Annotated in this window: 56 protein-coding genes and 1 tRNA gene (2 of these 57 cut by a window edge); 25 read left to right on the top strand and 32 right to left on the bottom strand. The window is 64.9% G+C overall.

Features of this window, described 5'->3' with window-relative positions; translation table 11 throughout:
* Window positions 1-504, bottom strand: the 5' portion of a protein-coding gene (locus EV687_RS18100) for a Fur family transcriptional regulator (RefSeq protein ID WP_122225764.1). It extends 3 nt beyond the left edge of the window; only the first 504 of its 507 coding nucleotides appear in the window; it begins with the start codon at window positions 502-504; its stop codon lies beyond the left edge, outside the window.
* 327 nt (window positions 505-831) lie between these two features.
* Here EV687_RS18100 and EV687_RS18095 point away from each other — a divergent pair, with 327 nt between their 5' ends.
* The 6 genes from EV687_RS18095 (at window position 832) to EV687_RS18070 (ending at window position 6300) form a co-directional block, all read left to right on the top strand.
* Window positions 832-1389, top strand: a complete 558-nt coding sequence (locus tag EV687_RS18095) for a DUF192 domain-containing protein (protein ID WP_122225763.1) — start codon at window positions 832-834, stop codon at window positions 1387-1389.
* A 172-nt stretch (window positions 1390-1561) separates the two neighbouring features.
* Window positions 1562-2320: a cell division protein ZapD gene (gene zapD / locus EV687_RS18090; RefSeq protein ID WP_122227001.1), complete on the top strand. Its 759-nt coding sequence runs from the start codon at window positions 1562-1564 to the stop codon at window positions 2318-2320.
* A gap of 95 nt (window positions 2321-2415) precedes the next feature.
* Window positions 2416-2628 carry a DNA gyrase inhibitor YacG gene (locus EV687_RS18085; RefSeq protein WP_122225762.1) on the top strand — a complete coding sequence of 71 codons (213 nt, stop codon included), beginning with the start codon at window positions 2416-2418 and terminating at the stop codon, window positions 2626-2628.
* Between the two features lie 193 nt (window positions 2629-2821).
* Window positions 2822-4381 (top strand): lysine--tRNA ligase, encoded by a 1560-nt coding sequence (lysS, locus tag EV687_RS18080; protein ID WP_122225761.1) that lies wholly within the window; start codon window positions 2822-2824, stop codon window positions 4379-4381.
* 94 nt (window positions 4382-4475) lie between these two features.
* Window positions 4476-5111 carry a mechanosensitive ion channel family protein gene (locus EV687_RS18075; protein ID WP_207226502.1) on the top strand — a complete coding sequence of 212 codons (636 nt, stop codon included), beginning with the start codon at window positions 4476-4478 and terminating at the stop codon, window positions 5109-5111.
* A gap of 235 nt (window positions 5112-5346) precedes the next feature.
* Window positions 5347-6300, top strand: a complete 954-nt coding sequence (locus EV687_RS18070) for a porin (protein ID WP_122225760.1) — start codon at window positions 5347-5349, stop codon at window positions 6298-6300.
* A 217-nt stretch (window positions 6301-6517) separates the two neighbouring features.
* On the opposite strand, the gene EV687_RS18065 is transcribed toward EV687_RS18070, so the two are convergent.
* From EV687_RS18065 to dnaQ, 4 genes are all read right to left on the bottom strand, one after another.
* Window positions 6518-7573, bottom strand: coding sequence for an LD-carboxypeptidase (locus tag EV687_RS18065; protein WP_122225759.1), 1056 nt, complete (start codon window positions 7571-7573; stop codon window positions 6518-6520).
* 97 nt (window positions 7574-7670) lie between these two features.
* Entirely contained in the window at window positions 7671-10019 is a 2349-nt protein-coding gene (clpA, locus tag EV687_RS18060; protein WP_122225758.1) for an ATP-dependent Clp protease ATP-binding subunit ClpA, read from the bottom strand.
* A gap of 228 nt (window positions 10020-10247) precedes the next feature.
* Entirely contained in the window at window positions 10248-10628 is a 381-nt protein-coding gene (clpS, locus tag EV687_RS18055; protein WP_122225757.1) for an ATP-dependent Clp protease adapter ClpS, read from the bottom strand.
* A gap of 108 nt (window positions 10629-10736) precedes the next feature.
* Complete coding sequence (dnaQ, locus tag EV687_RS18050) at window positions 10737-11459, bottom strand: DNA polymerase III subunit epsilon (RefSeq protein ID WP_122225756.1); 723 nt, start codon at window positions 11457-11459, stop codon at window positions 10737-10739.
* Between the two features lie 172 nt (window positions 11460-11631).
* Between dnaQ and coaBC the strand changes: the two genes are divergently transcribed.
* The 3 genes from coaBC (at window position 11632) to EV687_RS18035 (ending at window position 15022) form a co-directional block, all read left to right on the top strand.
* A complete protein-coding gene (gene coaBC, locus EV687_RS18045) occupies window positions 11632-12966 on the top strand; it encodes a bifunctional phosphopantothenoylcysteine decarboxylase/phosphopantothenate--cysteine ligase CoaBC (protein ID WP_122225755.1) in 1335 nt (444 codons plus the stop codon).
* Between the two features lie 70 nt (window positions 12967-13036).
* Window positions 13037-14308, top strand: a complete 1272-nt coding sequence (locus EV687_RS18040) for an MFS transporter (RefSeq protein WP_242612714.1) — start codon at window positions 13037-13039, stop codon at window positions 14306-14308.
* Between the two features lie 69 nt (window positions 14309-14377).
* Window positions 14378-15022, top strand: a complete 645-nt coding sequence (locus EV687_RS18035; RefSeq protein WP_122225753.1) for a hypothetical protein — start codon at window positions 14378-14380, stop codon at window positions 15020-15022.
* Here EV687_RS18035 and EV687_RS18030 read toward each other — a convergent pair.
* The 17 genes from EV687_RS18030 to EV687_RS17950 all read right to left on the bottom strand — a co-directional run bounded on the left by EV687_RS18030 (window position 15003) and on the right by EV687_RS17950 (window position 30710).
* Window positions 15003-15491: a DUF1178 family protein gene (locus EV687_RS18030; protein WP_122225752.1), complete on the bottom strand. Its 489-nt coding sequence runs from the start codon at window positions 15489-15491 to the stop codon at window positions 15003-15005. The two genes, EV687_RS18035 and EV687_RS18030, sit on opposite strands and share 20 nt — an antisense overlap.
* Window positions 15492-15554: 63 nt before the next feature.
* Entirely contained in the window at window positions 15555-15860 is a 306-nt protein-coding gene (locus tag EV687_RS18025) for a DUF2818 family protein (RefSeq protein ID WP_122225751.1), read from the bottom strand.
* A 59-nt stretch (window positions 15861-15919) separates the two neighbouring features.
* Complete coding sequence (gene nuoN, locus EV687_RS18020) at window positions 15920-17416, bottom strand: NADH-quinone oxidoreductase subunit NuoN (protein ID WP_122225750.1); 1497 nt, start codon at window positions 17414-17416, stop codon at window positions 15920-15922.
* A 21-nt stretch (window positions 17417-17437) separates the two neighbouring features.
* The gene (locus EV687_RS18015) at window positions 17438-18913 is read right to left on the bottom strand and encodes an NADH-quinone oxidoreductase subunit M (RefSeq protein WP_122225749.1); all 1476 of its coding nucleotides are present in this window, start codon (window positions 18911-18913) and stop codon (window positions 17438-17440) included.
* Between the two features lie 22 nt (window positions 18914-18935).
* Window positions 18936-20957, bottom strand: a complete 2022-nt coding sequence (gene nuoL / locus EV687_RS18010; protein ID WP_122225748.1) for an NADH-quinone oxidoreductase subunit L — start codon at window positions 20955-20957, stop codon at window positions 18936-18938.
* Between the two features lie 20 nt (window positions 20958-20977).
* Window positions 20978-21286 carry an NADH-quinone oxidoreductase subunit NuoK gene (gene nuoK / locus EV687_RS18005; protein ID WP_122225747.1) on the bottom strand — a complete coding sequence of 103 codons (309 nt, stop codon included), beginning with the start codon at window positions 21284-21286 and terminating at the stop codon, window positions 20978-20980.
* Window positions 21283-21936, bottom strand: coding sequence for an NADH-quinone oxidoreductase subunit J (locus tag EV687_RS18000; RefSeq protein WP_122225746.1), 654 nt, complete (start codon window positions 21934-21936; stop codon window positions 21283-21285). Before EV687_RS18000 ends, nuoK begins: the two co-directional genes overlap by 4 nt.
* Window positions 21937-22022: 86 nt before the next feature.
* Window positions 22023-22568 carry an NADH-quinone oxidoreductase subunit NuoI gene (gene nuoI / locus EV687_RS17995; protein WP_122225745.1) on the bottom strand — a complete coding sequence of 182 codons (546 nt, stop codon included), beginning with the start codon at window positions 22566-22568 and terminating at the stop codon, window positions 22023-22025.
* 11 nt (window positions 22569-22579) lie between these two features.
* Window positions 22580-23656, bottom strand: coding sequence for an NADH-quinone oxidoreductase subunit NuoH (gene nuoH, locus EV687_RS17990; RefSeq protein ID WP_122225744.1), 1077 nt, complete (start codon window positions 23654-23656; stop codon window positions 22580-22582).
* The gene (nuoG, locus tag EV687_RS17985) at window positions 23653-25842 is read right to left on the bottom strand and encodes an NADH-quinone oxidoreductase subunit NuoG (protein WP_122225743.1); all 2190 of its coding nucleotides are present in this window, start codon (window positions 25840-25842) and stop codon (window positions 23653-23655) included. Before nuoG ends, nuoH begins: the two co-directional genes overlap by 4 nt.
* Window positions 25843-25855: 13 nt before the next feature.
* Window positions 25856-27259, bottom strand: coding sequence for an NADH-quinone oxidoreductase subunit NuoF (gene nuoF / locus EV687_RS17980; protein WP_122225742.1), 1404 nt, complete (start codon window positions 27257-27259; stop codon window positions 25856-25858).
* Window positions 27256-27744 carry an NADH-quinone oxidoreductase subunit NuoE family protein gene (locus tag EV687_RS17975; protein WP_122225741.1) on the bottom strand — a complete coding sequence of 163 codons (489 nt, stop codon included), beginning with the start codon at window positions 27742-27744 and terminating at the stop codon, window positions 27256-27258. Before EV687_RS17975 ends, nuoF begins: the two co-directional genes overlap by 4 nt.
* Window positions 27741-28994, bottom strand: coding sequence for an NADH-quinone oxidoreductase subunit D (locus EV687_RS17970; RefSeq protein WP_122225740.1), 1254 nt, complete (start codon window positions 28992-28994; stop codon window positions 27741-27743). Before EV687_RS17970 ends, EV687_RS17975 begins: the two co-directional genes overlap by 4 nt.
* 32 nt (window positions 28995-29026) lie before the next feature.
* Window positions 29027-29635 (bottom strand): NADH-quinone oxidoreductase subunit C, encoded by a 609-nt coding sequence (locus tag EV687_RS17965; protein WP_122225739.1) that lies wholly within the window; start codon window positions 29633-29635, stop codon window positions 29027-29029.
* A 37-nt stretch (window positions 29636-29672) separates the two neighbouring features.
* Complete coding sequence (locus EV687_RS17960) at window positions 29673-30152, bottom strand: NuoB/complex I 20 kDa subunit family protein (protein ID WP_122226997.1); 480 nt, start codon at window positions 30150-30152, stop codon at window positions 29673-29675.
* A 51-nt stretch (window positions 30153-30203) separates the two neighbouring features.
* Window positions 30204-30563, bottom strand: coding sequence for an NADH-quinone oxidoreductase subunit A (locus EV687_RS17955; protein WP_122225738.1), 360 nt, complete (start codon window positions 30561-30563; stop codon window positions 30204-30206).
* A 61-nt stretch (window positions 30564-30624) separates the two neighbouring features.
* Window positions 30625-30710 (bottom strand) — tRNA-Leu (locus EV687_RS17950).
* 318 nt (window positions 30711-31028) lie between these two features.
* Between EV687_RS17950 and EV687_RS17945 the strand changes: the two genes are divergently transcribed.
* The 5 genes from EV687_RS17945 (at window position 31029) to EV687_RS17925 (ending at window position 35153) form a co-directional block, all read left to right on the top strand.
* Complete coding sequence (locus EV687_RS17945) at window positions 31029-31331, top strand: metal/formaldehyde-sensitive transcriptional repressor (RefSeq protein ID WP_122226995.1); 303 nt, start codon at window positions 31029-31031, stop codon at window positions 31329-31331.
* A gap of 85 nt (window positions 31332-31416) precedes the next feature.
* The gene (locus EV687_RS17940) at window positions 31417-32529 is read left to right on the top strand and encodes an S-(hydroxymethyl)glutathione dehydrogenase/class III alcohol dehydrogenase (RefSeq protein ID WP_122225737.1); all 1113 of its coding nucleotides are present in this window, start codon (window positions 31417-31419) and stop codon (window positions 32527-32529) included.
* Between the two features lie 243 nt (window positions 32530-32772).
* Complete coding sequence (locus EV687_RS17935; protein ID WP_122225736.1) at window positions 32773-32973, top strand: hypothetical protein; 201 nt, start codon at window positions 32773-32775, stop codon at window positions 32971-32973.
* Between the two features lie 9 nt (window positions 32974-32982).
* Window positions 32983-33822, top strand: a complete 840-nt coding sequence (fghA, locus tag EV687_RS17930) for an S-formylglutathione hydrolase (protein WP_122225735.1) — start codon at window positions 32983-32985, stop codon at window positions 33820-33822.
* A 314-nt stretch (window positions 33823-34136) separates the two neighbouring features.
* Window positions 34137-35153 (top strand): porin, encoded by a 1017-nt coding sequence (locus tag EV687_RS17925; protein ID WP_122225734.1) that lies wholly within the window; start codon window positions 34137-34139, stop codon window positions 35151-35153.
* A 127-nt stretch (window positions 35154-35280) separates the two neighbouring features.
* On the opposite strand, the gene EV687_RS17920 is transcribed toward EV687_RS17925, so the two are convergent.
* The 10 genes from EV687_RS17920 to EV687_RS17875 form a co-directional block, all read right to left on the bottom strand.
* Window positions 35281-35781 (bottom strand): DUF4116 domain-containing protein, encoded by a 501-nt coding sequence (locus EV687_RS17920; RefSeq protein WP_162846491.1) that lies wholly within the window; start codon window positions 35779-35781, stop codon window positions 35281-35283.
* A 41-nt stretch (window positions 35782-35822) separates the two neighbouring features.
* The gene (locus EV687_RS17915; protein WP_122225732.1) at window positions 35823-37148 is read right to left on the bottom strand and encodes a TRAP transporter large permease subunit; all 1326 of its coding nucleotides are present in this window, start codon (window positions 37146-37148) and stop codon (window positions 35823-35825) included.
* The gene (locus tag EV687_RS17910; protein WP_122225731.1) at window positions 37148-37642 is read right to left on the bottom strand and encodes a TRAP transporter small permease; all 495 of its coding nucleotides are present in this window, start codon (window positions 37640-37642) and stop codon (window positions 37148-37150) included. The genes EV687_RS17915 and EV687_RS17910 overlap by 1 nt, the downstream gene beginning before the upstream one ends.
* Window positions 37643-37689: 47 nt before the next feature.
* On the bottom strand, window positions 37690-38661 hold the full coding sequence (gene dctP, locus EV687_RS17905) for a TRAP transporter substrate-binding protein DctP (protein WP_122225730.1): 972 nt from the start codon (window positions 38659-38661) through the stop codon (window positions 37690-37692).
* 46 nt (window positions 38662-38707) lie between these two features.
* Window positions 38708-39496, bottom strand: a complete 789-nt coding sequence (locus EV687_RS17900) for a class II aldolase/adducin family protein (protein ID WP_242612713.1) — start codon at window positions 39494-39496, stop codon at window positions 38708-38710.
* Window positions 39493-40587: a ketopantoate reductase family protein gene (locus tag EV687_RS17895; protein ID WP_122225729.1), complete on the bottom strand. Its 1095-nt coding sequence runs from the start codon at window positions 40585-40587 to the stop codon at window positions 39493-39495. The genes EV687_RS17900 and EV687_RS17895 overlap by 4 nt, the downstream gene beginning before the upstream one ends.
* A complete protein-coding gene (locus EV687_RS17890; protein WP_122225728.1) occupies window positions 40584-41381 on the bottom strand; it encodes an ABC transporter ATP-binding protein in 798 nt (265 codons plus the stop codon). The genes EV687_RS17895 and EV687_RS17890 overlap by 4 nt, the downstream gene beginning before the upstream one ends.
* Window positions 41378-43180, bottom strand: a complete 1803-nt coding sequence (locus tag EV687_RS17885; RefSeq protein WP_122225727.1) for a branched-chain amino acid ABC transporter ATP-binding protein/permease — start codon at window positions 43178-43180, stop codon at window positions 41378-41380. Before EV687_RS17885 ends, EV687_RS17890 begins: the two co-directional genes overlap by 4 nt.
* Before the next feature lie 3 nt (window positions 43181-43183).
* Window positions 43184-44227 (bottom strand): branched-chain amino acid ABC transporter permease, encoded by a 1044-nt coding sequence (locus EV687_RS17880; RefSeq protein WP_122225726.1) that lies wholly within the window; start codon window positions 44225-44227, stop codon window positions 43184-43186.
* A 124-nt stretch (window positions 44228-44351) separates the two neighbouring features.
* Window positions 44352-45494 (bottom strand): ABC transporter substrate-binding protein, encoded by a 1143-nt coding sequence (locus EV687_RS17875; RefSeq protein WP_122225725.1) that lies wholly within the window; start codon window positions 45492-45494, stop codon window positions 44352-44354.
* 434 nt (window positions 45495-45928) lie between these two features.
* Between EV687_RS17875 and EV687_RS17870 the strand changes: the two genes are divergently transcribed.
* The 11 genes from EV687_RS17870 to EV687_RS17820 form a co-directional block, all read left to right on the top strand.
* The gene (locus tag EV687_RS17870; protein ID WP_122225724.1) at window positions 45929-47095 is read left to right on the top strand and encodes an amidase; all 1167 of its coding nucleotides are present in this window, start codon (window positions 45929-45931) and stop codon (window positions 47093-47095) included.
* Entirely contained in the window at window positions 47092-48309 is a 1218-nt protein-coding gene (locus tag EV687_RS17865) for an acyl-CoA dehydrogenase family protein (RefSeq protein ID WP_122225723.1), read from the top strand. Before EV687_RS17870 ends, EV687_RS17865 begins: the two co-directional genes overlap by 4 nt.
* An 85-nt stretch (window positions 48310-48394) precedes the next feature.
* The gene (locus EV687_RS17860; RefSeq protein WP_122225722.1) at window positions 48395-48754 is read left to right on the top strand and encodes an IacB protein; all 360 of its coding nucleotides are present in this window, start codon (window positions 48395-48397) and stop codon (window positions 48752-48754) included.
* A gap of 111 nt (window positions 48755-48865) precedes the next feature.
* A complete protein-coding gene (locus EV687_RS17855) occupies window positions 48866-50164 on the top strand; it encodes an aromatic ring-hydroxylating oxygenase subunit alpha (RefSeq protein WP_130466553.1) in 1299 nt (432 codons plus the stop codon).
* A gap of 22 nt (window positions 50165-50186) precedes the next feature.
* On the top strand, window positions 50187-50663 hold the full coding sequence (locus EV687_RS17850) for an aromatic-ring-hydroxylating dioxygenase subunit beta (protein ID WP_122225720.1): 477 nt from the start codon (window positions 50187-50189) through the stop codon (window positions 50661-50663).
* Between the two features lie 20 nt (window positions 50664-50683).
* Window positions 50684-51466, top strand: coding sequence for an SDR family NAD(P)-dependent oxidoreductase (locus EV687_RS17845; RefSeq protein WP_122225719.1), 783 nt, complete (start codon window positions 50684-50686; stop codon window positions 51464-51466).
* A gap of 20 nt (window positions 51467-51486) precedes the next feature.
* Entirely contained in the window at window positions 51487-52446 is a 960-nt protein-coding gene (locus tag EV687_RS17840; protein WP_122225718.1) for a PDR/VanB family oxidoreductase, read from the top strand.
* A gap of 34 nt (window positions 52447-52480) precedes the next feature.
* Complete coding sequence (locus EV687_RS17835) at window positions 52481-53002, top strand: flavin reductase (protein ID WP_122225717.1); 522 nt, start codon at window positions 52481-52483, stop codon at window positions 53000-53002.
* A gap of 22 nt (window positions 53003-53024) precedes the next feature.
* Window positions 53025-54317: an amidase gene (locus tag EV687_RS17830; protein WP_122225716.1), complete on the top strand. Its 1293-nt coding sequence runs from the start codon at window positions 53025-53027 to the stop codon at window positions 54315-54317.
* Window positions 54318-54368: 51 nt separating this feature from the next.
* Window positions 54369-54932, top strand: coding sequence for a nuclear transport factor 2 family protein (locus tag EV687_RS17825; protein ID WP_122225715.1), 564 nt, complete (start codon window positions 54369-54371; stop codon window positions 54930-54932).
* Between the two features lie 191 nt (window positions 54933-55123).
* A protein-coding gene (locus EV687_RS17820) for a TauD/TfdA family dioxygenase (protein WP_122225714.1) crosses the window boundary here: on the top strand, window positions 55124-55603 show its start. Its footprint extends 513 nt past the window's final position; 480 of the gene's 993 nt are visible here — the first part of the coding sequence; the start codon lies at window positions 55124-55126; its stop codon lies beyond the right edge, outside the window.

Below are 55603 nucleotides of genomic sequence, written 5' to 3'. Positions count from 1 at the left end.
AGCCCTGGCGCGTTTGGGCTTTGACCGGCTGCAGTCGGCGCACAGGCCATACAGCGTCAGGTCATGGGCGTGCAGCACAAAACCTTTGGGCAGCAGGGCATTGAAGGTGTCATCGCAGCCCTCGACATCAAAGACCCGCTCGCAGACTTCGCAGCGAAAATGGTGATGGTGGTGCTGGGCCTTGTCCGCCAGTTCGTAGTAGAGCCGGTCACCCGGCAAGGGCACGGGCGAGAGCTCTCCCGCCTCAACCATGGCCTTGAGATTGCGGTACACCGTGGCAATGCCCAGGCGCGGCACGTGCTGCTGAGCAAACTGCAGGATTTCTGGCGGCGACATGGGCCGCGCCTCCGCCGTCAGCGCCGCCCGGATGGCTGCCCGCTGGCGCGTGGAGCGCTCTCCCGTCAGCCGCGGCTCGGCATCGCCCGCGGCAGTCTGGGCATGGGAAGAAGAGGCATCATGCACATGGCCGCACGGGCCGGCGTGATCGTGGTGGCGGTGACTCATGAAGTCATTGTGCCATCGGCCACGCCATTCAGGAAGAAGTGCCCCTGCAGCGCCGGCAACGGCCAACGTCCGCATCACATCCCCCATACCCTCGCCAAGCGATCGTCAAGCAGTCGTCAAGCAATCGCCAGGCAGTCGCTGTCATGGACGGCCATTGACCCAGCGCATTGCCAAAGCATGGCGGCAGCGCACGGTCGCAACTGGTACCATTTGCCACTTCAGGCCCCCTGCTGACCGCTGCATGCGGGCCTTCATCCACGCCCCATCGCCCCCATGCGTACTCCGTCCGCCTCACCTCGCCTCCTGACTCCCTCGTTGCGACCCGACATGCCAGCCGCCCGCCACGCGGCATCGGCACATCACGCGGCCGGCCAATATCATGCAGTGCTGGCATGGAGCGCGGCGCTGACTTTCGTGCTGGGTGCCGCCTGCCTCCCCAACCATGTCTGGGCACAGCGGAGTGAGCCGCCGGCCTCGGCGCCTGCCGGCACGCCGCAGATGGATCTGCCGCGGCTGGACATGTCGGTACACATGCACCGCATCCATGCACAAGTGGCGGCCACGCCCAGGCAGCGCGAGGTCGGGCTGATGTTCCGCCAACAAATGCCGGAGTACGAAGGCATGTTGTTCGTATTCGAGCAGCCGGCTACCCAGTGTTTCTGGATGAAGAACACGTTTTTGCCACTGACGGCGGCATTCATTGCCGATGATGGCCGCATCACCAACCTGGTCGACATGACGCCCTTCTCCAGCGACTCGCACTGCTCCTCCGAGCCGGTGCGCTATGTGCTGGAAATGAACCGGGGCTGGTTCGAGAAGCGCAAAATCACCGCAGGCACCCACCTGCGGAGCACCATATTCTCGGCCCCCACCCGCCCGGACTGATCCGGCATGGCCGCGCATGCCAGGGGCTGTGGATGCGCCAGTTCGCGCGCCCCAGCGCACCGAATCGATCCGGCTCACACCTTTTGCTTTATATTGCCAAGGGAATCAATGATTTCAGTGAAAAATATCAAGCACATTACAACCATTGGCGTTCCTTCTGGACAGACACAGCGTGATACTTTACGAATACCCATTCAATGAACGGATCCGGACCTACCTGCGTCTCGAGTACCTGCTGCTGCGCCTGCAGGAGTTGCTGGGCCGCTCGGAGGTCAACGACCATCAGTACGCGCTGCAGACCATCTTCGAGACGGCCGAGGTGGCATCGCGCACCGACCTGAAGACCGACATGCTCAAGGATCTCGAACGTCAACGCCTGGCGCTGCAGATCTACAAGGATTACCCCGACATCGACCACGGTGTGCTCGACCGCATCTTCAGCCGCATCGACTATTGCGCCAAAGGCCTCACGGCCATGACCGGCAAGCCTGGCCAAAGCATCTTCGAGAACGAATGGCTCAGCTCCATCCGCAGTCGCATGGGCATTCCAGGTGGCACCTGCAACTTCGACCTGCCGCACTTCCACCACTGGAAGCACCTGCCCTCGGCCTCCCGGCTGCGCGATCTCGAGACCTGGGCCAACAGCCTCACCCCCATCGCCGACACGGTATTCCTGCTGCTCAAGCTCATCCGCGATACCGGCACCGCACACCGCGTGGCGGTGGCGCGTGGCCAGTTCCAGCAGAACCTGCCATCGACGCGCAGTTTCCAGTTGCTGCGGTTGTGGGTGGAGCCGCGCGACAACGTCACCCCCGAAATCAGCGCCAATCGCCTGCTGGTTTCCGTGCGCTTCATGGAGCCGCATCTCGATGGCAAGCCCGTACAGGCCCAGAAGGACTTGTCGCTGGAAGTGGCGATCTGCGGCCTCTGAGCATCATCGGCAGGACCATCCCCGCCAACGCGCCAGCCAGACTGCCCCTCATGCCGGCATCGTGATGCTTGCTCCAACCAAATTCAACTCCAGCCATGCATCCAGACGACACTCCCGCGCCCGCACCGCGCGTGCGCTGCCCCAGTTGCGGGACAGAAACCGTCTTCGCGCCGGCCAACCCATGGCGCCCTTTCTGCAGCGAACGGTGCCGGCAGATCGACCTGGGCGCCTGGGCATCCGAACAGTTTCGCATCGAGGCCGCACCCAATGCGGATCCGGATGGTCATGAGCCGCCGGAGTCCGCGTAAGAACATCTTCACCGTTTTTTCGCGAACCGCACCGGGACGGGCTCGCGATCGCATGGGCCACCTGTTGCCGGGACAATCCGGCGCGATCAGCAGCGATGAAGCTGCTGCTGCGACCATATGCTCAGCCTCCCAGGGTGGCGATACCGCCTAGAATATAGCGCTTTGCATTCGCGATTCACCATTGGCCCCTGGCATGTCCGACCCCAAAACATCTTCTTCCAACGCCGCCGAGACCGCCCCTCAACAGGACGAAAACCAGCTGATCGCCGAGCGTCGCGAGAAACTGCGTGTCTTGCGCGTGGCTGCGGCCGAGACCCGCGCCCCCGTTTTCCCGAACGACTTCCATCCCAGCCACCGGGCGCAGCCCCTGCACGAGGCCTTTGACGGCAGCGACGCCGAAGCGCTGGAGGCCCAGGGCAAACGGGTGTCGGTAGCCGGCCGCATGATGCTCAAGCGTGTGATGGGCAAGGCCAGCTTTGCCACCATCCAGGATGCCACCGGCCGCATCCAGCTTTATGTGATGCGCGACGCCGTCGGCGAGGATGTCTACGCCAGCTTCAAGCGCTGGGACCTGGGCGACATCGTCGCCGCCGAAGGCACGGTGTTCAAAACCAAGACCGGCGAACTCTCGATCAAGGTCGAGCTACTGCGCTTGCTTACCAAAAGCCTGCGGCCACTGCCCGACAAGTTCCATGGCGTGGCCGACCAGGAACTCAAGTACCGTCAGCGCTACGTCGACCTGATCACCGACGAGAGCACGCGCGAGCGTTTCGTGGCACGCAGCAAGGCACTCTCTGGCATGCGCGCCTTCATGGTAGAGAACGGCTTCATCGAAGTCGAGACGCCCATGCTGCACCCGATCCCAGGCGGTGCCAATGCCAAGCCTTTCGTGACCCATCACAATGCGCTGGACCAGGAGATGTATCTGCGCATCGCCCCAGAGCTCTACCTCAAGCGCCTGATCGTCGGCGGCTTCGAGCGGGTGTTCGAGATCAACCGGAGTTTTCGCAACGAGGGCATCTCGGTGCGCCACAACCCCGAGTTCACGATGATGGAGTTCTATGCGGCCTACTGGAACTACCGCGACCTGATGGACTTCACCGAACGCCTGATCCGCGATGCCGCGCAAAAGGCAGTGGGCTCGCTGCAACTGAGCTACCAGGGCAAGCCGGTCGATCTGGCGCCTCCCTTCGAGCGCCTCACCATTCGCGAAGCCATCATCCGCTACACCGAGGCCGGCGACCAGGTCGATGACCGCGGCTGGCTCATGGCCGCGCTGCGCAAGCTCGGCCTGAGCGAGGAAAAGAGCCGCCTCTCTGGCCGCACACTCGCCAGCCTGCAGGTGCTCTATTTCGAGGAAGCCGTCGAGGAAAAGCTCTGGCAGCCCACCTTCATCATGGAGCATCCCACCGAGATCTCGCCACTGGCGCGCGCCAACGATGCACGCCCCGAGGTGACCGAACGCTTCGAGCTCTACATCACCGGCCGCGAATTCGGCAATGGATTCTCCGAACTCAACGATGCCGAAGACCAGGCCGCCCGCTTCAACGCACAGGTCGCCGCCAAGGACAGCGGAGATGACGAAGCCATGTACTACGACCACGACTTCGTGCGTGCGCTCGAATACGGCATGCCTCCCACTGGCGGCTGCGGCGTCGGCATCGACCGGCTCATGATGCTGCTGACCGACAGTCCCAGCATCCGCGACGTCATCCTGTTCCCGGCCCTGCGCCGCGAGCAGGACAAAGCCTGATCATTGGCATTGGCGCGATGCACCCGCGGGGAACCCATGGGCCCCATGCCTGACAGGCAACAGCCGTGCACAACTGCAAGCGAGCATCGGAACCATGTGGCATGGGACGCTGGATGACCTCTTCACCCGTCAGGAGACTCCCGTGATCGACCAGTACCTGCCCACCTGGATGCACGCCTGGCTGGCACCGCTGACGCTGTGCCTGCAGATTCTGCTGATCATCGTCACAGCCTGGGTGCTGCGGCGGTTGATCTGGCGCATCGTCGAGCGACTCGGCAGCAAGTACCTGTTCCCGCCCGGCATGCTGGTGCCGCTGCGCACCATGGCCGGCTGGTTCATCATTGTCGCGGCCTTGCTCATGGTGATGCAGCGGCTTGGCGTTTCGGCCACCGTGATCTGGACGGCCTTCACCGGCTTTGCCGCCGTGGCCGCCGTGGCATTCTTTGCGGCCTGGAGCGTGCTCTCCAATCTGTTCTGTTCCTTTCTCATCTTCACGGCCGCGCCGTTCCGGGTCGGAGATCGGCTGGAGATCCTCGACGCGGCCGACAAACCGGGCGTCAAGGGGCGCGTGCTGGAGATCCATCTGCTCTACACCAGCCTTGAGGACCTTACCAGCGAGGAGACCAAAGGCGCGCGCCTGCAAATCCCCAACAGCGCCTTCTTCCAGAAAAGCATCCGCCGCTGGCACCCGGACGAAGCCGACCTCAAGTCCTTCGTCTGGAAAGATTGAGAAGCCTGTGCGTTTCAGGCCAATGTTGTTTTTATGACAAATTGAGGAATTTTTGATGCGCCGCCGCAGCCCTTGCCTGGGTTTCCCGCGCCAGTCGTCATAAACTCTCCAGCCAGTTGCATCCCGTTTCCGAGGCATCGGTACCATGCCATCGGAAAGAAGGCGGAGACACCTTGACGTTCAGGAAACGCTGGCTGCAACCACACCATTCGACAACTTCCCAGGAAGAAGCACCATGAACAAGAAACTTGCTTTCGCTTTGATTCCCCTGCTGGCCGCCGGTGCCGCACAAGCCCAGAGCAGCGTGACGCTGTACGGCCGCATCAACACCACCCTGGAGCGCCAAAAGGTCGAGAGCTTCGATTCCTCCACGGGTCTGGTCAGCAATGCCTCCTTCATCGGCTTCAAGGGTTCCGAGGACCTGGGCAACGGCCTGAAGGCCGGCTTCGTGCTGGAGCAGGAAGTTGACGCCACCGATGGTTCGAACTCCAATGGTTTCGGCCGCCAATCCGAACTGTACCTGTCTGGCAACTTCGGTACGCTGCGCCTGGGCAACTACAACTCGGCCGCCTACACCGCCACCGCCGACTACATCAGCCTGCACAACCACGATACCGGCACCTCAGCCGACGCGCTGTATGCCTATATCGTGCCCAACACCGCCAAAATCGGCTACGTGACGCCTGATCTGGCCGGCTTCACCCTGGAACTGGGTTTCAACCCCAAGGACAACCAAGGTACCAGCAAGAACGCTTATGACCTGGCAGCCAGCTACAAGCTCGGCAATTTCGACCTGGGTGGCGGCTACGCCAAGTGGGACGATGCCGAAGCCTACACGCTGCGCGCCCTGTACAACAATGGCGCACTGGCTCTGGGCGGCTACGTGCAATATGACGACAACGGCTTCGGCGCCGGCCTGGGTGACCGCTGGGGTGCCCGTCTGGTGGCCGCCTACTACTTCGGCGCTTCCGAACTGCACGCCAATGTGGGATGGGCTGACGACTACGACAACCTGAACGACAGCGCCGCCACGCAATTCACGCTGGGCTACAACTACAACCTGAGCAAGCGCACCAAGCTGTACGGCTTCTACACCCGCGTCGACAACGACAGCAACGCCGGCTACGGCACTGGCGTGACTGGCAAGGACTTCAGCTCCTTCGCCCTCGGCGTGCGCCACCTGTTCTGATCAGAATAGATCCATTTTCATTGCGTTTGACGGCTGGCCTTCGGGCCAGCCGTTTTTTCTTGCCTCATCGTACGAGCACCCGTCACTGGGGCACATTTCTTGATGCGCATCAATGCTTTGGGCGGGGCAGCTTCGCTACACTTGGCCCGTATCTTCCCTTGGCCCTGCAACGCAGGGCCTTTTTTCGCCTGTTTGATATGGGCTGATATGGACCGACTCAGGTCCCATGCCCATGAGCACCGGGCAGATGGCCCCACAACAGCAAAGCGTCCCGCCCCTGCTGCTGCAGACAGACCTTGGCGCCCACCGGCAGGCTGACCTTGGTGGATACATGGCCGAATGGCAGATTGCTCAGGAGCGGAATGCCATGGCGTGACAGGCGCTCGCGCAAGCCGTCGATCACCGTCTGCAACCTGAAGCCCCGGTCATGCGGCGTCACGCGAGCCTCGGTGAACTGCCCCATCAGTACCGCCTGCTGCCGCTGCAGAATGCCCGCCATCTCCAGCTGCAGCAGCATGCGCTCGATGCGGTAAGGGCTCTCGCCCACATCCTCGAGGAACAGGATGCCATCGTCGACTTGCGGCAGATGGGGCGTGCCGACCAATGCCGTCAGCACCGCCAGGTTACCTCCCCAGAGTGTGGCATCGGCCACCTCCAGGCCGTCATGCCCGAGACTGTCCTTGCCGACCCGCCAGCCCGTGCCCTCGCCCACCCCGTAGAGCGCATCCTCGAAACAGGCGACGGTGATCTCATCCGGCTCGGGCTGAGCACCGAAGTCCACCCCCAGGCTGGCGCCGGCCCAGGTCACGCGACCGGTGCTGGCAAGCACCGCCAGTTGCAAGGCCGTGAAATCGCTGAAGCCCACGAACTGTGTGCCCTGGTCGATGGCCCGGGCAATCAATGCGTAGTCAAGCTGATCGAGCAGCCGCGTGATGCCGTAGCCACCACGGCTGATCAAGGCCACGTCGGCGCCGCTGCGTGCCGCGCGGTGGATCGCTGCGATGCGCGTGGCGTCATCGCCGGCAAACCGGGTATGGCGCAGCAAGGCGGCTTCATCAACATCGACGTGGTGACCCCATTGCCGCAAGCGTTTGATGCCCCGGCGGAAGGCCGCCCGATCCTGCACCGCGCCCGAAGGGGAATAAACATAGATGCGTCTGGTCGCATCCGGCCCATGCGCATGATGTGCGTGATCCTCATGGTGCGCATGATCGTGGTGGGCATGGGTACAGCCGGCATGGCTGCAGCGGGAATGATCGGAACTGGCGGGCATGGTGTGTGCGAAGCGGTCTGGGCAGGATGCCGTGGCAAAGAAAAAGCGCCAGGCAATGCTGGCGCTTGCGATTGTGCAGGAATTCCCGGCCGGTGGCTTACTCCGCAGTCTCCTCGGCTTCCTGCGGCTTGGTCTTGCCTTCCTTCTTGGGCAACGGCGAGATGTCGAGCTGGACCTCGTCCTTTTTGCCGCCCTTGCCGTCATCGACCTGCTGCAGCCCGATCACGACACGGCCACCATCAGCCAGTCGCCCGAACAGCAGCTCGTCGGCCAGCGATTTGCGGATCGTGTCCTGAATCAGGCGCTGCATCGGGCGCGCGCCCATCAGCGGATCGAAGCCCTTCCTGGCCAGATACCTGCGCAGTTCGTCGGTGAAGCTGACTTCGACCTTCTTCTCGGCCAGCTGGCTCTCGAGCTGCAGCAGGAACTTGTCGACCACGCGCAGAATGATCTGCTCGTCAAGCGGGCGGAAGCTGACGATGGCATCGAGCCGGTTGCGGAACTCGGGCGTGAACATGCGCTTGAGATCGGCCATCTCGTCGCCCGCCTGGCGCGGGTTGGTGAACCCGATGCTGGCCTTGTTCATGGTCTCGGCGCCCGCGTTCGTCGTCATGACGATGATGATGTTGCGGAAGTCCGCCTTGCGGCCATTGTTGTCCGTCAGCGTGCCATGGTCCATCACCTGCAGCAGGATGTTGTAGATGGCCGGGTGGGCCTTCTCGATCTCATCGAGCAGCAGCACCGCGTGCGGCTTCTTGGTGACAGCCTCGGTCAGCAAGCCCCCCTGGTCGAAGCCCACGTAGCCCGGCGGCGCGCCGATCAAACGGCTGACCGCATGCGCTTCCATGTATTCGGACATGTCGAAGCGGATGAGTTCGATGCCCAGAATGTAGGCGAGCTGGCGCGCCGCCTCGGTCTTGCCAACGCCTGTGGGACCCGAGAACAGGAAGGAGCCGATCGGCTTGTCGGGCTTGCCCAGTCCCGAGCGCGCCATCTTGATGGCCGACGACAGAACCTCTAGCGCCGGATCCTGGCCGAACACCACACTCTTCAGATCGCGTTCAAGCGTCTTGAGTTTGCTGCGATCATCCTGCGAGACGGCTGCCGGTGGAATGCGCGCGATCTTGGCGACGATGTCCTCGATCTCGGCCTTGCCGATGGTCTTCTTGCGCTTGGACGCCAACGCCACGCGCTGCGCCGCGCCGGCCTCGTCGATCACGTCAATGGCCTTGTCAGGCAGCTGCCGGTCATTGATGTAGCGCGCCGACAGCTCGGCCGCGGCCTGCAGTGCCGCCGAGGCGTACTTGACGTTGTGGTGCTCCTCGAAGCGGCTCTTGAGGCCCTTGAGAATATCCACGGTCTCGGCCACGCTGGGCTCGACCACGTCGATCTTCTGGAAGCGCCGCGACAGCGCCGCATCCTTCTCGAAGATGCCGCGGTACTCGGTGAACGTGGTCGCGCCGATGCAGCGCAGCTGGCCGCTCGAGAGCGCCGGCTTGAGCAGGTTCGAGGCATCGAGCGTGCCGCCCGAGGCCGCGCCAGCGCCGATCAGCGTGTGGATCTCGTCGATGAAGAGGATCGCCTCGGGCTTGTCCTTGAGGTTCTTGAGCACGCCCTTGAGGCGCTGCTCGAAGTCACCTCGGTACTTGGTACCTGCCAGCAGTGCGCCCATGTCGAGCGAATAGACCACGGCGTGTTCGAGCACCTCGGGCACATCGCCTTGCGTGATGCGCCATGCCAGGCCTTCGGCAATGGCCGTCTTGCCCACCCCGGCCTCACCCACCAGCAGGGGGTTGTTCTTGCGGCGGCGGCACAGCACCTGCACGGTACGCTCGACCTCGAACTGACGACCGATCAGCGGATCAATGCGTCCTTCGGCCGCAGCCTGGTTGAGATTGTGGGCATAGAGGTCGAGCGGCGTGGCCTTCTCGCTGCGCTCACCGCCTTGCGCCTGACCCTCGTCCTGCTCGGCGCTGGCCTCGGCTGCGGCCGGCTTGTCGGCCGTCTCGCCCTTGCGAATGCCGTGGGCGATGAAGTTCACCACGTCCAGACGGGTGATGTTCTGCTGGTGCAGGAAATACACCGCGTGCGAATCCTTCTCGCCGAAGATGGCAACTAGCACGTTGGCGCCGACCACTTCCTTCTTGCCGTTGCCGGTGGACTGCACGTGCATGATGGCGCGCTGGATGACGCGCTGGAACCCCAGCGTCGGCTGGGTGTCGACCTCATCCTCGCCGGCGACCTGGGGGATGTTGTCCTTGATGAATCCGGTCAGGGCTGCGCGCAGCTCATCCATATTGGCGTTGCAGGCGCGCAGAACTTCGGCCGCGCTGGGATTGTCCAGCAGTGCGAGCAGCAGGTGCTCGACGGTAATGAATTCATGGCGTTGCTGACGAGCCTCCACGAAGGCCATGTGCAAGCTGACTTCCAGTTCTTGAGCAATCATTGAATCGAACTCCTTGTGTGCTTGCCAAAAAGATGATCCTCAATTGAGGGCGACCGGACCGAAATCAAGCGCTGTCTGAGGGCCAATGACCCTGACCCACTTTGGCGTCTGTCACCAGCACCCCGCCACAAGGCACGGAGGCCGGCAAGCCCTGCGCGAACCCCGGCTGGGCATTCCCCATGAACCGAAGCTTGTTGCATAGCATCATGACCCAATCATCTGGCAGCGTCAATCGGCCAAGGGCTCGCAGATGCACTGCAGCGGATGCCCGGCCTGTGCGGCGGCATCCATCACCAGCGCGACCTTGGTGTTGGCGATGTCGCGGGTGTAGACGCCGCAGACTCCGCGCCCGTCAAGGTGGATCTTGAGCATGATCTGGGTGGCCAGTTCGCGGTTCTTGCCAAAAAACTCCTGCAGCACCGCAATCACGAACTCCATCGGAGTGAAATCGTCATTGAGCATCACCACCTGGTACATCGGCGGCGGCGAGAGCTTTTGCATCCTGCGCTCGGCCACCACGGTGGCGTCCTCCTGCGGCGGCGCCACATATGGCGGAGCGGCAGGGGTCTTGCCGGGAGGACTGGAGGCGTTGAACAAGGGCGCGGACATGCCAAGCATTCTAGCAACCTCCGCCGTCTCTCTCTGCCATGGCATTCGCGGCAATGGTCTCGACATGGGGCCAGGGCGCATCCTCGATGAGATCAGCCAGAAACCGCCTCACCCCGCCGCAGCCTGTGCCGGGTCCGGCCGCCAGATGACCTTGCCGCCCGTCTCCTTGCCAATGCCATCGAGCATGGACTCATGGGCCGCCAGTTCCTCGGCGCTGGCGCGGATGACCGGCAATGCAATGCGGCTGAGATCCTCCCGGCGCGTATCCACGTTGGTGGTGCTCGGAGTTTCGTCGGCATCCATCAGCAAGGCATCCTGGCCGCGCGTGAGGTTGATGTAGACCTGTGCCAGCAGTTCCGAGTCCAGCAGCGCGCCGTGCAGCGTGCGCGAGGATTTGTCGATGCCAAAGCGGTCGCACAAGGCATCGAGCGAATTGCGCTTGCCCGGGAAGGACTGCTTGGCCAGGGCCAGGCTGTCGATGATTTCCAGCACATGCTCGCGCAGTGCCGGCCGTCCAGCGAGGCGCAGCTCGTTGTCGAGGAAGGCGACATCGAAGGCAGCGTTGTGGATGATCAGCTCCGCGTCCCGCAGGTACTCGATGAACTCCGGCACCTTCTCCGCAAAGCTGGGCTTGTCCTTGAGGAATTCGGTGGTAATACCGTGCACCCGCAATGCATCGGGGTGGCTGTCCCGATCGACCTTCAGGTAGTAATGCAGGTTATTGCCGGTGAGCTGGCGGTTGAGCAGTTCGACACAGCCGATTTCGATGACGCGATCGCCCTCGGCGACCGACAGGCCGGTGGTTTCGGTATCCAGGATGATTTGACGCATGGAAAGCAGGGAGAAAACGGGAAGGGACCTCGACAGCCGCTAGTGTAGCGCCCAGGCCGCGCCGCCCCGGATCGCCTTCGGGCGGCCCGGCCCCGTGAAGCCCTGTCAGCTCCAAGGTTTTCCGATAGACTGGGCGCCCCTGCCCATCAGCGTATCGCTTTGCGGAGACACGATGCAAACCAACCAGTGCCCGGCCGCCCCGCCCTATCCCGTGACCCATGTGCCAGCCGCCGCGCCGCAAGGGGGCGTTGCCGGCAATGCGGCGGCGCTGGCGGGCACCGCCCGTGCGGCGGAACTGGCAGGCAAGCGCATCGTGCTGGGACTGACGGGCGGCATTGCCTGCTACAAGGCGGCCGAGCTGTGCCGCCTGCTGGTCAAAGCCGGTGCCAGCGTCCGTGTCGTCATGACCGAAGCCGCCAGCCAGTTCATCACGCCGGTGACCATGCAGGCGCTCTCGGGCCAGCCCGTGCATCTGTCGCAATGGGATGCGCGCGAGCCCAACAACATGCCACACATCAACCTCGGCCGCGAGGCGGACGCCATCGTATTGGCGCCCTGCAGCGCCGACTTCATCGCCAGGCTGGTGCAGGGGCGTTGCGACGAACTGCTCAGCCTGCTGTGCCTGGCCCGCCCCATCGAGCGCACCCCGCTGCTGCTGGCGCCCGCCATGAACCGGGAAATGTGGCAGCATCCGGCCACCGCCCGCAACCTGCGTCAGGTGGCCGAGGATGGCGCCATCGTGCTTGGCGTCGGCAATGGCGAACAGGCCTGCGGCGAGACCGGCGATGGCCGCATGCTCGAGCCTTGGCAGATCCTGCACGACCTCATCACCTTCTTCACGCCCAAGGTGCTGGCAGGCAAGCGGGTGCTGATCACCGCGGGCCCCACCTACGAAGCCATCGACCCGGTACGCGGCATCACCAATCGCTCCAGCGGCAAGATGGGTTTTGCCATCGCCCAGGCCGCGCAGCAGGCCGGTGCCGAAGTCACGCTCATCAGCGGCCCGGTGGCGCTGGAGACGCCGCGCGGCGTGCTGCGCATCGACGTGCAGTCGGCCCGGCAGATGCTGGAGGCCGTACAGCAGCAGGCCGGGGCAGCCGACGTCTTCATCGCAACGGCCGCCGTGGCCGACTGGCGCCCGGCCAGCATGGCCGACGCCAAGATCAAGAAGGCCGAAGGCGAGGCCACACCGGGCCTGCAATTCGTCGAAAACCCCGACATTCTCGCCACCATCGCCCACAGCCCGCGCGCCGAAAGCGGCCAGCTCTATTGCGTGGGCTTTGCTGCCGAAAGCGAGAACCTGGTGGAATACGCCACGGCCAAGCGCCGCCGCAAGGGCGTGCCGTTGCTGGTGGGCAACATCGGCCCCAACACTTTCGGCCAGGACGACAATGTGCTGACGCTCTTCGACGACAGCGGCCATGTCGAGTTGCCACGCGCGAGCAAGCAGGTACTGGCGCGCCAATTGCTGCTGGAAATCGCCGCGCGGCTGCCGCGCCGGCAGTAGCTCAAGCGACATGGGTGCCGCCGATGGCGGGCCTAAGCTACCGGCAGCACCCACACCGACCGACCAGTCCATGCCCGTCCCTTCCTCCGGCCCATCCGCCGCCCACTCCCGCGCCATCTGGCGCATGCTGGCGGCGCTGATCGGCTGTTTCGCACTCAGCCAGGCCTACCGCACCACCGCCGGCATCCTGTCGGTGCCGCTGATCTCGCAGTTCGGCCTGGACGACCGCCAGATGGCCGTGGTCGCCGGCGTGTTTCACCTCGCCTTCGGCAGCATGCAGTTGCTGATGGGCATCGGCATCGACGTGTTCGGCATCCGACGCACCATCGTGATCGCCTTCCCGCTGACGATCGCCGGTGCGGCACTGGCAGCGCTGGCGCCGTCACCCGCCGTGCTGATCGCCAGCCAGGCACTGATCGGCATCGGCTGCGCTCCGGCCTTCCTGGTCTGCACCGTGTTCATCGCCCGCCATTTCCCGGCGGAGAAGTTCGCCGCGATGTCCGGCCTGGCGCTGGGCATGGGCGGGCTGGGCCTGATCTTCACCGGCACGCCGCTGGCCTGGCTGGCCGAGCATTTCGGCTGGCGCGCCTGTTTCTGGGTGCTGTCGGGCCTGAGCCTGCTCGGCTGGGTGATGATCTACCTGAGAGTCTTCGAGCCAGCCGCACTGGCGGTTGGTACAGCGACCGGTACATCTTCTCCTGCCCGCGCAACCACTGCGCGTCCCTCGCTGCTGGCCTCCCTCAAAGGCTATGGGGCGCTGCTGCGCATGCCGCACACGGCCGGCATTCTGGCGCTGGTGTTCGTGGGCTACGCCTCCTTCATCAGCCTGCGCGGGCTCTGGCTGGCACCCTTGCTGGTCGACCGTTTCGGCCAGAGCCTGATCTTCAGCGGCAATGTGGCATTGGCGTTGTCGCTGATCTCGCTGTTCGCGCCGTCGCTGTTCGGCCGCATGGATCCGGGCGATGCCCGGCGGCGCTACTGGCTGATGGCCTTTCCCTGGTCGCTGGTGCTGCTGTTCGTCCTGCTGGCCTGCGCCAGCAGCCTGACGCTGGCGATCGGCTGCATCATCGGCGTCGCCATCTGCATGGGCTACACGGTCTGGCAGTATGCCGACGTGCGCAGTGCCTACCCCAGCGACATGACCGGACGCGCCATGGCCCTCTTCACCATGTCGATGTTTCTCGGCGTCGCCTTCATGCAGTGGCTCAGCGGCCAGGCTGCCAGTTGGGCCGAGCAGCATGGCCATGAGAAGTACGCAGCCGTGTTCGGTTGCATCGCCGCCATGATCGCGGCCGGCACCCTCGCCTACACGCTGCTGCCCAAGCCGGCCCGCAAGCCTTGATGCCGGCCGGGCGGCTGCGGCGGCACCCGGCCACGGTGATAATCGTCCCTGACCATCGCTGTGGACGCCATGGAACCGCCCGCCCCCTTCCCCCTGTACGAAGCCAGCTTTGCGCTGGCCTGCCTGCTGCTGGCCCTGAGCCTGCGCCCCTGGCACATGCTGCGCGGCAGCGGCCAGGCGCTGCTGACGCCACTGCTGGCCAGCCTGGCCGTGCTGCCATGGTTGTGGGCGCTGCCACGACTGCACCAGATGCCAATGCAACTGCCGTGGTCGGGCGCCTGCCTGGTGTTGCTGATGCTGGGCTGGCCGCTGGCCGTGCCCACGCTGGTGCTGGTGGCGCTGGCCGCGCTCTGGCTGACGGGCGCGGGCTGGCAGGAAGGCCTGGACATGCTGGTCTGGCAAGGCCTGTTGCCGGCGACGTTCGCGGTGCTGATCGGCGCCGCGATCCGGCGCATGCTAGGCACGCATTTGTTCGTGTACGTGATTGGCCGCTGTTTCCTGGGCACCGTGCTGAGCCTCTTCCTCGGTAGCCTGTGGGCCTATGCCCAGGGGCGGCGACTGGCGGGTGTGGAGGGATCACTGTCCCTGGTTGGACATTGGCTGACAGCCTGGGGTGACGGCTTCGTCACCGGCATGCTGTGCGCGGTTTTCGTGGCCTTTCGTCCGCAGTGGCTGGCAACCTGGTCCGACCGCTTTATTGCACCGGCTCGTTGACCACGTCCGGCAAGGGCAGCACCGCAATCCCCTCCTGCAGCAGCTCGACCATCTCGCCCACGCTGGCCTGACCGTGGATGGGACGCTCGGGCGCCTCGCCCGCATGGATGCGGCGTGCTTCATTGGGAAAATTGCCACCGACGTCCTCGGCCTGCCGCACCAACTCACGGGCCTGGCGCAGCCACCTGGCCTGCATTGCGGCGCGTTGTGCCGGTCCCGGCGACTCTGCCGCATGAAGAGCGCCAGGCGGTGTGAGGGCATCCTCCGGGCGCGCGCTGGCCGCAGAAGCAGACCTGGTATTGCTCTTCGCGTTGAGCCGCGGCGCGCTCAGCGTCTTGCCGACATGCGGGCTGTTGCAAACCGGACATTGCAGCAGGCCACGGCTCATCTGGGACTGGTAGTCGTCATCCGACGCAAACCAGCCCTCGAACACATGACCGCTGTCACAGCGCAGGTCGAGAACCTTCATGATGCCGTCAATCTCCCGATTGCCTGCCCCACAACGCCGTGATGGCCCGGGCAGGCCTTTCCATTATCGGCGCTGGCGCAACAGATAGCGATAGATGAAGCCGGGAAAGGCGAAGGTGAGGAACAGGCAAGCCGTGATCGCATAGAACTCCCAGCCCTGCGGCGTGACCTGGCCGGCCTGCGCCTCCAGGCGGTGCGCGATCAGGCCGACGATGCCATAGAGCAGGACCAGCTCCAGCCAGCGCCACCACATGGACTTGCGCCGGGAGGGCCTGGGGCCTACCAGCAGGATGCGCTCGCTGACGAAGGGCAGATTGGCGGCGGCGAAGGCCAGTACGATGACCAGCCAGATGGAGAGACTCAGATCCATGTCAGTGGCATCGCATCATCGGAACAGGCGAACGGGCACCCGCACAGCGCCCGCGGCAATCAACCACGCAGGGCATTGAGGATGGCTTCGGTGCAGATCGCCATCAGGCCGCCGGGCAGAATGCCCAGCAGCAGCACCAGCCCGCCATTGGCAGCCAGCACGGCCTTGATGTCCCAGCGCGCAGTGATCGCACCGGTTTGCGCATCGGGCGCGTCGAAGTACATGACCTTGACGACGCGCAGGTAATAGAACGCACCGACCAGCGACATCATCACCGCGAACACCGCCAGCGCGACATGGAGCCCCGAGCCAGTGGACACCAGCGCCTGCAGCACCGCGAACTTGGCATAGAAGCCCACCAGCGGCGGGATGCCGGCCATCGAGAACATGCAGATCGCCATCACGCCGGCATACAGCGGGCTGCGCTGGTTGAGGCCGGCCAGATCGGCGATCTCGTCGGCCTCGAAGCCGTCACGCGCGAGCAGCAGGATGATGCCGAAGGTCGCCAGCGTGGTCAGCACGTAGGTGATGACGTAGAACATCGCCGAACCATAGGCGGCCTGTGCGGAAGTGGCATCGATCTCGCCGCCCTGCACGCCGGACATCAAGCCCAGCAGGATGAAACCGACATGCGAGATGGTCGAATAGGCCAGCATGCGCTTGAGGTTGCGCTGCGCGATCGCCGCCAGGTTGCCGATGAAGAGCGAGCCGATCGCCAGCACGCCCAGCATCTGCTGCCAATCGGTGGCCAGCGGCAGCAGGCCCTCGACCAGCAGGCGCATGATCATGCCGAAGGCCGCCAGCTTGGGCGCCGAGGCAATGACCAGCGTGATGGCGGTGGGCGCGCCATGGTAGACGTCCGGGATCCACATGTGGAAGGGCACGGCACCCAGCTTGAAGGCCAGGCCGGCCACCACGAACACCAAACCGAACACCAGCACCTGCGTGCCGACCAGGCCGGAATTGATGGCCTTGAAAATCTCGCCGATGTCCAGCGAGCCGGTGGCGCCGTAGATCATCGACATGCCGTAGAGCAGGAAGCCACTGGCCATGGCGCCGAGCACGAAATACTTCATCGCCGCCTCGGTGGCCCGCTCATCGTCGCGGCGCAGTGCCACCAGCGCATAGCTCGAAAGCGTCAGCAGCTCCAGGCCCAGGTACAGCAGTAGCAGGTTATTGCCGGAGATCATGAAGTCGATGCCCAGCAGCGCCAGCAGCGACAGGGTGAACAGCTCACCGCCGCGCATCATGTCCCGCGAGGCGGAGTACGGGCGCGCATAGGTCAGCGTGACCATCACCGCAACGGTCGCAAAGCCCTTGAGCCAGCTGGCCATCGAATCGACCACCATCATGTTGCCGAAGCCGTAAATGGTGTTGCCGGTGCTGGCGTAGTAGAAGTTCATCGCCGCGACCACCGCCAGCGTGAGCATGGACAGCCAGTAGGTGCTGCCGCGCAGCAAGCGCTTCTCGCCCAGGTCCACCAGGGTGATGGCGCAGGCCATCACCAGCAGCACCAATTCCGGAAATACGGCCACCCAGCTGTATTCATCAATCATGTCTTGGTTCTCTCTAGGCGATTAGGGGAGCTTGCTTTGTGCGACGTGCTGCAGCAGTTCGACGACCGAAGCGTTCATCACATCGGTGAACGGCTTGGGATAAACCCCCATGAAGAGGATGGCCACGGCAAGAATCGCCATCACCAGGAACTCGCGGCAGTTGAGGTCCTGCAGTTCCTGCACATGCGGATTGGTCACATCGCCCAGGTACACCTTCTTGTACATGAGCAGCGAATAGGCCGCGCCCAGGATCAGTGCCGTCGCCGCCAGCAGGCCAATGCCGAAGTGGTATTCGACGCCGCCGAGGATCACCATCCACTCGCCGACGAAGCCGGCCGTGGCGGGCAGGCCGCAGTTGGCCATCGCGAACAGCAGCGCAAAGGCGGCAAAGCGCGGCATGGTGTTGACCACCCCGCCATAGGCGGCGATCTCGCGGGTGTGCATGCGGTCGTACAGCACGCCGATGGCCAGGAACATGGCCGCCGAGACGAAGCCGTGCGCAACCATCTGCACGATCGCGCCGGTCATGCCGATTTCGTTGAAGAGGAAGAAGCCCAGCGTCACGAAACCCATGTGCGCCACCGACGAATAGGCCACCAGCTTCTTCATGTCCTGCTGCACCATCGCCACCAGGCCGACGTAGATCACCGCGATCAGCGAGAGCACGATCATCAGCCAGGCATATTCATGGGCGGCGTCGGGCGCGATCGGCAGCGAAAAGCGCAGAAAGCCATAGGCACCGAGCTTGAGCATGATGGCCGCCAGCACCGCGGAACCACCGGTGGGCGCCTCGACGTGCACGTCGGGCAGCCAGGTGTGCACCGGCCACATAGGAATTTTCACCGCAAAGGCCGCGAAGAAGGCAAAGAAGATCCAGGTCTGCTCGGCCAGCGAGAGCGGCAGCTGGTGCCAGGCCTGGATGTCGAAGCTGCCACCCGAGCGGTTGTAGAGGTAGATCAGCGCCACCAGCGTCAGCAGCGAACCCAGCAGCGTGTAAAGGAAGAACTTGAAGGCCGCGTAAATCTTGCGCGGTCCGCCCCAGATGCCGATGATCAGGTACATCGGAATCAGCGTGGCCTCGAAGAACACGTAGAACAACATGCCGTCGAGCGCAGCGAAAACGCCGATCATCAGGCCCGAAAGGATCAGGAACGCCGCCATGTACTGGTTGACGCGCTCGGTGATGCTCTGCCACGAGGCGATCACCACGATCACCGTGATGAAGGCGGTCAGCGGAATGAACCAGAACGACAGGCCGTCGACCCCAAGGTGGTACTGGATGTTGAAAGTGGAGATCCAGACCGCCTGTTCGACGAACTGCATCTGCGCCGTGCCGGTGTCGAAGCCGGTGTAGAGCGGCAGCGTCACCAGCAGGCCCAGCAGCGAAGCCGCCAACGCCAGCCAACGCACCAGATTGGCGTGACAGGGCCTGCCCAGCGGCAGCAAGATGATGCCCGCCACGATGGGCACCCAGATCGCGAGACTCAACCATCCCATTTTTCTTGTACTCCCGTACTCTTTACTTGGCCAGCCACACGAAGTACGTCATCAGGGCAAACACGCCAAGAATCATGACCAGTGCGTAGTAGTAGATGTAGCCGGTCTGGAACCAGCGCACGATGCCGGCAACCCAGCCCACCAGCTTCCACGAGCCATTGACCACCGCGCCGTCGATCACCGCCTGGTCGCCGGCCTTCCAGAACAGCTTGCCCAAGCGGGTGAAGCCGCCGCCGATGACATCGATCCACAGCCTGTCCATGTAGTACTTCTCTTCGAACAGCCGGTAGACGGGATGGAAGGTCTTCATGAAGAACTGCGGGACCTTCGGATTGACCAGGTAGCAATACCAGGCGCCGATCACGCCGGCCAGTGCCAGCCAGAATGGTGCGGTCGAGAAAGCGTGCAGCCCCATCGCCACGGCGCCATGGATTTCCTCGCGCAGCTCATGCATGGCCGGGTGGATGGCATCGTTGACGTAGGTGACGCCATTGAAAAAGTCGCCGAACAAAAAGTCCATCAGCACGTAGCCACCAATGCCGACCGAGGGGATCGCCAGCAGCACCAGCGGCACCGTCACCACCCAGGGCGATTCGTGCGGTTTGCTGTCATGGTGGCCGTGGCCATCGTCGTCATGGTGATGGTCGTGCGCATGTGGGTCCTGGTCGTAGCGCTCCTTGCCGTGGAACACCAGGAAGTACATGCGGAACGAGTAGAACGCCGTGATGAACACGCCCGAGAGCACGGCCCAGTAGGCGATGCCCGAAGCCGGCAGGTTGCTGGCGTGCACCGCTTCGATGATGGCGTCCTTCGAGTAGAAACCCGAGAAGAACGGCGTGCCGATCAGCGCCAGAGAGCCGAGCAGCGAAGTGATCCAGGTGATCGGCATGTATTTCCAGAGACCGCCCATGTAGCGCATGTCCTGGTTGTGATGCACGCCCATGATGACCGAGCCGGCGCCAAGGAACAGCAGTGCCTTGAAGAACGCATGCGTCATCAGGTGGAACACCGCGACGTTGTAGGCCGAGGCACCCAGCGCCACCGTCATGTAGCCCAGCTGCGAGAGCGTCGAATAGGCCACCACGCGCTTGATGTCGTTCTGGATCAGGCCCAGGAGGCCCATGAAGAAGGCCGTGATGGCGCCAATCACCAGGATGAAGTTCAGCGCCGCGTCCGAGAGCTCATAGAGCGGCGAGAAGCGCGCCACCATGAAGATGCCGGCCGTCACCATGGTGGCGGCGTGGATCAGCGCGGAGATTGGCGTCGGGCCTTCCATCGAGTCGGGCAGCCAGACATGCAGCGGGAACTGCGCACTCTTGCCCATCGCACCGATGAAAAGGCAGATCAGCGCCACCGTCAGCAGGCTCCAGTCGGTGCCGGTGAGGGTCAGCGGCGCCAGCTGGTCGGCCTGGGCGAACACGTCGTTGTAATTGAACGAGCCGACCTGCGCCACCAAGAGGCCGATGCCCAGGATGAAACCGAAGTCGCCCACGCGGTTGATCAGAAAGGCCTTGAGGTTGGCGAACACCGCCGTCGACTTCTTGTACCAGAAGCCGATCAGCAAATAAGACACCAGGCCCACCGCCTCCCAGCCGAAGAACAGCTGGAGCATGTTGTTGCTCATCACCAGCATCAGCATCGAAAAGGTGAAGAGCGAGATGTAAGAGAAGAAGCGGTTGTAGCCGGGGTCCCCGTCCATGTAGCCGATGGTGTAGAGGTGCACCATCAGCGAGACGAAGGTCACCACGCACATCATCATGGCCGACAGGCTGTCGATCTGGAAGCCCACCTCCATGCTGACGTTGCCCAGCACCATCCAGGTGTAGAGCGTCTGGTTGAAGCTGGCCCCGCCCAGCACCTGGCAGAGTGTCCATGCCGACAGCAGGAAGGCCACCAGCACCCCGAGGATGGTGATGCTGTGGCAGGCCTTGCGGCCCAGCAGGTTGCCGCCCATGGCGGTACCAAAGATCCCCACGAGGACCGAGCCGATCAGCGGCGCCAGCGGCACCCAGACCAGGGTCGAAGCAGACAGTGTTTGATCCATTTTGATAAGCCTCTTGCCGCTTAGCCCTTGAGGGTGTTCAGGTCATCCGCGCTGATGCTGGTGCGGGCCCGGAACAGCTGCACCAGGATGGCCAGGCCGATCGCCGCCTCGGCCGCCGCCACGGTCATGATGAAGAAGACGAACACCTGACCGTGCAGGTCGCCCAGGAAGTACGAAAACGCAACGAAGTTCATGTTCACGGCCAGCAGCATCAGCTCGATTGCCATGAGCAGGACGATCAGGTTCTTGCGGTTGAGGAAGATCCCCACCACCGCCAGGGCGAACAGGATGGCCCCGAGCGAGAGGAAATGACCGAGCGACAGATTCATGGCTTGACCTCCTGCGATGCGCCCTCGGCTGGCGCGTCTTCCTCGGCGGCCGGGCGGGCCGCCTCCATCTTCACGATGCGCACGCGGTCCTGTGCCTTGACATGGACCTGCAGCGCCGGATCGATGAGCTTGTTGTCCTTGCGGGTGCGCAGCGTCAGCGCGATCGCCGCGATCATGCCCACCAGGAGGATCACGCCGGCCACCTGTACCGGCAGCAGGTATTCGGTGTACATCAGGATGCCAAGCTCACGGGTGTTGTTGTAATCCGGGTTGATGGCAATGGCCTCGCCGGCCGCCTCGGTGACCGGAAAGCCCACCCACAGCACCGCCACCATCTCGAACACCACCACGCCGAAGATCACCAGTGCCAGCGGCAGGTTCTTCTTGAGCGCGCCTTGAAGGCGCTCGATGCGGATATCCAGCATCATCACCACGAAGAGGAACAGCACCATCACCGCCCCCAGGTAAACCATCACCAGCAGGATGGCCAGGAACTCGGCGCGCATCAGCAACCAGATGCCCGCGGCCTGCGAGAAGGCGAAAATGAGGTACAGCACGGCATGTACCGGATTGCGCGCGGTGATCACGCGCAATGCCGCGAACAGCAGCGCCGCCGCGAACAGGTAGAAAAATACGCTTCTGACGTCCATGACAATCTCTTTGCTGGCTCCAGCCTCTTCATGCCAGCGCGGGCACCATGCCCGCGCGGCCCACATTACGCGCCGCGGCGCGCACCTCAGCGGTACGGCGCGTCCGCGGCCTTGTTCGCGGCAATGTCCTTCTCGTAGCGATCCCCGACGGCCAGCAGCATCTCCTTGGTGAAATACAGGTCCCCACGCTTCTCGCCGTGGTATTCGAGGATGTGGGTCTCGACGATCGAATCGACCGGGCAGCTCTCCTCGCAGAAGCCGCAGAAAATGCACTTGGTCAGATCGATGTCGTAGCGGCTGGTGCGGCGCGAGCCGTCGTCCCGCACCGTCGACTCGATGGTGATGGCCAGGGCCGGGCAGACCGCCTCGCACAGCTTGCAGGCGATGCAACGCTCTTCGCCGTTGTCATAGCGGCGCAGCGCATGCAGACCGCGGAAGCGCGGCGACAGCGGTGTTTTTTCCTCGGGGAACTGCACCGTCACCTTGCGGCTGAAGGCATAGCGGCCGGTGAGCTTCATGCCCACGAGCAGTTCCCAGAGCACGAAACTCTTGAAGAAATCCTTCAGCGAGAAGGATGAGCCGGCTGCCTGGGATGGGGCAGCGGCCTTGGCAGTCGTGATTGCTTGTGCCATTGTCGTGATCCTCAGTTCCAGATGTTCAAGGGCGAGAAGATCCAGGCACCCAGCACCACCACCCAGACGAGGGTGACGGGAATGAAGATCTTCCAGCCCAGGCGCATCACCTGGTCATAGCGAAAGCGCGGAAAGGTGGCCCGGATCCAGATGAACCAGCTGACGATCAGCGCTGCCTTGAGGCCCAGCCAGATCCAGCCGGGGATGAATTCCAGGAAGCCGAACGGCGCATCCCAACCGCCCAGAAACAGCACGGCTGCCAGGAACGAGACCAGCCACATGCTGGCGTATTCGGCCAGGAAGAAGATGGCGAAGCCCATGCCCGAATACTCGACCATGTGGCCGGCTACCAGTTCGGCCTCGCTCTCGACCATGTCGAAGGGATGGCGGTTGGTCTCGGCCACCACCGAGATCATGTAGACGACGAAGAGCGGCAGCAAAGGCAGCCAGTTCCAGGACAGGAAGTTCAGCCCGATGTCGGCAAAGCGTCCATTGATCTGCACCGCCACGATGTCGCTGAGGTTCATGCTGCCGGCCACCATCACTGCACCGAGGAAGCAGAAACCCAGCGCGATCTCATAACTGATCATCTGCGCCGAGGCACGGATGGCGCCGAGGAACGGATACTTCGAGTTGGAGGCCCAGCCGGCGATGATGACGCCATAGACCTCGATGGAGGTAATGGCCATCACCAGCAGCAGGCCGGCATGCACATTGGCCAGCGCCATGTCCGGTCCGAACGGAATCACCACCCAGGCCGCCAGGGCCGGCATGATGGCCATCACGGGCCCGAGCAGGTAGAGCTTGTAGCTCGAGGCGCTGGGCCGGATCAGCTCCTTGGTCAGCAACTTGAGGCCATCGGCCAACGGCTGCAGCAGGCCCCAGGGGCCAAGGCGGTTCGGGCCGATGCGCACCTGCATCCAGCCCAGCAGCTTGCGCTCCCAGAGCGTCAGATAGGCCACGGCGATCATCAGCGGGGCGACGATGGCGATGATCTTGAGCAGGTTCCAGATCACCGGCCAGGCCAGGCCGCTCCACCAGGAGGCCTCGACCAGCCCCAGGCCGCCATTGTAAAAAGCGTCGATCATGCGCTGGCTCCCTCTTCCACTTGCTCTTGCACCACCACTTTGGCCGGCACGGCAGCCACACCTGCCTGCAGGCCGGCACGCCCATCGGCGGTAGCCTGCAGCGCCGGAGCGCGGCGCACCAGGCCATCGAGCTGATAGATCGCGGCAACGACCGGCTCGGCCTCGGGCGCCCGCAGGTCGATGGCGACGTCAGCGGTGGCATTGCTCAGCACGTCCTGCGGCACGAAATCCGGCTTGGCGGTGCCGGCAAAGCGTGCCAGCACCTGTTGCGTATCCTCGAAATCGAAGTGCGCCAGGCCCATCAGATTGCCCAGCACGCGCAGCACCTTCCAGGCCGGGCGCGTCTCGCCCAGCGGCTTGACGACGGCATGGAAGCTTTGCACGCGGCCTTCGGCATTGACGAAAGTCCCGGAGGTCTCGGTGAACGGCGAGGTCGGCAGCAGCACGTCCGAGAAGGCCAGATTGGTCTTGAACGGGCTGAGCGTGACCACCATCTCGGCCTTGGCGAGACCTTCGGCAGCGGCCGCACCTGCGGCACTGTCGAATTCCGGCTCGGTATGGAGCAGGATGGCTGCCTTGAGGCCGCCGGCGAGCATCTGCGCAGCATTGAGGCCACCGGCGCGCGGTGTGGCGCCCACCCATTGCGCGCCGACCGTGTTGGCGGCTTCGGTCAGGTAGCCGACACTGGCGCCGGTCTGCGCGCCGATCCAGTTGGCCAGCGCCAGCAGCGATGCGGCCTTGCCATGGTGTGCGGCGGCGTTACCCAGCAGGATGGCCTTGCCTTCGCCTTCTGCCAGCAGTTGCTTGGCAACGGCGCTGTAGGCGCCCGTGTCGAGGCCGGCGGCATCGACCGGTGCGCTCACGCCTTTCTCGGCGGCGATGGCGGCGGCCAACGCGGCCAGTGCCTGTGCCCACTGGGCGCTGGGCAATGCCCAGGTCTGCGCGAGCGGCATGGCCCAGTCATAGGCGCGTTCATTGAGGGCATACACCCTGGCGCCATGCGTGGCGGCCTGGCGGATGCGCTGGGCAAACAGCGGATGGTCCTTGCGCAGGTTCGAGCCCACCACCAGCACCTGGCCGAGGGTGGAGAGCGCTGCAATCGACGTGCCCAGCCAGCGCACACCGTCGGCTTTGCCGAATTCGGCATGACGCAGGCGGTAGTCGATGTTGTCGCTGCCGATGCCGCGCAGCAACTCGGTGGCGAGATACAGCTCCTCGAGCGTGCTGTGCGGGCTCAGCAATGCGCCAACGCTGTCCTTGCCATGGTCGGCCGCGATGTGGCGCAGGCCGTGTGCGACGTATTCCAATGCCTGCTGCCAGCTGGCTTCATGCCATTGGCCATCCTGCTTGATCATCGGGCTGGTGAGGCGGTCGGCGCCATTGAGCGCCTCGTACGAGAAGCGGTCGCGGTCGGCGATCCAGCATTCGTTGACGGCCTCGTTCTCCAGCGGCAGCACGCGCATCACGCGGTGGTTCTTGACCTGCACGACGAGGTTGGCGCCCGACGCGTCGTGCGGCGCCACCGATTTGCGGCGCGACAGCTCCCAGGTGCGGGCGCTGTAGCGGAACGGCTTGCTGGTGAGCGCGCCAACCGGGCAGATGTCGATCATGTTGCCCGAGAGCTCCGAGTCGACCGTATCGCCCTTGACGGTGGTGATCTCCGAGTGCTCGCCGCGGTTGATCATGCCCAGCTCCATCACGCCGGCCACCTCTTGGCCGAAGCGCACGCAGCGGGTGCACTGGATGCAGCGGCTCATCTCCTCCATCGAGATCAGCGGGCCGACATCCTTGTGCAGGATGACGCGCTTCTCTTCCTGGTAGCGCGAGCTGTTCTTGCCGTAGCCCACGGCCAGGTCCTGCAGCTGGCATTCGCCACCCTGGTCGCAGATCGGGCAGTCCAGCGGGTGGTTGATCAGCAGGAATTCCATCACGGACTGCTGGGCCTGCACGGCCTTGCTGCTGTGGGTGTGCACGATCATGCCCTGCGTGACGGGTGTCGCGCAGGCCGGCAGCGCCTTGGGCGCCTTCTCCACGTCCACCAGGCACATGCGGCAGTTGGCGGCGATGGACAACTTCTTGTGGTAGCAGAAGTGCGGGATGTAGGTGCCGGCGCGCTCGGCTGCATGCATGATCATGCTGCCTTCATGCACTTCCACCTTCTTGCCGTCGAGTTCGATTTCAACCATAGATGTCTCTCCGTCAGGCGGCCATGCGCTCGGCTGCGCGCACGGCGGCGGATGCCTCGCCGACCGCTGTCTGCGAAGCCTGGGCCTGGGCGATCTTCGCCTCGAATTCGTGGCGGAAGTGCTTGAGCATGGCGCGCACCGGCATGGCGGCCGCATCGCCCAGCGCGCAGATGGTGCGGCCCATGATGTTGCCGGCCACGTTGTCGAGCAGATCCAGGTCGCCCGGTCGGCCCTGGCCTTCGAGAATGCGGTTGACCACGCGCGAGAGCCAACCCGTGCCTTCACGGCAGGGCGTGCACTGGCCGCAGGATTCGTGCGCATAGAAATACGAGAGACGCGCCAGGCTTTCCACCATGCAGCGCGTGTCGTCCATCACGATGACGGCGCCGGAGCCCAGCATCGAGCCGGCTTTGGCGATGGAGTCGTAGTCCATCGTGCATTCGTTCACGATGGCAGCCGGCAGTACCGGCGCCGATGAGCCGCCGGGAATCACCGCCTTGAGCGTGCGGCCCGGGCGCATGCCACCGGCGAGCTCCAGCAGCGTGGCAAATGGCGTACCCATCGGCACTTCGTAGTTGCCGGGGCGCTGCACGTCACCGCTGACCGAGAAGATCTTGGTGCCGCCGTTGTTCGGCTTGCCGCAGGCCAGGTAGGCCGCACCGCCGTTGCGCACGATCCAGGGCACGGCCGCGAAGGTTTCGGTGTTGTTGATGGTGGTCGGCTTGCCGAACAGGCCGAAGCTGGCAGGGAACGGCGGCTTGAAACGCGGCTGCCCCTTCTTGCCCTCGAGCGATTCGAGCAGCGCGGTTTCCTCGCCGCAGATGTAGGCACCGAAGCCATGGTGCGCGTGCAACTGGAAGCTGAAGCCGCTGCCCAGGATGTCATCCCCCAGGTAGCCGGCCGCGCGCGCCTCCTCGAGCGCCTCCTCGAAGCGTTCGTACACCTCGAAGATCTCGCCGTGGATGTAGTTGTAGCCGGCGCTGGCACCCATGGTGTAGCCGCCGAGGATCATGCCCTCGATGACAATGTGCGGGTTGAACATCAGGATGTCGCGATCCTTGCAGGTGCCTGGCTCGCCCTCGTCCGAATTGCAGACGACATACTTCTGGCCGGGGAAGTTGCGTGGCATGAAGCTCCACTTCAGTCCGGTCGGGAAACCGGCGCCGCCACGGCCGCGCAGACCGGATTCCTTGAGCATGGCGATCATCTCGTCCTGCGTCATGCCGGTGCCGCCGTCGCTGCCAAGCACCTTGCGCAGCGCCTGGTAGCCGCCGCGCGCCTCGTAGTCCTTGAGGTGCCAGTTGCTGCCATCGAGACCGGCGTAGATCTGCGGCTCGATGTGGCGGCCATGGAAGCAGGTCTGCTGCCCGCCGGCCTTGAACGGCTGCAGCACGTCCTTCAGATTGCTCGCACTCATTGGCCGCCCTCCGTCCGCAGCGCGTCGACCAGTTGGTCGAGCCGCTCGTTGCTCATGAAACTGCACATGTCGCGGTCGTTGACCAGCATCACCGGAGCATCGGCACAGGCCCCCAGGCACTCGCACTGCTGCAGTGTGAACATGCCGTCAACCGTGGTCTCGCCCATGTGCACCTTCAGGCGCTCTTCCAGGTGGTGCAGCGCCTCCTTGCCGCCGCGCAGCTGGCACGGCAGATTGGTGCAGACCGCCAGCTTGAACCGGCCGACCGGCTGCTGGTTGTACATGTTGTAGAAGGTCGTGACCTCGTGCACGGCGATCTCGGGCATTTCCAGGACCTCAGCGATCACCGCCTCGCTCTCCTGGCTGACATAGCCCTCTTCCTGCTGCACGATCGAGAGGCAGGCCATCACCGCCGACTGCTTGCGCTCGGGCGGATACTTGGCGACCTCGCGGGCAAAGCGCGCCCTGGTGGCTTCGGTAATCATCGGTCAACCTCCCCGAACACAATGTCGAGCGTACCCAGGATCATCACCGCATCGGAGAGCATGTAGCCGCGCGTGAGCGCGTCCATGGCCGAAAGGTGCGCGAAGCCGGGCGCGCGAATCTTCAGACGATAGGGTTTGTTGGCACCGTCGCTGACGATGTAGATGCCGAATTCGCCCTTGGGGTGCTCGACCGCCGCGTAGGTATCGCCCGCGGGCACCTTGAAGCCCTCGGTGAACAGCTTGAAGTGGTGGATCAGGTCTTCCATGCCCGACTTCATGTTCGCGCGCGGCGGCGGCGCCACCTTGCGATCGGCCGTGATGACGGGCCCCGGATTGGCACGCAGCCAATCCACGCACTGCTTGATGATGCGGTTGGATTCACGCATCTCCTGGACGCGCACCAGATAGCGGTCGTAGCAGTCGCCGGTCACGCCGACCGGGATATCGAAATCGAGCCGGTCGTAGACCTCGTAGGGCTGCGTCTTGCGCATATCCCAGGCAATGCCCGAGCCGCGCAGCATGGGCCCCGTCATGCCCAGGTCCATCGCGGTGGCCGCATCGACCACGCCGATGCCAACCGTGCGTTGCTTCCAGATGCGGTTGTCGGTCAGCAGCGTCTCGTACTCATCGACGCACTTCGGGAAACGCTGCGTGAAATCGTCGATGAAATCCAGCAGGCTGCCCTGCCGATTGCGGTTCATCTCGTCCAAGCTGCGCTTGTTGCGCACCTTGGAGGCCTGGTACTGCGGCATCGAATCCGGCAGGTCGCGGTACACGCCGCCGGGACGGAAGTAGGCCGCGTGCATGCGCGCGCCGGAAACCGCCTCGTAGACATCGAACAAGTCCTCGCGCTCGCGGAACGCGTAGATCAGGATCGTCGAGCTGCCCGCGTCATTGCCATTGCCGCCCAGCCACATCAGATGGTTGAGGATGCGGGTGATCTCGGCGAACATCACGCGGATGTATTGCGCGCGGATCGGCACCTCAATGCCCAGCAGCTTCTCGATGGCCAGGCAGTAGGCGTGCTCGTTGCACATCATCGAGACGTAATCGAGCCGGTCCATGTAGGGCAGCGACTGGATGTAGGTCTTGTGCTCGGCCAGCTTTTCGGTGGCGCGATGGAGCAGGCCGATGTGCGGATCGGCACGTTGCACGATCTCGCCATCGAGCTCCAGCACCAGGCGCAGCACACCGTGCGCGGCCGGGTGCTGCGGCCCGAAGTTCAGCGAATAGTTCTTGATTTCAGCCATAGTTTTTCACACGTGGGGACCGCTTCGCGCCCTCAGTGCAGGCCTCCGTACTGGTCTTCACGGATGATGCGCGGAGTGATTTCGCGCGGCTCGATCGTCACCGGCTGGTAGATGACGCGCTTTTGCTCCTCGTCGTAACGCATCTCGACATGCCCGGAGAGCGGAAAGTCCTTGCGGAACGGATGACCGATGAAGCCATAGTCGGTGAGGATGCGACGCAGATCGTCATGCCCTTCGAAGATGATGCCATAGAGATCGAAGGCCTCGCGCTCGTACCAGTTGGCCGAGCGCCAGATCGACGTCACCGAAGGCAACACCGGAAAATCGTCATCCCCGGCGAACACACGCACGCGCACGCGCTGGTTCAGGCTGATCGACAGCAGTTGCGAGACCGCAGCAAAGCGCGCCCCCTCCCAGACACCATTGCCGTGCTCCGAGAAATCGACCCCACAGAGATCGACCAGGATCTCGAAACGGCAGCTCTGGGCATCGCGCAGGCGCAGCATGACCGCCAGGTAATTGGCCGGCGCCACATCCACCACCACCTGATCAAAAGAAAGGGTGACAGCCTTCGCCAGATCACCCAGTTCCGCTTCGATGGAGGCCCGCAGCACCGCCGGCCTGATCAATTCATTGTTCATCGCAGGATTCGCCGTCGTCATAAGCTCCTCGCAACCCTTATACACGCGCAATGGTGTTGGTGCGACGCACCTTTTGTTGCAACTGGATGATGCCGTAGAGCAGGGCTTCGGCCGTCGGCGGGCAGCCCGGCACGTAGACATCCACGGGAACCACGCGATCACAGCCGCGCACCACCGAGTAGCTGTAGTGGTAATAGCCGCCACCATTGGCGCACGATCCCATCGAGACCACCCAGCGCGGCTCGGCCATCTGGTCGTAGACCTTGCGCAGCGCCGGCGCCATCTTGTTGCACAGCGTGCCGGCAACGATCATCAGATCGGCCTGGCGTGGACTGGCACGAAACACTTCGGCGCCAAAGCGCGAAATGTCATAACGCGCTGCCGCCACGTGCATCATCTCGACCGCACAGCAGGCCAGACCAAAGGTCATCGGCCACAGCGACCCGGACTTCGCCCAGTTCGCCACCGTGTCATAGCTGGTCGTGACGAAGCCTTGCTTGAAAACGCCTTCAATCATGTCTCGCAACTCCTTGCGGCCGCCTTCGGGCCGCTCGCGCAACCAACCCGGTCATTCCCAGGTCAGCGCACCCTTGGCCCACTCGTAGGCAAAACCAACCACCAGAATGGTCAAAAAGATCAGCACCGCCACGAATCCGGCAACACCGACATCGCGCAACGCGACCGCCCAGGGGAAAAGAAATGCGATTTCGAGATCGAACAGAATGAACAGGATCGCCACGAGGTAGTAGCGAACGTCAAACTTCATGCGCGCATCGTCGAAGGCCTCGAAGCCGCACTCGTAAGGAGAGTTCTTGGCCGCATCCGGCTTGGTCGGCCCCAGGATCCAGCCGAGCGCCAGCGGCAGGACACCCACCGCCAGACCCACCAGGATAAACAATAAGACCGGCAGATATTGATCGAGGTTCATCTGAAGGGGTACCGCGTCTTGGCCTTCTGCCCGGCTGCGCGGGCGAAGGCTTTAATCATTATGGTGCCGTCGGCGAGACTCGAACTCGCACAGCCATGGGCCACTACCCCCTCAAGATAGCGTGTCTACCAATTCCACCACGACGGCTGATTCTTGCTTATGCAGTTCCCAGGTGTTTCGGGCCAAGCCGCGAAATGAGGGTTAGCACCCGTTGAACCAGCCCGCATTCTAACCGTTATTTTTTTGGTTTTCGGCAAACCCACGCATCTCTTTTTGACCCGTGCATGACACAGAAGAGACGGAAAAACAATGATTCGCATCAACGCGCAAAAACATCGGGCCGCGGCCTGAATCTTCCCCAGGGTCAGCGGGCTTTAGAAGCCTGGCGCTCCATTGCAAGCCGTCTCGCCATATACTCACCCCTAGTATCAATAATCGATCATGGCATTTGCGCCACCCGAACCCATGCCCCACTCCCCCGAAGCCAAGAAGCGCGTCGTCACGCGATTGCATCGCATCAAGGGCCAGGCCGACGCACTCGAACGGGCCGTCGAGGCAGGCACCAGTTGCGGCGAGCTGTTGCAGCAACTGGCGGCGCTGCGTGGCGCCGCCAATGGGCTGATGGCCGAGGTGCTGGAAAGCCATCTGCGCGAAACTTTTGCGCCGTCGCCCCTGCCTGCCGATGGGAACGCCGCCGGCGCCACGCCTCCCGTTGCCGAGGAAACCCTGGACCAGTTGATGCGCATCATCCGCAGCTACCTCACCTGACCCATCCACTGACCACCCCATCCATCCGGTCCGAAGCAGACCCGAGCCAAACACCCTGCTCTCTCACCATACCAAGGAGAATCCCATGAAATCACGCGCCGCCGTTGCCTTTGAAGCGGGCCAGCCGCTGCAGATCGTCGAACTCGACGTCGAACCGCCCCGCAAGGGCGAGGTGCTGGTCAGGATCACCCATACCGGCGTCTGTCATACCGACGCATTCACCCTCTCCGGCGATGACCCCGAGGGACTTTTTCCCGCCGTGCTGGGCCATGAAGGCGCCGGCATCGTCGTCGAGGTAGGCGAAGGCGTCACCAGCCTCAAGCCCGGCGACCACGTGATTCCGCTCTACACCGCCGAGTGCGGCGAATGCCTGTTCTGCAAGAGCGGCAAGACCAACCTCTGCGTGGCGGTGCGCGCCACCCAGGGCAAAGGCGTGATGCCCGATGGCACCACCCGCTTTTCCTACAACGGCCAACCGGTCTACCACTACATGGGCTGCTCCACTTTCAGCGAATACACGGTGGTGGCCGAGGTGTCGCTGGCCAAGATCAATCCCGAGGCCAACCCCGAACAGGTCTGCCTGCTCGGCTGCGGCGTGACCACCGGCCTGGGCGCCGTCAAGAACACGGCCAAGGTGCAGGAAGGCGATTCGGTGGCTGTTTTCGGCCTCGGCGGCATTGGCCTGGCGGTGATCCAGGGAGCCAAGCTGGCCAAGGCCGGGCGCATCATCGCCATCGACACCAATCCGGGCAAGTTCGATCTCGCCCGCACCTTTGGCGCCACCGACTGCGTCAATCCCAAGGATTACGACAAGCCCATCCAGCAAGTCATCGTCGAGATGACCGGCTGGGGCGTCGACCACAGCTTCGAGTGCATCGGCAACGTTCAAGTCATGCGCGCCGCACTGGAATGCGCGCACCGTGGCTGGGGCCAAAGCGTCATCATCGGCGTCGCTGGCTCGGGTCAGGAAATCTCCACCCGCCCATTCCAGCTCGTCACCGGCCGCAAATGGCTGGGCACCGCCTTTGGCGGCGTCAAGGGCCGCAGCCAGTTGCCGGGCATGGTGGAAGACGCGATGGCCGGCAAGATTCAGCTTGAGCCCTTCGTCACCCACACCATGCCGCTCGATGACATCAACCATGCGTTCGAGCTGATGCACGAAGGCAAGTCGATCCGCTCGGTCGTGCATTATGGCTGATTGACAGAGAGCTGAAAAAGCCGAAAAAAGTGTCCTTTGACGAAGCCTTATGTCGCTCCTGAAGTTCGAGCTGCGCACCGCCCGCTCGCCACAAGATGCAGCCCGCCAGCTCAGCGCGGTGCAGACCAGCGCGTTTCGGCTGCGGCAGGTCACGCAGGTGCGCCACTGCGTGTACCTGATCCTGCCGGGAGATATTTCCAGCGAGGGCCGGGGTTCGCTCGTGCGTGTACGCATCCGGCCAAGTTGGAGGCATGGACGCTGCTGGCCGGCGTGTGCGGGTTTCTCGCGTACCAGGGTGGCCTGTCCCAACTTGCGCCGGGTCTGCTGATCGGTTTGCCGCTGATTGTGTTTGGCTCGCAGGTGCTGGGCCGCCAGGGCGAAGCCTTGCCGCCCCCGTCTTCGCAACCGATCCGCGGCTTTGAGCGGCATCTCCGCATTGCCTGAAGGAAAAAAATGGAACGTATCGAACACCACGCCAGCTTTAGCGGCCGCCAGGAAGTCTGGCAACACACCAGCCGCAGTACCGGCTGCACCATGAAGTTCGGCATCTACCTGCCGCCGGCAGCGCTGGCGGGCGAGCGCTGTCCGGTGCTGTACTGGCTCTCGGGCCTGACCTGCACCGAGCAGAACTTCATCACCAAGGCCGGTGCGCAGCGGCATGCAGCCGCCCACGACCTCATCGTCGTCGCGCCCGACACCAGCCCGCGCGGCGCCAACATCGCCAACGATGCCGCTTACGACCTGGGCCAGGGCGCGGGCTTCTACGTCGATGCCACAGAGACACCGTGGGCCGCGCACTTCCAGATGCAAACCTACGTGGCCGATGAGTTGCCCGCGTTGATCGAGCAGCATTTCCCTGCAAGCGCAGCGCGTGGCATCTTTGGCCACTCGATGGGTGGGCACGGCGCGCTGGTGACAGCGCTGCGCCATCCCGGGCGCTATCGCAGCGTCTCGGCGTTCTCGCCCATCGTCGCGCCCAGCCAAGTGCCTTGGGGGCAGAAGGCGCTGGCCGCCTACCTGGGCAACCGGCCCGACGTCTGGAAGGCGTGGGACGCCACCGCGCTGATTGCCACCGCACACGAAAGACTGCCGCTGCTGATCGACCAGGGTGATGCGGACGAGTTTCTGCAACAACACCTGCGGCCCGAGCTCCTTCTGGCTGCATGCCAGGAAGTCGGTTATCCGCTGGAGTTGCGCATGCAACCGGGCTACGACCACAGCTACTACTTCATCGCCAGCTTCATCGGCGACCACTTCGCCCACCATGCCAAGACGCTGTCCGCCTCGGCATGAGCGGCATGCAGGCACCGCGCACGCCATATTGAGGCATTGCGCAGCCTGATCTGCAAGGGTCTGTGCGTCATGGGTGCACGGGCCTTTGCCAACACCGGAAATCGCACCAACAGGGTGATCCCGAAGGCCATCAATCATTTGAAATTTCAAATGATTGATGGCCTATATTGGCATGTTTTTTGCTGACCCTTTTTCCTGACCACTCCGGTCACGCACTCTTCAATATTCCACGGAAGTCAAAAGTCAGCGGGAGATGTTCGGATGTCGCCGTCCCAAGCATCCTCTGCGTGCCTCACGGAAAAAGGAACCGTCAAATGTCTCTGAAGATCAAACAATATCCCGTACTCCTCGCGGGCACAGTGCTTTCATCGACGCTGTTTGCGCAAGCAGGCTCCTCGCTCAGCGTCTATGGCATCGCCGATGTCGGCGTGCGCTACACCAGCAACACCGATGCCGCCGACGATAGCAGCACCAAGCTGGCCAACGGCTCGCGCACCGCCACCCGGCTGGGCTTCCGCGGCAGCGAGGCGCTCAGTACCGATCTGCAGGCCATCTTCACCATGGAGATGGGGATCGACCCGACCACCGGCGCCGCAGGCGACGGCACGCGCCACTTCAACCGCCTCACGTTCGTCGGCCTCAAGAGCAACACCCTGGGCCAACTCACCATCGGTCGTCAGTACGGCATGATTCACGAGTTCCTGGGCTTCAACGGCATCGACCCTCTGGATGTGGCCAACCACCCGGAATGGAGCTACTACGTCGGCTCGCAGTACACGCCGCGCTATGACAGCTCGATCCGCTACACCCACAAGATCGGCGGTTTCGTCGTCAGCGCCATGGGCGTGATCGACACCAGCAAGAGCAAGACCAGCTATCCGCTCGGGGCGACGCTGGTCTACAAGGGCACCAACTGGCAGTTCGGCGGCGCCTACATGCAGGAAAAGCCGAGCATCGAAACCTCGGATGCCAAGCGCAAGAGCTATTCGGTCGGCGGCACCTACCAGTTCGATGCCTTCAAGCTCCATGGTTTCTACCTGGAACACAAGAACAATGTCACAGACCGCAAGGACAAGACCTATGCGGCCGGCTTTGGCTACGACCTCTCGCCCAGCGTCAAGCTGTTGGGTGAAGTGCTGCATACCAAGAGCGATCTCGCCAACGTCGATGGCAAGCGCACGGCAGGCATCCTCACCGCCGAGTACTATCTCTCCAAGCGCACCCAGCCTTACGTGGGCGTTGACTATACGAAGTTCTCCGATGCCCTCATCCCCGCCAGTGGCGAGGATTCCCGCGTGGGCCTGGCCATCGGCCTGCGCCACCGCTTCTGAGTCCTGCGGCCCCGCCTGCCGGGGCCGCCGCTGCCGCACTCCGGCACCAATGGAGCAAAGGGCCATCTTTGGATGGCCCTTTTTCCCGGACCGGTGCACCGGCCAACCAGCATGCTGCAACCAATTCTCAGGATGGCTCCGGAACGTGCAACTGCTGGAAGAAGGCCATCCGGTCGCGGCGGCGCTGTTGCAAAGCCTCATCGAGCAGTTGCGGCACTTCCTCGGGCATGAAGCCGCACAGGATCTGCGGCCGCACCACGTTGCGGAACAGATCGACCATGAAGTCCTGGTCGGCCCGCAATTCCCTGGAGGCGAAGCCGTACACCAGGAAATTGCTGCGCGCCGCGCTGCGCAGCACGTCCGGGTCCGCGCACAGCGACGGGTCGGCCACGCTCAGCGCCAGCCCGTCCTGCGCCACCGCCGCCAGCACCACCGGCTTGCTCCCGCGCAACCGTGGCGAGGCGTATTCCAGCGCCATGCCGGTGTGCGCCACGGCTTCCTGCACGATGGTCTCGTCATCGCGCCACGGCACTGGCAGCAAGGCCAGCCAGTAGCCCCCTTGCCGCACAGCCTGCAAGGCCTGCTCCCGCGACGCGGGGATGCCCTGGTTGCTTGAATCTTCCGTCATCTCCAGACCTCCACATTGCCATTCACTGGCACCGGTTCGCATCACTGGACCGACAGCCACGCCGGCAGCCAGGTGGCGATGCCGGGCACCAGAATCACCAGCACCAGCATCAACAGCCCGAACAGCACGTAAGGCATGACCGCCATGAAAAGCTCCGAAGTGGCAATCCTCGGAGGTGTGACACTGCGCATCGTCAGCACCAGCATGCCGAAGGGCGGCGTCAGCAGGCCGAGCTGCATGCAGATCAGGTAGAGCACCCCGAACCAAAGCGGGTCCCAGCCGAAGTGCTGCATCAGCGGCATGTAGAAGGGCAGCGTCATCAGCATCATGCTGACCTGGTCGACGAAGCATCCGAGCAGAAGCAGGATCAGCATCATCAGCGCCAGCACCATCCAGGGCTGCAGCCCGCCATCACGGATACCGCTGACCAGGCCGTCGGTGGCACCGGAGAACGCCAGGATCTGCGAGAACGTCGAAGCGCCGATGATGATGAACAGGATCATGCCGGTGAGCGCCGCCGTGTTCATCAGCGAGACGGTCAGGTTCTTCAGCGTCAGGCTGCGGTGCAGCAGACACACCAGCAGGCAGGCCGATGCGCCCACCGCGGCCGATTCGGTCGGCGTGGCCCAGCCCATGGTCATCGACAGCACCACCAGCACGAAAATCGCCACCAGCGGCAGCACATGCAGCACCAGCGCCCGCCAGCGCTGCCAGCCGCCAAGGTCATCCGCCTCGGCATCGGCCGCCGGTGCCCAGTCGGGCGAGATGCGCACCCGGATGATGATGAACACGATGAAGATCAGCGCCAGCAGCAGGCCGGGCAGCAAGCCGGCAATGAGCAGCCCGGCGATCGAGATCTGCCCGAGACTGCCCAGCAGCACGGCAATGGCCGAGGGCGGGATCAGCATGTCCACCGCGCCGATCGCCATGATCGGGCCGGTGGCCAGGCGGGGGTGGTACTTGCGCCGCAGCATCTCGGGCAGCAGCACGCTGCCCAGCAGCGCCGTGGTGGCCACCGAAGAGCCGGAAATGGCTGAGAACACCGTCCCGCCCACCACCGCCACCACCGCCAGCCGTCCCGGTACGCGGCGGATGACGCGGTCGAACGCATCGATGGCCTTGAACGCCACGCCGGTGCGAAAGAGCAGCTCACCCATCAGCAGGAAGAAGGGGATCGGCGTGAGCGAAAAGTTGGTGACCGACGCAATGCCGTTGCGCACCGACTGCATGAGGCCGGCCTCGCCGCCCAAATACACGAAGGCACCCACCAGGTTGATGCAGATGAACGCGAAGCCCGCCGGCAAACCGGCACACAGCAGCAGCGTCAGGCCACCAAAAAACAGGATCAGGGTCTGCCACCACTCCATCACAGGCCTCCTGGCGCGGCGTCGTCATGGACGGTGGCCGGCAGAAACACACGACGCGCACATTCAATGGCCAACAGCGCAAAGCCGATCGGCGTGCCGATGTACAGCCACCATTCCGGGAACACCAGGGCCTTCATGACCAGCGTGCCGGACTGGCGCGAGTCGAGCAGCAACTGCAGCGCATACCAGGCGAACACCGCCGCAGCGACCATGCCGATGGCCGCCGCCACGCGCTCGACCCCATGCCGCGCCGCCGCCGGCAGCATGGATTGCAGCAGGTCCAGCCGCACATGCTGGTTGCGGTACATCAACCAGGGCGCCGTCAGGCTGATGAGGGTCGGCAGCATGTATTCGGACACCTCAAGAATCCAGTCGAGGCTGCCCAGGCCAAGGTTGCGCGCCAGCACGTCATAGGTCACCAGCACGGTCAGCGCTGCCACGATGCAGGCGGCGCAAATGCCCAGAGCGCTCATCAAGTGGTCATAGGCTTTCATGGCCAAAGCTCCTGTGATTCCTGCGGATCACGACACCTTCATGGCTTTCATGGCTTGGCCACCATCAACTCGCGCAACTGCGGGCCGTGCTCGGGGCTGAGCCGGATGATGCCGGCCCAGGCCGTATCGAGCGACTTGCGCAGGTACTCCCGGGCATCGTCCCCTTCGAACGTGATGGTCTGGATGCCGGCGTCCTGCTGGCGCTGTAGATCGGTGACCACGTCGGCCATGGATTTCTCCAGTGCCAGCTGCTCCAGCCAGTCGCGCTGGCGTTCGAGAAAGGCCTGTTGCTCTGGCGAGAGTTTCTGCCAAGACTTGAGGTTGAACTGCACCGCCATCTCCAGGTTGTGAAAGCCCGGGTCGACCCGGTACTTGGTGACCTGCTGCCAGCCCATGTCGAAGATGCCCAGCAGCGGCCAGCCATAGCCGTCGACGACGCCGCGTTCAAGCGCGGTGTAGACCTCGCCCGGCGGGGTCTGGATGACGGTGGCGCCCAGCGACTGGAAGAATTCGCGGAAGTTCGGCGCGATGCGGATCTTCATGCCCTTGAGGTCGGGGCCGTTGATTGGCTTAGTCAGGTACAGGTGGTATTTGACGCCGTCGCCGGTGCGCGCGAAGTACATCAGGTTCTTCTCGGCCATCAGCCGGTTGATGTAATCCAGCGCGCCATTCCTGCGCAGCTCCTGGAACGGCACGGTGGCATAGTTGAGCGCCTGCACCTCCGGCACGATGCCGCCGGCATACGACGCCGTGGTCGCCGCCATGTCCACCACGCCATTGCGCAGTGCCGCGGGCTGCTCCAGGGTCGGAATGGCCTTGGGCCCGCCGATGTACTGGATCTGCACCAGCCCCTTGCCCTCCTCGTTGACCTTCTTGACGAAGGCCTCGAAGTTCTGCGCAAAGTAGGTGCCTTCCTGGAAGGCGTTGATGGCCTTGAGTGTCACCTGCTGCGCCAGTGCGGCGGCGCTGGTGCAGGCCAGGCCGATGGCCACGCAGGCGGCCTTGAAACGATGTGTCATCCGATTGCTCCCGGTAGGTGCCATGAGAAGGAATCCGGCCGGCGGCTCACCAGCTCGGGCCACGCTCGGCGTGCATCTTGCGCACCATGGCGTTGAAGAATTTGTTGGCGAAATCGTCCTCGCGGATCAGCATCGCCGTCAGCTCCATGCACCTGGTCTTGATCGCCTCGGGCAGTGGCGTGTCCGGCCCCGGCAGCGCGCCGGCAGCGCACTGGATCTCGGCGGCGCGCTGCACCGTCCAGAGCAGGAAGAAGGTCCTGGCGATGGAGCCCTCGGCCACCGCGATGCCGTGGTTGCGCAGCACCAGGATGTGCTTGTCGCCCAGGCTGGCGACCATGCGCTCCTTCTCCTCGGCAAAGAGCGTGATGCCCTCGAAGCTGTGGTAGCCCACGCGGCCGTAGAGCTGCGCGCCATAGAAGCTGTTGTAGTCGAAGCCCGCCTGCTTCTGCACCACCGCCGACAGCGGCGTGGTGTGCGTGTGGATCACGCATTGCACGTCGCTGCGGGCAGCGTGGATGGCCGCGTGCAGCGCGAATCCGGCCGGGTTGCCGTCGTAGGGCGAATCCTCGAGCTTGTGGCCGTCGAGGTCCACCTTCAGCAGGTTGGCCGGCGTCACCTCGGTGTAGTTGAGGCCGAACGGGTTGACCAGATAGTGATGCGCCGGGCCGGGCAGTCTCGCCGAGATGTGGTTGAAGATGGTCTCGGTCCAGCCCATGTAGTCGACCAGGTGGTAGCACTCGGCGAGCTGGCAGCGCAGCGCCCATTCCTCGTCGGTGCAGCCCGGCAGGCGTTGCATGTCAATGGGCGGCGCAGTGAAATCGACGACTTGGTTCATGGGGAAACCTCCTGTATGCGGTCGGTGATGGTCATGGTGGTGGTCATGGATGTGGCTGGCTCTCTCGCCGCAGCATCGGCATGGGCACTGCGGGCCTCGTCACGAAAATGCGCCAGCGCGATGACGCGCTCGGTCACCGGCATGGCCATGCCCTGCAGCCGGGCCAGCTCCAGCACGGCGTCGCCGATGGCGGCCAGCTCCAGCGACCGCCCTGCCTCGAAGTCCTGCAGCATCGAGGTGCGCACCTCCCCCATGGCGGCGCCCTCGGCCATGAAGCTGGCCGGCGCAAAGGCAATGCGCGCCCCGCAGGCGGCCGCCAGCGCCAGCCCTTCCTGCAGCATCTGCCGGACGATGGGCTGTAGCCGCGCATCGCCATAGATGTTCTGCAACGTCGCGCCGGCAATGACCGACAAAGGGTTCGAGGTCAGATTGGCCAGCACTTTGGTCCATAGCGTGTCGCGGATCTGCGGCGCAATGCGCGCCTCGATGCCGGCACGCTCCAGCCAGACGGCGATGCGCTGCAAGCGGTCGCTCTGCAGGCTATGGTCGAGCTCGCCCAGCACCAACAGCAGCGGGTTGTCGGAGAGCACCTCGCCAGGGCCCAGCCGCTCGGCGGTGATGAACACCACCGCGCCGGCGATCTGCGCAACCGGCAACAATGCCAGCAGCGCCCCATCGGCATCGACGGCCCGCACTGCCCGGCCTTGCCACGGCCCGGGCAGCGCCTGGAAATACCACCAGGGCACGCCGTTGACCAGCGGCACCACGCAGGTCTGCGGCCCCACCATGGGCAGCGCCGCCTGCAGCAGCCGCGCCACGTCCTGCGCCTTGGCGCAGAGGAACAGGACGTCCTGCGGCCCCAGCGCATGCGCATCGTCGCTGGCGACCACCGCAGCCTGCAGGCACTGCCCCTGGCGCCGCAGCCGCACGCCATCGCGCCGCAATGACGTCAGGCTGGCGCCGCGCGCGAGCACGTGCACGGCGGCACCGGCGCGCGCCAACAACGCTGCCAGCGTGCAGCCAATGGCACCGGCACCGGCAACGCCCACACGCAGAGGCCGTTGATCGACAGGGTTGACGAACGCATTCATGTGGACAGCAGCTCCTGATGGCGGCCGGCCGAGCCCAGATAGGCTTCGATGACGCGCGGGTCGTGCGCCAGCTCGCGGGCCGGGCCCTGCATGATGACGCGCCCCAGCTCCAGCACGTAGGCATGGTCGGCCACGTTGAGCGCGGCGCGCGCGTTCTGCTCGATCAGCAGGATCGAGACCCCGCGTTCGCGCAGCGCGGCGATGATGCGGAAGATGTCGCGCACGATCAGCGGCGCCAGGCCAAGACTGGGCTCGTCGAGCATCAGCAGGCGCGGTTTGCCCATCAGCGCCCGCCCCACCGCCAGCATCTGGCGTTCGCCGCCCGAGAGCGTGCCGGCCTCCTGGCGGCTGCGCTCCTTGAGGCGCGGGAACAGCGCATAGACTTCCTCCAGCGCCGCCTCGCGCTCCTGGCGCGGCCCGTGGCGAAAGCGGAATGCCCCCAGTTCCAGGTTGTCCTGTACGCTCATGCTGGAGAACAACGCCCGCGTCTCCGGCACCAGCGCCATGCCGTGCATGACATGTTCCTCGATGCTGGTGCCGGCGAGGTCGCGGCCATCGAGCAGCACCTGGCCGCGCGCGGGCAGCACGCCCATGATGGCCGAGAGGGTGGTGGTCTTGCCGGCGCCGTTGGGGCCGATCACGGTGACGATCTGGCCCTGCCCGACCTCGATGTCGATGTCGAAGATGGCGTCGATATGACCATAGGATGCGCCCAGTTTGCGCACGCTCAGCAGCGCGGCGGCATCGCCCGGCGCCACAGCGGCGGGCTGGTTGGCGGTGTCGGTCTGGTTCATTCTTCCACTCCTCCCAGATAGGCCCTGAGCACCGCAGGATCGCGCTGCACCTCCTCGGGCCGGCCCTCGGCGATGCGCTGGCCAAACTCCATCACCACGACGCGATCGACCAGCCCCATCACGAAGTCCATGTCGTGCTCGACCAGCAGCACCGCCACGCCCTCGGCGCGCAGCTTGCGCAGCAGTTCGGCCAGCGCCTGCTTCTCCTTGTGGCGCAGGCCGGCAGCCGGCTCGTCGAGCAGCAGCAGGCAGGGATCGGCGCACAGCGCGCGGGCGATCTCCAGGATGCGCTGTTGCCCCAGCGCCAGGCTGCCGGCCGTGCGATCCAGCTCATGGCCGAGCCCGACCCGCTCGAGCTGGCGGCGCGCCTCGGCCAGCAGCCGTGCCTCGTCCTCGCCATCGAGGTGCAGCGCCGATGCGAACACGCCCTTGTGGCCGCGCAGATGAGCGCCGATGGCGGCGTTCTCCAGCACCGTCATGTCCGGCAACAGCTTGACGTGCTGGAAGGTGCGCGAGAGCCCCTCGGCCGCCAGTTCACGCGGACTGCGCCCATTGATGCGGTGGCCGCGAAAGATCACATCGCCCTCGTTGGGCACATCCACGCCCGAAACCAGATTGAACAGCGTGCTCTTGCCGGCGCCATTGGGTCCGATCACGGCCAGGATTTCACCGGCGTCGACGCGCAGCGACATCTCCCGATTGGCCACCAGCCCGCCGAAGCGGCGCGTGACCTTGCGCACGTCGAGAATGCGTTCGTTGGGCTTGGGGCGGGCGCTGCGCGGCAGCGCCGGCACCCCGGCACCCGGCGCGGGCAGGCGCACATGACCGCCCTGGCGCAGCTTGAAACGCCGCGAGAGCGCCATCCAGATGCCGCCCGGCCAGCGCTGCATCACCAGCACGATCAGCAGGCCGAACACGATGCTCTCGAAATTGCCGGTGCGGCCCAGCAACTGCGGCAGCAGGTCCTGCAGCCACTCCCGCAGCAGCACCACCACCGCCGAGCCGATCACCGCGCCCCACAGGCTGCCCATGCCGCCGAGCAGGCCCATGAAGAGGTAGTCGATGCCGGCCTGCACGCCAAACGGTGCCGGGCTGACGAAGCGCTGCGTGTAGGCATACAGCCAGCCGGAGACGCCGGCCAGCCCCGCGGCCACCAGGAACACGATCATCTTGGTGCGGAACACGTTCACGCCCATCGAAGTCGCCATCTCCTGGCCACCGCGCAGGGCCCGGATGGCGCGGCCCACGCGCGACTCCAGCAGGTTGCGGATCAGCACGATGGCCAGCAGCACGCACACCCAGATCAGGTAGTACATGCGCGGCCCGTCCCCGAAGGTCAGGCCGGCGATGCGCAGCGGCGGCAGGTCCGGCACGCCCGAATGCCCGCCCAGGCTCTCGATGGTGCCGAACAGCGAGTACAGCGACATGCCCCAGGCGATGGTGCCCAGGGGCAGGTAATGCCCCGAGAGCTTGAGCGTGATCAGGCCCAGCACGAAGGCGAACAGCAGCGTCAACGCCAGGCCAAGCGCCAGCGCCAGCCAGGGCGAGGCAGCCATCGCCCCCAGATTCAGCGTGGAAGGCGCGACCAGCGCCGCCGTGGTATAGGCCGACAGGCCCACGAAGGCGGCCTGGCCGAAGCTGGTCATGCCAGCGACGCCGGTCAGCAGCACCACGCCCAGCGTCGCCAGCGCGAACATGCCGATGTTGTTGAGCAGCGAGATGTAGAAGGTCGAAGCCACCAGCGGCAGCACCGCCAGGATGGCCAGCAACACCAGCCAGGAGGGATGGAACTTGCGCATGGCTCAGTGCTCCTCCTCGCGGTCGCCGCTCTTGAACGAGCGCCACATCAGGAATGGCAGGATCAGCGTGAAGACGATGACCTCCTTGTAGCTGCTGGCCCAGAAAGTCGAGAACGATTCGATCAGCCCCACGGCCACCGCCCCGATCGCAGCGACCGGATAGCTCGCCAGTCCGCCGATGATGGCGCCGACGAAGCCCTTGAGGCTGATGATGAAGCCCGAGTCGTAATAGAGCGTGGTCAGCGGCGCGATGAGAATGCCCGAGAGCGCGCACATGAAGGCCGCCATGCTGAAGGTCACCTTGCCGGCCAGCGCCGGCGAAATGCCCATCAGCTGCGCCCCCAGGCGATTGACCGCCGTGGCACGCAGCGCCTTGCCGTACAGCGTGCGGCCAAACACCACGTAAAGCGCCAGGATCAGGGCCACCGAGACCAGCAGCACCCAAATGGTCTGGCTGTTGAGGCTGATGAAGCCCAGTTCCAGCGCGCCGTCCGAGAACGGTTCGGTGCGCATGCCCTCGGGGCCGAACACCAGCAACCCCACCCCCACCAGGCTGACGTGCACCGCAATCGCGATGATCATCAGCAGCAGGCCCGAGGCATTGGCCACCGGCTGGAAGAAGAGACGGTACAGCAGCGGCCCCATCGGCGTGATGGCCGCCAGCGTCAGCAGTGCCTGCAGCGCCATCGGCAGCGACTGCAGCGGCAGCGCAGCCAGCAGCAGCACCAGCACCACGGCATAACAGGGCATGGCAAACAGCCGCCACGACAAGGCCATGCGCCGGCCCTGGCCGCGCTGGCGCAACGCAGCGCAGAGATCGGCCAGCAAGGCCGCCAGCGCCAGCGCCAGGATCAGCCAGCCGATGGTCGCGCGGCCAGCCTGGATGGCCGCCATCGTCAGCGCGCTGAATGCCACGAACTCACCGAGCGGAATCAGCAGGATGCGGGTGACGGAGAACACCAGGATGATGGACAGCGCCACCAGCGCGTAGATCGCACCGCTGCTGATGCCATCCTGGCCGAGCAAGGCAATGATTTGCAGGTTCATCGGAGGGAAGGATGTGTGGTTCCCTGCGGCCCGCGCCGGCATGGCGGCGGGCAGCACAAGAGAGGCCTGGAGAAAGCGCGGTCCGCCTCGGCGGCGCGCGCCCGGGAGTGCTCTGCAGCCGCGCTTACTTCAGCAGCCTCCAGGTGCCGTCCTTGACGACGATCAACTCGCGGCCGCGCTCATCGAAACCGCTGTGGTCCTCGGCCGTCATGGTGTAGACGCCTTGCGTGGCCGGCAGGTCCTTGATCTGCTCGAGCGCATCGCGCAGCGCCTGGCGGAACGCCACCGTGCCCGGCTGGCCGGCCTTGGCCGCCTCCGGAATCGCCGCCTGCAGCAGCAGGCCCGCGTCATACACGTTGGCGCCGAAGGTGGCCGGCTCGCTGCCGTACTTGGTCTTGTAGTCGTCGATGTACTTGCGCGCCACCGTCTTGGAGGGGTGCGAATCGGGCACTTCGTCCATCACCAGCATCAGGCTGGCCGCGAGAATCGTGCCCTCGACCTTCTTGCCGCCGAGCTTGAGGAAGTCATTGAGCGCGGCGCCATGGGTCTGGTAGATCTGGCCGGGATACTTCTGGTCCACCAGCGTAGTCTGCGGCAGCACCGAGGAGCTGCCCGGCGCCGCCACCAGAATGGCGTCGGGCCTGGCGGCGATCAGCTTGATGGACTGCGCCGTCAGCGAGGTGTCCTGCCGCTGGAAGCGTTCAGCTGCCACCACCTTGATGCCGGCCTTCTCGGCCAGCTCCCGGGTGACATTGAGCCAGCTCTCGCCAAACGGATCGGCGGTGCCGACGAAGCCCAGCGTCTTGACGCCGCTGCTGGCCATGTGATCGATCAGCGCCGAGGCGATGATGTCATCGTTCTGGGTGGTCTTGAAGACCCACTTCTTCTGCTCGGTCAGCGGCAGGATCACCGCCGAGCTGCCCACCGGTGCCAGCATCGGCACCTGCGCCTCCGCAGCGATCTGGATCACGCCCATGGCATTGGGCGTGCCGCTCGGGCCGATGATGGCATCGACGCCATCGCCAATGAGCTTCTTGAATGCCGTCACCGAGGCAGTGGGATTGCTGGCATCGTCCAGCGAGATGTACTGGATGTCGAGATCGCCTGCCTTGGCCGGCAGCAGGTCCACCGAATTCTTCTGCGGAATCCCGACCAGCGCAATCGGACCGGAGGAAGACGTCACCACGCCCACCTTGACCTGCGCCTGCGCGGTGACCGCCAGACAGACTCCCGCCACCAGGGCGCATATCTTCCGTTTCATCGTCATGTTCATACTCCAAATCGTTTAGCCGCCAGAACCACCATACCGCGCGCGGCACCCACGGTGAATCGCGTCACAGCATGGCCACGGGCATCAAGCATGTTTCATGCCAAAACACTTTCTTTCATTTGAAAGATGGAGCATTTTTGATATCGACGAAAGAACTTTATGAATGCATTTGGTGCAAACCGGCAAAGATGCACCGCAATCGACCGCGATCCACCGAAATTGCACAAATGACGTGCAGAAACCGCCTCCCATGCGCCCGTCACCCACCCGATCAAAAGAGCGAATAGCTGGCCCGCTTATTGCTTGAAACGCCTCATCACCCCAGCTCGCGCCGACACACGATGCATCCATGGCCGGCTGCGGATATTTATGTGAATTTTCACATGAATCAATAATTTTTAATGTGCATATTGCAAGACGGAATAAACCCCATGAGTGCCATTGCCGAATCCCTCTCCATCGGCGACCCGCAAGGACCGGGCGTGATGGTCAAGGACACCATCGATGTGGCCGGCCATCGCACCCGCGCCGGCAGCCGGGCCCTGGCTGGCGCCGCGCCCGCACAGCGGCACGCGGATGTGGTGGCGGGCTTGCTGGCACATGGCTGGCACCTGAGCGGCAAGACCGGCCTGCACGAGCTGGCCTTCGGCACCACAGGCATCAACCCCGGCTGCGGTACCGCCCCCAATCCGCGCTGGCCGAACCGCATTCCCGGTGGCTCATCGAGCGGCTCGGCCAGCGTCGTTGCCGCCGGCCTCGCCGATGGTGCGCTGGGAACCGATACCGGAGGCTCGGTGCGCATTCCCGCCGCCTGCTGCGGGGTGTTCGGCCTCAAGCCCAGCTTCGGCCGCGTCAGCCGTGCCGGCGTGCTGCCGGCCAGCAGCAGCCTCGACTGCGTCGGCCCGATGGCGCGTGACATGCCAACGCTGGAACGGTTGATGCAGGCCATCGACCCCGGCTACCGGCGCAGCCCGCTGCCCGCCGACGCGCTGCTGCGGCTGGGCTTCATCGACCTGGCGCCAGCCAGCGCCCGGGCCGAAGTCCTCGCCACGGCGCGCCATGCGGTGGATAGCAGCGGCGCAGCCGTGCACAAGGTGGCGCTGCCAGGGCTTGACGAGGCCTTTGCGGCGGGCCTGACCATCATCAACGCCGAAACCTTCTCGGCCTGCCGCGCCTGGCTGGAGACCGGACTGGTTGGCGAGGACGTGGCCGCGCGGCTGCGGCGCGCCGGCCGGACCAGCGCCGCCGACGTGGCCGCCGCCGAAGCGGTGCGCGCCCGCTTCACCGCCGAGGTCGATGCCGCACTCGCGCAATGCGACGTGCTGGTGCTGCCGACGATGCCCGATTTCCCGCCCCTGCTGGCCGATGCCGGCGATCTCCAGAAGCTGGTGGGGATCACCGCCTTCGTGCGCCCCTTCAACCTCTCGGGCCACCCTGCGCTGCAGATACCCCTGCGCGTGCCCGGCAGCCAGCCCGGCCATCCGCCCGTGGGCCTGCAACTGGTGGCGGCGCGCGGCAGGGACGAATGGCTGTGCGCCGTCGGCGCGCTGCTGTTTCAACGCCTGGACAAGGCACTCACTTTCGGAGCTACACCATGACCATCGCATCCCTGCAACTGGCCCAGGCCGCCCAGACGGCCGAGGCAGCCTGCGGCGGCGCGCCCCAGACCGTCCCCGGCACACCGGGCGCCATCGACGCCGCGCTGCTGCAAGCCCTGCTGCGCGACATTCGCGCCCGCGCTGCCGAGTTCGAGCAGCAGCGCCACATCTCCCAGGACATCGTCGACGGCTTCAAGCGCATCGGCGTCTACCGCGCGCTGGTGCCCAAGCGGCTGGGTGGCAGCGAATGGAGTGCGCACCAGTTCTGCGAGCTGATCGAGACCATCTCGCAGGCCGATGGCTCGGCCGGCTGGGTGGCCAGCTTCGGCATGGCGCCCACCTACCTGGCAGCGCTGCCGCGCGCGACCTTCGAGCAGATCTACACCGACGACATCGACACCGTGTTCGCCGGCGGCATTTTCCCGCCGCAGCCGGCCTTCTATGTCGATGGCGGCATCCAGGTCAGCGGCCGCTGGAGCTTCTCCAGTGGCTGCATGGGCGCGACCGTGATGGGCGTGGGCATCAGCCCGCGCAAGGGCGACGCCACCGGCCTGCCGCGCATGGCGGTGATCCCGCGCGAGCAGGTGCAAATCGTGCAGAGCTGGGACGTCAGCGGCCTGGCCGGCACCGGCAGCCATGACCTGGTGGTCGAGGACGTGGTCGTCCCGGAGGACTGGACCTTCGTGCGCGGCGGCGCCTCGAACCTGGACGAACCGATGTTCCGCTACCCGACGCTGGCCTTTGCCGCGCAGGTGCTGGCAGTGGTGAACCTGGGCATCGGCCGCGCCGCCATCGACGAGCTGCGCCGCCTTGCCGGCGGCTACAAGGCCGTCACCGGCGCGCCGACGCTCGGCGACCGGCCCGTCACGCAGACGCAGCTCGGCCACGCCGAGGCCCAGTTGCGCTCGGCCCGCAGCTGGTTCTTCGATGCCATCGACGACGCCTGGGAAAGCCTGCTGGTCGGCGATCCGGTCTCGCGCGAACAAACCAACATGCTGCGCCTCTCGGCTTCGCACGCCGCCCGTGTCGGTGCCGAGGTGGCGCGCAGCATGCAGATGCTCTCGGGCATGGCCGGCATCTACAACAGCAGTCCGCTGGCGCGCTGCGTACGCGACGCCAACGCCGTCACGCAGCACGCCTTCCTCGGCGATGTGACGTTCCAGAACGGCGGCGCCATGCTGTTCGGCCGCGATCCGCTGCCCGGCTATCTCTGACGGCCGGCCCGCTCCGCGTCCGGCACGCCGCAAGCCCCTTCCACCCTGCCCACCCTGATTCAAGCCCCCCCAAGGAGAGAAAACCATGAGCAACACCAAACCCCTGCGAGTGCTGTTCTGCATCGGCATCCAGCAGAACTTCTTCGACGCCAGCGCCGCCGAGGCCAAGGAGGTGTGGACGGCCTTCGCCAGCATGATGAAGGCCATCGGCGAGCTGCCCGGCGTCAAGGTGCTGGGCAATCTGGATGACGACCGCATCATGGTCGGCGCGTCGGCAAGCTGGCCCTGGACCACCTACATCCTCGCCGATGTGCCCGACCTGGAGACCGTCACCGCCGGCTGCAACCTGTTTCGCACCACCCCGGTGGGCGACGGCACCTACAAGCTCTGGAAATACGCCAAGGTCGAGGCGCGCATCGGCCGCGAACTGGAAGTACCCGCCTGAGAAATCGGGCGCAGCCCGCACCTGCAGACCATCTTCAATCCTCCCGGCCGCGCGCCACTGCGCCTGTCTGACGCGCCGGCGGCGCCGGCCCACACCACAAGGAGCCCCACCATGTCCACCGTCATTCCCATCCAGCCGGTCGCGCGGCCGGCCGCCAAGGCAGCCGGCCATGCCTATGCCGACCTGGTCAAGCCCGACCGCGTCCACACCTCGCTCTACACCGACCCGACCATCTTCGAGGAGGAGATGGAGAAGGTCTTTTATTCCAACTGGATCTGGGTCGGCCACGTCAGCGAAGTGCCCGAGCCCGGCAGCTTCAAGTCCACCTGGATCGGCCAGCAGCCGGTCATCCTGGTGCGCGACCGCAAGAAGAACCTGCACGTGCTGCTCAACCGCTGCCGCCACCGCGGCGCCACCGTCTGCGAGCACAAGAAGGGCAAGACCAGCAGCTTCGTCTGCCCCTATCACGGCTGGGGCTACGGGCTCGATGGCTCGCTGCGCGGCGTGCCGCATCCGGAAAGCTATGGCGACAGCATCGACAAGGGCGAATTCCCGCTGGTGAGCCTGCGCGTCGAGCAATACGCCGGCATGGTGTTCGCCAGCTTCAAGGACGACATCATGCCGCTGGAGCAGTGGCTGGGCCCGGCCAGGAAGTGGATGGACCTCTTCATGAAGCAGGCCGGCGGCTACCCGGTCAAGGTCGCCGGCGAGCATCGCTTCAGCTTCCCCGGCAACTGGAAGATCCAGCTGGAGAACACCACCGACGCCTACCACTTCCCGCTGGTGCACAAGTCCTTCCTGACCTCGCTGGACGAGGAAACCAAGAAGGTCTTCGACTTCGTCGAAGGGCCCGGCTATGTCGAGGAACTGGGCAACGGCCACAGCGTGATGGTGATGATCCCCGACCTCATCGACCTCGAGGCCGACCTGGACAAGCCCATTCCCGAGCGCTTCGAGGAACTGGCCCAGGCCCTGCGGGGCGAAGGCCACGAGGAAGCGCAGGTGCGCCGCATCGTGCGCGCCGTCGGCGGCACCGGTTTCAACCTCAACCTCTACCCCAACGTGGCCTGCTCGATGGCGTTCTTTCGCGTGCTGCGCCCCATCGCGGTGGACAAGACCGAAATCCACCACGCGGCCATCGTCATGGACGGCGGCCCGGCCATCGCCAACCAGTACCGGCTGCGCCTGCACGAGCACTTCCAGGGTCCGATGGGTTTTGGCACGCCCGACGACTCCGAAGCCTGGGAGCGCGTGCAAAAGGGCGCGCACGCCGGCGAAGACCTGTGGATCATGGTCAACCGCGGCCTGCCCGGCGAGGTGCCTACCGCCGATGGCCTCAAGAGCGACGTCAGTGCCGAAACCGGCATGCGCGCCGCCTACCGCCAGTGGCTCAAGTCGATGACGGCCTGAGCGCCGAACGGAGAACCCCGAGATGAACATCCCATTGCTCAACGAAGTCGCCGCCTTCATCTGGCAGGAAGCCGACATGCTCGACAACGAGCTCTACCAGGACTGGCTGAGGCTGTGGAGCGGTGATGGCCTCTACATCGTGCCCATCGACCCCAAGGCCACCGACTTCGCCAACACCCTCAACTACGCCTACGACAACGCCCACATGCGCGAGCTGCGCGTGCAGCGCCTGACCGGCGGCGAGTCGATTTCCACCAGTCCCGAGCCGCGCACCGTGCGCATGGTCTCGCGCTTTCGCGTCGCCGCCGAAGACGGCGACACGGTGACGGTGCGCTGCGCGCAGTTCCTCACCGACTTCCGCAAGGAGAACGCGCACCAGTACACCGCCAACCTGATCTATACGCTGCGCCGCCATGCGGACAGCTTTCTGATCGATCGGAAGGTGGTGCGCCTGATCAACTCCGACGATGTGCTGCAGACCATCGGCTACATCCTCTGACCTGACAAGGAGATCCCCTCATGTCCAACAACGTGGTGAACGCGGTGAACGGGGCCGGCGCGGCCCATGTGGCCATCGTGACCGGCGCCGCCCAGGGTCTCGGCCAGGTCATCGCCGAGCACCTGCATGCCGCGGGCTACCGCGTGGCGATTGCCGACATTAACCTCGATGCCGCCCGCGCGCTCGCCAGCCGGCTCGATGCCAGCGGCACGACCGCGCTGGCGCTCAAGCTCGACGTGCGCGAGAAGGCCGACTTCGAAGCCGCCCGCGACAGCCTGCTGGCAAGCTGGGGCGGCGTGCAGGTCATGGTCAACAACGCCGCCGTGACGCTGCACACCCCGGTGATGCAGATCTCGCCCGAGGAGTTCAGCAGCGTCGTCGACACCAACCTGCGCGGCACCTTCCTGGGCTGCCAGGTGTTCGGCAGCCACTTCGGCGCCAACGGCTACGGCCGCATCGTCAACCTCGCCTCGCTGGCCGGACAGAACGGCGGCACCGCCGCCGGCGCGCACTATGCCTCATCCAAGGCCGGCATCCTGGTGCTCACCAAGATCTTCGCCAAGGAGCTGGCCGGACACGGCGTCACCGTCAATGCCATCGCCCCCGGCCCGATCGACCTGCCCGCGGTGCGTGCCAGCGTGCCGCCCGGGAAGCTGCAAGGCATCATCGACAACGTCATCCCGGTACACCAGCTCGGCGATCCCGGCTTCATCGCCGATACGGTCGTGCACCTGGCCTCGCCGCAGGCCGGCTTCGTCACCGGCGCAGCCTGGGACATCAACGGCGGCATCTTCATGCGCTGACGCCACGAACGGACATGCCCATGAACGACACCACACTGCACGTACGCGTGGCACAACGTCAAATGGCCACGGCAGACATCGTCGTGCTGGACCTGGAGCCTGCCGATGGCAGCGCCCTGCCCGCCTTCGATGCCGGCGCGCACATCGACCTGCACCTGCCCGGCGGACTGGTGCGCCAGTATTCGCTGTGCTCGGACCCGGCCGACACCCGCGCCTACCGCGTCGGCATCCTGCGCGACCCGGCCTCGCGCGGCGGTTCGGTGGCTGTGCATGAGCAACTGGAGGAAGGCAGCGCGCTGCAGATCAGCACGCCGCGCAACCTGTTCCCGCTGGAGGCCGGTGGCGGCAAGAGCTACCTGTTCGGCGGCGGCATCGGCATCACGCCGATGATCGCCATGGCCCACAGCCTGCACCACGCCGGACGCGACTTCGAACTGCACTACTGCAGCCGCTCGCCCGAGCACAGCGCCTTTCTGGCCGAACTGGCCGCCGCGCCGTTTGCCGACAAGGTATTCACCCATTTCGACCAGGCAGAGCCACCCTCGCCCGCCGACGTGGCAGCGCTGCTCGCCGGCGCCGGTGCCGACAGCCATGTCTATGTGTGCGGGCCCAATGGCTTCATGGACTGGGTGATGGAGACGGCCCGCGCCAGCGGCTTCGCGCCCGCGCGCATCCACCACGAGTACTTCCAGGTGGAGGTCGAGACCGGTGGGGCCGGCTTCGAGGTCGTGGCCGAGGCCAGCGGCAAGGAGGTCACGGTGGGCCCGGATGAAACCATCGCCCAGGCGCTCGGGCGCATCGGCATCCGCGTGCAGATGTCCTGCGAACAAGGCGTGTGCGGCACCTGCATGTGCACCGTGCTCGAAGGCATTCCCGACCACCGAGACTCCTACCAGACCGACGAGGAGAAAGCCGAGAACGACCAGATTGCCGTGTGCTGCTCGCGCGCGCTCACGCCGCGCCTGGTACTCGACATCTGAGCGCCGAGCGCCAGGGAACTCCAGGAACACCGCCATGACCGAACCCACCCCCGCCCCCATCGATACGCAGGATTTCCGCGGCGCACTGGCCTTGCTGACCGGCGCCGTCAACCTGATCACCACCGACGGCCCGGCCGGCCTGGCCGGCTTCACCGCCTCGGCCGTCTGCAGCGTCACCGACAGCCCGCCCACGATCCTCGTGTGCATGCGCACCGCCGCCTGGTCCAACCCCGTCTTCCACGGCAACGGCGTACTCTGCGTCAACGTGCTGACCTCCGCGCAGAAAGCCCTTTCCGGACAGTTCGCCAACCCCGGACTGTCGCAGCAAGAACGCTTCGACTGCGCGCAATGGGACCGGCTCGCCTCCGGCGCCCCGGCGCTGCGCGGCGCGCTGGTCAACCTCGACTGCGCCATCGACCACGTCCATCAGGTCGGCACGCACGACGTCTGCTTCTGCCGCGTCCTCGACATCCGCACCCAGCCCGAAGGCGAAGGGCTGGTGTACTTCAACCGCAACTACCACCAGGTCAACCGGCGCTCGGCGATGGCTGCCTGACGACCGGCCGCCCCATTTGCCCATGCACACTTCCACCTTCCTCCTGAACGCCGGCGCAGCCCAGCTCACGCGCCGCCTGCAGTCACGCGACATCCAGGCCACGACCGTGGTGCACGCCTGCCTGGAACGCATCGCCGAACGCGAGCCCGCGCTGCAGGCCTGGACCCATGTGGCCGCCGATGCCGCCCTGGCGCGCGCCAGGGCGCTCGATGACAGCCCCATCCAGGGCCTGCTGCACGGCCTGCCGCTGGGCATCAAGGACATCTTCGACACCTGGGACATGCCCACCGGCTATGGCTCGCCCATCTATGCCGGCCACCAGCCTGCCGCTGATGCCGCCAGCGTGGCGCTGTGCCGTGAAGCCGGCGCGGTGCTGCTGGGCAAGACGGTGACGACCGAGTTCGCCACCTTCCAGGCCGGTCCCACGCGCAATCCGCACAACCAGGCGCATACGCCCGGTGGCTCGTCGAGCGGCTCCTGCGCGGCGGTGGCCGCCAGCATGGTGCCGCTGGCCTTCGGCTCGCAAACCGCCGCCTCCATCATCCGCCCCGCCGCCTACTGCGGCGTGGTGGGCTACAAGCCCTCGTTCGGCGCCATCGGCCGCGCCGGCGTCAAGGGCCTGAGCGATTCGCTCGACACCATCGGCGCCATCGGCCGCGAGGTCGAGGACGTGGCCCTGCTGGCTGCCTGCCTGAGTGGCAACCAGCGGTTGCTCGATCTCTCCTTTCACCACGCGCCGCGCGTGGGCCTGTGCCGCACGGCCGCCTGGGACAGCGTTGCTGCCGAGACCAAGGCCACCATGGCCATGGTGCCCGCAGCACTCGAGAAGGCCGGGGCGACCGTGGTGGACGTGGAGCTGCCAGCGGGCTTTGCGAGCCTGCCCCAGGCCCACATCGACATCATGGCCTACGAAGCGGCACGCACCCTCAGCGACGAGCGGCTGCGCCACGGCCAGCAACTCAGCGCCGGGCTGCGCGGCGTCATCGAACGTGGCCTGCAGATGCCGCATGCCGAGTACGTTGCGCAATTGCAACTGGCCGCATGGGCCCGTGCCCAGCTGCCCGCCATCTTCGAAAACGTGGACGTGCTGCTGGCGCCCAGCGCTGCGGGCGAAGCGCCCCTGTTCGAGGAGGGCACCGGTGATCCCCAGTACTGCCGCGCCTGGACCCTGCTGGGCCTGCCCTGCGTGCACCTGCCTTTCGCGCGCGGCCCGCACGGCCTGCCGGTGGGCCTGCAGGCCGTGGGCAAACTCCACGCCGACCACGCCACCCTGGCCGCGGCCGCCTGGCTGCTGCCACGCCTGCGCCAGGCCTGACTGATTCATGACTGAATCCTGACTGCTTCTCCCGCCACGAAAGGACACCCCATGGACACTGCCGAACTGAGCGCCACGCTCGACGCGCTGCGCACCCGCATCGAAAGCCTTGAAGCCGAGGCCGAGATCCGCCGCATCCAGGCCCGCTACATGTTCCTCTGCGACACCCCCTGCCCCGAGCCGGTGGCGGACGACGCCGAGCGCATCGACCGCATCATGGCGCTGTATGCCGAGGAAGCGATCTGGGAAGGCGTGGGCAGCTACTACGAAGGTCAGTTCGGGCAGGCCGTGGGCAAGGCGGCGATCCGCGCCCACTTCGAGAAGTTCTGGGGCAGCCGGCGCGACCCCGCACTGCTGCTGAACGTGCATTACCTGACGTCGGAGCAGATCCATGTGCACGGCGACCACGCCGATGGCCAGTGGGTGCATTGCCAGCCCTGGATCTTCAGCGACGGCGCCTCGCTGCTGCGATCGAGCCGCCTCAACAACCGGTTCCGGCGCATCGATGGCCGCTGGCTGATCACCCGCACCCGCACCGAAAACGTCTTCGTCGCGCCGCTGGCACCCGGCTGGGCCGAGAGCATTCCCAAAACCTCGGTCCTGATGAGCGCCTAGTGTCCTGACCAGAAGCTCGTTGAAGAAATGAAGATGTCGAAATCGTTGCCAGGCGAGGCGCCAATCACCGCGATAGCAGCAGCCATCGCGAGGTTTGGCAACGCCGCAGGGCGGCGATTCTCGGCATCTTCATGAAACGAACTTCCGAGAACCTGTTTACGATCTTTGCCCTCCCCCATCCGGAGCCCACCATGAGCACCATCCTCAAGCAAAGAATCCAGGGCCCCGCCGCCTGGCGCGGCAGCGAGCTCGCCGACACCGGCCACTGGATCCACCACCTTTCTGCCGACACCGTCACCGCACTCGTGGCGGCCCAGCGGCAGGTTGCGGCCCAAGGGCTGACGGCGCCAGCCTTCGGCAAGGACGACTTTCCGATTCCGCCCGCGCTGGTCACCGAGATCGCCGGATGGGCCGACACACTGGAGAACGGCCAGGGCTTTCTGCTGCTGCGCGGACTGCCCGCCAGCCAATTGGACGAGGATGCGCTGGCCACCATCTACTACGGCATCGGCCTGCACATGGGCACCCCCGTGACGCAGAACGAGCGCGGCGACCTGCTGGGCCGTGTCATGAACATCGGCGACCAGAACAAGAAAAGCACGCGTGTCTATGAGACCAACGCCTACCTGCCATACCACACCGACCTCTCGGATGTGGTGGGCCTGCTGTCG

This window comes from Corticibacter populi (genome assembly GCF_004217315.1).
Lineage (GTDB): Bacteria > Pseudomonadota > Gammaproteobacteria > Burkholderiales > Burkholderiaceae_C > Lampropedia > Lampropedia populi.
Note: the sequence above shows the minus strand (reverse complement) of the source record. Positions and strands in the feature narration are given on the sequence as shown.

Excerpts from the sequence above, each read along its gene's own strand:
- EV687_RS18095 (WP_122225763.1), top strand. The coding sequence starts at position 832 with ATGCCAGCCGCCCGCCACGCGGCATCGGCACATCACGCGGCCGGCCAA.
- EV687_RS18085 (WP_122225762.1), top strand. The coding sequence starts at position 2,416 with ATGCATCCAGACGACACTCCCGCGCCCGCACCGCGCGTGCGCTGCCCC.
- lysS (WP_122225761.1), top strand. The coding sequence starts at position 2,822 with ATGTCCGACCCCAAAACATCTTCTTCCAACGCCGCCGAGACCGCCCCT.
- EV687_RS18075 (WP_207226502.1), top strand. The coding sequence starts at position 4,476 with ATGTGGCATGGGACGCTGGATGACCTCTTCACCCGTCAGGAGACTCCC.
- EV687_RS18070 (WP_122225760.1), top strand. The coding sequence starts at position 5,347 with ATGAACAAGAAACTTGCTTTCGCTTTGATTCCCCTGCTGGCCGCCGGT.
- EV687_RS18065 (WP_122225759.1), bottom strand. The coding sequence starts at position 7,573 with ATGCCCGCCAGTTCCGATCATTCCCGCTGCAGCCATGCCGGCTGTACC.
- clpA (WP_122225758.1), bottom strand. The coding sequence starts at position 10,019 with ATGATTGCTCAAGAACTGGAAGTCAGCTTGCACATGGCCTTCGTGGAG.
- clpS (WP_122225757.1), bottom strand. The coding sequence starts at position 10,628 with ATGTCCGCGCCCTTGTTCAACGCCTCCAGTCCTCCCGGCAAGACCCCT.
- dnaQ (WP_122225756.1), bottom strand. The coding sequence starts at position 11,459 with ATGCGTCAAATCATCCTGGATACCGAAACCACCGGCCTGTCGGTCGCC.
- coaBC (WP_122225755.1), top strand. The coding sequence starts at position 11,632 with ATGCAAACCAACCAGTGCCCGGCCGCCCCGCCCTATCCCGTGACCCAT.
- EV687_RS18040 (WP_242612714.1), top strand. The coding sequence starts at position 13,037 with ATGCCCGTCCCTTCCTCCGGCCCATCCGCCGCCCACTCCCGCGCCATC.
- EV687_RS18035 (WP_122225753.1), top strand. The coding sequence starts at position 14,378 with ATGGAACCGCCCGCCCCCTTCCCCCTGTACGAAGCCAGCTTTGCGCTG.
- EV687_RS18030 (WP_122225752.1), bottom strand. The coding sequence starts at position 15,491 with ATGAAGGTTCTCGACCTGCGCTGTGACAGCGGTCATGTGTTCGAGGGC.
- EV687_RS18025 (WP_122225751.1), bottom strand. The coding sequence starts at position 15,860 with ATGGATCTGAGTCTCTCCATCTGGCTGGTCATCGTACTGGCCTTCGCC.
- nuoN (WP_122225750.1), bottom strand. The coding sequence starts at position 17,416 with ATGATTGATGAATACAGCTGGGTGGCCGTATTTCCGGAATTGGTGCTG.
- EV687_RS18015 (WP_122225749.1), bottom strand. The coding sequence starts at position 18,913 with ATGGGATGGTTGAGTCTCGCGATCTGGGTGCCCATCGTGGCGGGCATC.
- nuoL (WP_122225748.1), bottom strand. The coding sequence starts at position 20,957 with ATGGATCAAACACTGTCTGCTTCGACCCTGGTCTGGGTGCCGCTGGCG.
- nuoK (WP_122225747.1), bottom strand. The coding sequence starts at position 21,286 with ATGAATCTGTCGCTCGGTCATTTCCTCTCGCTCGGGGCCATCCTGTTC.
- EV687_RS18000 (WP_122225746.1), bottom strand. The coding sequence starts at position 21,936 with ATGGACGTCAGAAGCGTATTTTTCTACCTGTTCGCGGCGGCGCTGCTG.
- nuoI (WP_122225745.1), bottom strand. The coding sequence starts at position 22,568 with ATGGCACAAGCAATCACGACTGCCAAGGCCGCTGCCCCATCCCAGGCA.
- nuoH (WP_122225744.1), bottom strand. The coding sequence starts at position 23,656 with ATGATCGACGCTTTTTACAATGGCGGCCTGGGGCTGGTCGAGGCCTCC.
- nuoG (WP_122225743.1), bottom strand. The coding sequence starts at position 25,842 with ATGGTTGAAATCGAACTCGACGGCAAGAAGGTGGAAGTGCATGAAGGC.
- nuoF (WP_122225742.1), bottom strand. The coding sequence starts at position 27,259 with ATGAGTGCGAGCAATCTGAAGGACGTGCTGCAGCCGTTCAAGGCCGGC.
- EV687_RS17975 (WP_122225741.1), bottom strand. The coding sequence starts at position 27,744 with ATGATTACCGAAGCCACCAGGGCGCGCTTTGCCCGCGAGGTCGCCAAG.
- EV687_RS17970 (WP_122225740.1), bottom strand. The coding sequence starts at position 28,994 with ATGGCTGAAATCAAGAACTATTCGCTGAACTTCGGGCCGCAGCACCCG.
- EV687_RS17965 (WP_122225739.1), bottom strand. The coding sequence starts at position 29,635 with ATGAACAATGAATTGATCAGGCCGGCGGTGCTGCGGGCCTCCATCGAA.
- EV687_RS17960 (WP_122226997.1), bottom strand. The coding sequence starts at position 30,152 with ATGATTGAAGGCGTTTTCAAGCAAGGCTTCGTCACGACCAGCTATGAC.
- EV687_RS17955 (WP_122225738.1), bottom strand. The coding sequence starts at position 30,563 with ATGAACCTCGATCAATATCTGCCGGTCTTATTGTTTATCCTGGTGGGT.
- EV687_RS17945 (WP_122226995.1), top strand. The coding sequence starts at position 31,029 with ATGCCCCACTCCCCCGAAGCCAAGAAGCGCGTCGTCACGCGATTGCAT.
- EV687_RS17940 (WP_122225737.1), top strand. The coding sequence starts at position 31,417 with ATGAAATCACGCGCCGCCGTTGCCTTTGAAGCGGGCCAGCCGCTGCAG.
- fghA (WP_122225735.1), top strand. The coding sequence starts at position 32,983 with ATGGAACGTATCGAACACCACGCCAGCTTTAGCGGCCGCCAGGAAGTC.
- EV687_RS17925 (WP_122225734.1), top strand. The coding sequence starts at position 34,137 with ATGTCTCTGAAGATCAAACAATATCCCGTACTCCTCGCGGGCACAGTG.
- EV687_RS17920 (WP_162846491.1), bottom strand. The coding sequence starts at position 35,781 with ATGACGGAAGATTCAAGCAACCAGGGCATCCCCGCGTCGCGGGAGCAG.
- EV687_RS17915 (WP_122225732.1), bottom strand. The coding sequence starts at position 37,148 with ATGGAGTGGTGGCAGACCCTGATCCTGTTTTTTGGTGGCCTGACGCTG.
- EV687_RS17910 (WP_122225731.1), bottom strand. The coding sequence starts at position 37,642 with ATGAAAGCCTATGACCACTTGATGAGCGCTCTGGGCATTTGCGCCGCC.
- dctP (WP_122225730.1), bottom strand. The coding sequence starts at position 38,661 with ATGACACATCGTTTCAAGGCCGCCTGCGTGGCCATCGGCCTGGCCTGC.
- EV687_RS17900 (WP_242612713.1), bottom strand. The coding sequence starts at position 39,496 with ATGAACCAAGTCGTCGATTTCACTGCGCCGCCCATTGACATGCAACGC.
- EV687_RS17895 (WP_122225729.1), bottom strand. The coding sequence starts at position 40,587 with ATGAATGCGTTCGTCAACCCTGTCGATCAACGGCCTCTGCGTGTGGGC.
- EV687_RS17890 (WP_122225728.1), bottom strand. The coding sequence starts at position 41,381 with ATGAACCAGACCGACACCGCCAACCAGCCCGCCGCTGTGGCGCCGGGC.
- EV687_RS17885 (WP_122225727.1), bottom strand. The coding sequence starts at position 43,180 with ATGCGCAAGTTCCATCCCTCCTGGCTGGTGTTGCTGGCCATCCTGGCG.
- EV687_RS17880 (WP_122225726.1), bottom strand. The coding sequence starts at position 44,227 with ATGAACCTGCAAATCATTGCCTTGCTCGGCCAGGATGGCATCAGCAGC.
- EV687_RS17875 (WP_122225725.1), bottom strand. The coding sequence starts at position 45,494 with ATGACGATGAAACGGAAGATATGCGCCCTGGTGGCGGGAGTCTGTCTG.
- EV687_RS17870 (WP_122225724.1), top strand. The coding sequence starts at position 45,929 with ATGAGTGCCATTGCCGAATCCCTCTCCATCGGCGACCCGCAAGGACCG.
- EV687_RS17865 (WP_122225723.1), top strand. The coding sequence starts at position 47,092 with ATGACCATCGCATCCCTGCAACTGGCCCAGGCCGCCCAGACGGCCGAG.
- EV687_RS17860 (WP_122225722.1), top strand. The coding sequence starts at position 48,395 with ATGAGCAACACCAAACCCCTGCGAGTGCTGTTCTGCATCGGCATCCAG.
- EV687_RS17855 (WP_130466553.1), top strand. The coding sequence starts at position 48,866 with ATGTCCACCGTCATTCCCATCCAGCCGGTCGCGCGGCCGGCCGCCAAG.
- EV687_RS17850 (WP_122225720.1), top strand. The coding sequence starts at position 50,187 with ATGAACATCCCATTGCTCAACGAAGTCGCCGCCTTCATCTGGCAGGAA.
- EV687_RS17845 (WP_122225719.1), top strand. The coding sequence starts at position 50,684 with ATGTCCAACAACGTGGTGAACGCGGTGAACGGGGCCGGCGCGGCCCAT.
- EV687_RS17840 (WP_122225718.1), top strand. The coding sequence starts at position 51,487 with ATGAACGACACCACACTGCACGTACGCGTGGCACAACGTCAAATGGCC.
- EV687_RS17835 (WP_122225717.1), top strand. The coding sequence starts at position 52,481 with ATGACCGAACCCACCCCCGCCCCCATCGATACGCAGGATTTCCGCGGC.
- EV687_RS17830 (WP_122225716.1), top strand. The coding sequence starts at position 53,025 with ATGCACACTTCCACCTTCCTCCTGAACGCCGGCGCAGCCCAGCTCACG.
- EV687_RS17825 (WP_122225715.1), top strand. The coding sequence starts at position 54,369 with ATGGACACTGCCGAACTGAGCGCCACGCTCGACGCGCTGCGCACCCGC.